Source organism: Vulgatibacter sp., assembly GCF_041687135.1.
Lineage (GTDB): Bacteria > Myxococcota > Myxococcia > Myxococcales > Vulgatibacteraceae > JAWLCN01.
Window position 1 is genome coordinate 629,524 of sequence record NZ_JAWLCN010000002.1, and the last position, 55,522, is coordinate 685,045.

A 55,522-nucleotide genomic window follows, 5' to 3' on the forward strand; every position below is an offset into this window, starting at 1 on the left:
CCTCGTCCACGACGAGGCCCGGCGCCGCTACGTCGCGCTCTGTGGTGCGGGCCTCACCGGCATGCATTGCGACGTGCACGGCTACGACCCGTCGAGTCACGGGTGGAGCTCCCTCCAGACCGCCGGCGAGGGACCTGCAGGGCGCAACGGCATGGCGTGGGTCCACGACCGTGAGAACGAGCGCGTGGTGCTCTTCGGCGGGGACAGGGGCGGCAGCGCCACCGGCTGCGATTGCGACGACGAGACCTGGGCCCTCGAGCTGGCGGAGGATCCGCCGCGCTGGGTTCGCCTCGAGACGCAGGTCGCGCCGCCGGGCAGGCGGAACGGCGCGTGGGCCCACGACGAGGCGGGGCAGCGCTTCTTCCTCTGGGGAGGCACCGCCGACGGCTCGGCGACCGTCCCGGGCCTCTGGGCCCTCGAGCTCACCAGGGGCGCGGAGCGGTGGCAGGAGGTGCACGTGCCGGACGGCCCTACGGTACGCACCTCCGGCGGCGGGCTCTACGACGGCGTCCGGCGGCGCATCCTCTTCGGCTTCGGCAACACGCGCGCGGGGCCCCTCGTCGATCTGCACGCCCTCGAGCTGGCGCCCTGACGTCAGGGGTCGATGGACTCGATCCGCGTGGACTCGATCCAGCCGGCGCGATCGCCGACGCGCACGTGGGCGTAGCCGCCGATGCGGCGATCGCTGCGGACCTTCAGCCCCTCGTCGGCGACGAGGAGCTCCGGCGCGTTGGGCTCCGGCGCATGGAGGACCGGCCCCGGCTCCACCACCACCGCCCAGCCGTCGTGGCGCACCTGCCAGGTGGCCCACGCGGCGGCGCCTGCCGCGAGGGTGGCGAGGAGGAGCACGCCGAGCGCCACGGTGGCGCCGATGCGGAGGGCAGCGGCGCTGGCGCCGCGGCGAACGACCCAGGCGACACAGGCGAGGCTCCAGCCCACGACCAGCAGGGCCGCGGCAGCGTCGGGGTCGACGCTGCTGCCGATGCGGACGAGGAGCGGCTCCGCCGGTGCCGGGGCCCCTTCGGCGCGCTGGCTGCGGATGAGCTGCAGGTTCTCCCGCGCCCCCTCGTCGCCGGGGCTCCGCCGCAGCGTGCGCTCGAACGCGAGGACAGCGCGGCCGTGATCACCTGCGCGGTAGAGGGCGTTGCCGAGGTTGAACCAGAGGTCGGCGCCGTCGGCCCCGGCCTCCAGCGCCGCCTCGTAGCGGGCGATGGCCCCGCCGTAATCGCCTGCCCGGTAGGCCTGGTTGCCCGCCTCCACCTGGCGGAGCGCCAGCTCGGCGTCGAGGCTCAAGGCGCCTCCTCGAGGCCTTCGAGGGCACGGGAAGCTGCCTCGCGGGTCGCCGCGATCGCGTCGGCACCCAGGGCCCCCGGCGCGTAGCGGCCCATCTCGCAGGTGGCGAGCGCCTCGGTGCAGGCCTCGATCGCATCCGCGGCGACGCCTGCTGCGGCGAGGGCGGCGCAGAGCTCCTCGCGGCGCAGGCCGTGGGCGGGGCGATCGATCCGCGCCGAGGCCCGCTCGTGGAGCAGGCGCTCGCAGGCTGCGAAGAAGGCGGGATCGCCGCGTTCCGCGAGGCCCGCGACCTCCGCGGGGAGACCTGCGGCGCTGCGGCCGCGCCTGCGGCGGCGCTGCGGTGCCGCCTGCCTGCGCCGCAGCCAGGGCGAGGCGGCGACGCCGGCGACCGCCAGCGCCGGGGCGAGCAGCGCCGCGAGGAACCACGGCCGCTCGTAGAGCGGCGTCTCCGCCGCGAGGACCACGCCGGTGGAGCGCAGCGGCTCGAGGCCCGCGTCGGCGCCCAGCTCCGCAGCAGGCGGGGCGGCGCCGGGCCCGGTGGCGACTGCGGCGCCCTGCCCCTGGAGCACGGTGATCGGGATCGCCGGGGTGCGCACCTGCTGGTAGGCGCCCTGCGCCGGATCGAAGGAGGCGAACTCGAGGGCGGGCACGGTGAAGCTGCCGGCGCGCTCCGGGACGAGCACGTATTCGAGGGTCTTGCTCCCGCCGTAGCGGCGCTGCTGCACCTGCACCTCCTCGGTGCGGCTCGGCTCGAAGAGCTTGAAGCCCTCGAGCTTCGGCAGCGTGGGCAGCTCGAGGTTCTGGAGGTTGCCGGTGCCGGTGGCGGTGATCCGCACCGTCACCGGGCTGCCGAGGGAGACCTCTGCCGGCGTCGCCTGCGCGGAGAGGGACCATTGCCCCACGTTGCCACGGCGGAAGGTGGCGGGAGCGCCGGCGGGGAGCGCCTTCACCTGCAGGGTGGCGCCCGGGGAGACGCGGTGCTGCTTCCTGCCGCCGCCGAAGATCGAGCGGCCGGAGACCACGTCGATCTCCACCGGATCGATCGAGATCTCGCCGGCGCGCAGGGGAAAGAGCGCCTTCCGCTGGATGAGATAGGCGCGGTAGGGCACGCCGTCGATCATCCGGGTGGTGGCGGAGATCTGGCGGGGCGTTTCGAGCTCCTCTGCCCAGAAGCCGTCGAGGCGCGGCATCTTCAGCCCCTCGACGTGGGAGACGTCGACCCGTGACATGAGCCACACCGAGAGCGTCACCTGCTCGCCGACCCAGACCTCCTCGCGATCGACGCTGGCGCGGAGGAAGAGATCGGTCTCGGAGGGCTGCGGGCCGCCGCCCAGCATCGAGCCGAAGGGGTCGTCGTCGAAGCCGGGCATCGGCGGAAAGCCCGGGGGCCTGCCGCCGCCGCGGGGCGGAGGCTGCGCGTGCGGCTGCCCGGTGGCGGGCCCCACCTCGACGGTGAGCTTACCTGTCTCGTAGCGCTTGCCGCCGATCTCCACCTTGCCCGGGAGGATCGGGAGCTTCCCCTCGCGGCGGGGCTGGAGCACGAGGGTCCAGGTTCGCACCTTGCGGAAGCTCGCTGCGCCGCCGCCGAAGGAGAAGGAGCTGTGGTCGGAGCGGCCCTGCCGGAGGACGTCGAAGTCGGGGGCCTCGGGGAGCTGCACCTCGCCGGTCTCGTCGCCCTGGTCGAAGGCGAGCGTCACCTGCAGGGTGAGGGTCTGATCGAGGGGCACGCGGTCGCGATCGACGGTGGCGTAGTACTCCACCGCCGCCGCGAGGGCCGGCGTCGCCCAGACGGAGATCAGGAGCGCCAGCAAGGCGTTCCGGATCACGCGGTCACCACTCCTTGTCGACATCTATCGTTCCCTTCTGCTGCGCCTTCTGCTGGTAGCGCCAGAGCTGGAAGTTCTGCTCGCCGTCGCGCAGCGAGTCGAGGAGGCGCACGGCGTCGCTCTTCTCCGCGGGCTCGTCGCCCTCGCCACCGGGGGCGTTGGCTTCGCCGGGCCCAGGGTTCTCGGGGGGGCCGGTGGGCTCGGTCTGCTGGCCGCCGCCGGGCTGCTGCTGCTCGGGCTTGCCGGGCTCGTCGCCGGGGGCCGGCTGCTCCTGCTCCTGCTCCTGCTCCTGCTCCTGCTCCCGTTCACCCTCGCCCTGCTGCTGCTGGCCTTCGGGCTCCTGCTCCTCGCCCTGCTCGCCTTCTTCGCCCTCGTTGCTCCCGTCGCCCTGCTCGTTCGGCTCGCCGTCCTCGCCCTGCTGCGCCTGCTCGCCCTCCCCGTCGTCACCGTCGGAGGGCTGCTCGTCCTGCTGCTGCTGCTCCTGCTGCTGCTCTTCCTGCTGCTTGCGCCGCAGCAGCCGCTCGAGGTTGCGCCGCGCGTCCTCCGCAGCCGGATCGATCTCCAGCGCCCGGCGGTAGCTCGCCATCGCCTCGTCGACCTTCTCCTGCTGCGCCAGCGCGTTGCCGATGTGGAAGTAGTCCGCTGCGGCGCCTGCCTCCTCCTGCCGGTGGGCGAGCGCCTGGGTCCACGCAGCCTGCGCCTCCGCATAACGGCCGAGGCGGTAGAGCGCGTTGCCGCGGTTGTGGTGGGTCTCGCTGCTCTCCGGCAGCGCTGCTGCAGCGGCCTCGTAGCGCGCGAGCGCCTCCTCGTAGTTCCCGGCGACGTATGCCTCGTTGCCCGCGGCGACGTCGGGCTGCGCCCTGTCGAAGAGCCCCGCCTGCGCCACGCCGGGGAGCGAGAGCAGGAGGACGAGAAGAAGCCCCCTCACCGCCGCCTCCTTCCCTCGGGAAGGAGGGCGCCGAGGACGAGCAGCGCGAAGCCGGGGAAGCCGAGCCAATGCCAGGCCTCCGCGTATTGCATGCCGATCCGGCTCTCGAACTCGCTCTTCTCCAGCTTCTCCAGCGCGGCGAAGACCTCCCCCATTCCGATGTCGCCACCACGGGCGGCGACGTAGCTGCCGCCGGTGGCTGCGGCGATCCGGCGGAGCTGCGCCTCCTCGAGGCGGGTCACCACCGGCTCGCCGCTGCGATCGCGCAGATAGCCCTCGACCCGCCCCTCGCCGTCGAGGATCGGCACCGGCGTGCCCTCCTTCGATCCGATCCCGAGGGCGAAGACCCGCACCCCCTCCTCCGCCAGCGTCTCCGCTGCGGCCTCCACGTCGCCTGCGTGATCCTCGCCGTCGGTGAGGAGCAGCACCGCCCGGGTCTTCGCGCCGCGGTCCGCTGCCCGGAGCATCTGCCCCGCCGTCTGGAGCGCCTCCGCCACCGCGGTGCCCTGCGCCGGCATCGCCTCGGGATCGATCGCCCGGAGGAAGAGCTTGGCAGCGCCGTAATCGCTGGTGAGCGGGCATTGCACGAAGGCCTGGCCCGCGAAGACGACGATGCCGACGCGGTCGCCGTGGAGCCTGTCGATGAGCTGCCCGAGCTCGAGCCGCGAGCGCTCCAGGCGCGACGGGAGCACGTCGCGGGCGAGCATCGACCGGGAGGCGTCGATGGCCACCACCAGATCGATGCCCTTGCGCTGCACCTCCCCCTCCTGCTCGCCGAGCTGCGGCTGGAGGAGCGCGAAGCCGAGGAGGAGCAGGCCGGCGACGCTGGCAGCGCCGCGGGCCAGCGGCCCCGAGAGCGACGCGCCGGGCGCCACCTTCTCCCGGAGCCGCTCGCTGGAGGCGAGGCGGACGAGGGTGCGGCGCCGCCGCACGAGGCCGAAGGCGAGCAGGCCCGCAGCGAGGAGCACGAGAACGAGCAGCGGCCAGCGATCGGGCCGCGCCAGCTGCGCCGGGATGCCGAGGATGTCGAAGGGCAGCGGGCTCATCAGGGGAAACGCCGGAAGCGGGAGGCTGCGAGCCCCACCTCGAAGAGACCGAGGAGGAAGGCGGGCAGCAGGAAGAGTTCGAAGACTTCGGTGACGTTGGAGAATTGCCGGGCCTCGACGATCCGGGTCTTCTCGAGGCGGGAGAGCACGTTCTGCAGGCCCGTCTCCAGCGAGGCGGTGTCGGTGGCCACGTGGAAGGAGCCGCCGGTGGTGCTGGCGATCTGCCGGAGCAGCGCGGGATTCACCGGGATCTCCACGTGCCGGTAGGCGGGCCTGCCGAAGAGATCGGTGCCCGCCGGGAAGGGCACGCGGCAATCCTCGCCGGGGCCGCACTCCCTGCCGACCATAATCGGGTGGACCTGCACGCCGAGCTCCCTCGCCATCTGCGCCGCCTCGCCGGGCGAGACGTTGCCGGCGTTGGAGTCGCCGTCGGTGATCAGGATCACCACCTTGCTCTTCGCGTCGCTGTCACGGAGCCGGTTGAGCGAGGTGGCGAGGGCGTTGCCGATGGCGGTGCCGTCGGCGATGGCGCCGGTCTTCACCTGCGCGAGGATGTCGCGCAAGACGCCGTGGTCCAGGGTGAGCGGGCATTGGGTATAGGCCTCGCCGGCGAAGACCACGAGGCCGAGCCTGTCGTTGGGCCGCTTGCCGATGAAGTCGTCGAGGACCGTGCGGGCTGCGTGGAGCCTGTCGTTCGGCCGGAAATCGACGGCGTTCATCGAGGTGGAGAGATCGAGCGCCACCACGATGTCGATGCCCTCGACCGAGAGATCGCGGCCGGCGGGCCCTGCCTCGACCGGGCCCGCCAGCGCCAGCGTGCAGGCAGCGATGGCGGCGCAGCGCAGGGCGGTGGGGATCCAGTGGAAGCGCGCGAGCCGCCCCCGCCCCACCTGCAGCAGCGCCGGCAGCGTGGGCAGGGTGAGGGCCGCGCGGCGGCGGCGCTCCCGCACCGCTGCTGCGATCACGAGGGGCACCGCGAGCAGGAGCAGGAGCGCCCAGGGGCGGGTGAGCTCGAGTCCGAGGAGCTCCATCAGGCGGCCTCCTCCACCTTCGGGCGCAGCGCCCCGGCGACGCCGCGGACGATCTCCCGGGCCTTCTCCAGATCGGCGCTTGCAGCAGCGGGCTCCGCCGGCGCTCTGGCGAAACGGTGGAGATCGCCGCGCTCGAGCCAGGCCCCGAGGCTCGCCAGGGAGAGTCCGGGCACCTCGCGGGCCACCAGGGCGTCCACCAGCTCGGCGGTGGTCATCTCGCGGGCGGAGAGGCTGGTGACCTCCTCGAGGAAGCCGCGCACGATGGTCGAGAGCCCGAAGTAGAAGGCCCTGCCGTCGCCGAGCGGTGTCGCCGCGAGGGCGTCGAGGGCTGCGAGGGCGCGCTCCTCGGGGCTGCCGACCGGTAGCGCTGCCACGGGGCGGGCTGCCCGCCAGCGGCGGAACCAGCGCACGGCGAAGAGGATCGCGACGAGGGCGAAGAGCACGCCGGCGGCGATCCCGAGGGGCAGCGCCGAGAAGAGGCGCAGCTCCTGCGGCGGGCGGATGTCGTCGAGCTCCTCGCCTTCGGCGCCGCCCTGCACCGTGAGCGGGATCCCGGGCACGACGAAGTGGGCGATGCCGTCGGGCCGGAGCACGGTGAAGCCGAGGTCGGGGAGCTGCGTGGGCCCGAGGGTGTCGAAGATCGCCAGCTCGATCCGCGCCGTGGTCACGGCGCTCGGGCCCTCCACCGTGCGGCGGAGATCGACGCCGCGCACCGCGAGCGTGCCCAGCTGCAGCCGCCGGGGCAGGTCGTAGCGCACCTCGGCGGCATCGGTGATCCGGACCTCGTAGACGAAGGGCTGGCCGAGCTGCACCGCCTCCGGCTCCACCCGGGCCACGTAGTGCTCGGGGGTGGCGACGGGAACGGCCTGCACCGGGGGCTCGTCGGGCGGCGGGGGCTGCGGCGCAGCGGCCTGCGCTGGGGCGCTGCCAGCGGGGCCGGCGCCGACGGAAGCCGGCGGCGCGAGCTGCGCGGTGCCGAGGAGGAAGCCCGCGAGGAGGAGCGCCTTCATCCCGCCCTCCGATGGGCCCGCGTGTGGAAGAAGGTGACGAGCGGCTTCACGTAGGGCTGCCCCGCCCGGATCTCGACGTGGTCGAGGTCGAGGCGCCGGAAGAGCCTGGTGCGGGCCACGCCCTGCCGCTCGAGAAGGGCGCGGTAGCGCCTGCGCAAGGCGGCGTCGCCGAGATCGACGGTGACCGCGCGGCCGGTCTCGGGATCCTCCACGAGCACGAGGCCCAGATCGGCGAGCTCCTGCTCGAAGGGATCGCCGATCACGATCGGGATCAGATCGTGGCGTCGCCCTGCCGCCCGCAGCGCCTGCTCGTGGATCGGCCCCGCCGGCACCAGGAAGTCGGAGAGGACGAAGCTCACCGTGCGGCGCCGGTTCACCCGCCCGAGGAAGGTGAGCGCGCCGGCGAGATCGGTGCCGCGGCCCTGGGGCCTCGCGGTGAGGATCTCGCTGATCAGGGCGAGGACGTGCTTGCGCCCCTTCTTCGGCGGCACGTAGCGCTCGACCCGATCGGTGAAGAGGATCGCGCCGACGCGATCGTTGTTGCTGATCGCCGAGAAGGCCAGCAGCGCCGCGACCTCCGCGGCGACCTCGCCCTTGGTCTTCTCCACCGTGCCGAAATCCTGCGATTTCGAGAGATCGACCAGCAGCATCACCGTGAGCTCCCGCTCCTCGGTGAAGACCTTGACGTAGGGCTCCTGCATCCGCGCCGAGACGTTCCAGTCGATGGTGCGGATCTCGTCGCCGGGCTGGTAGAGGCGGACCTCGGAGAAGGCCATGCCCCGGCCCTTGAAGACCGACGAGTACTCGCCGGCGAGGGTATCGTTCACCGCGCGCCGGGTGGTGATCTCGATCTTGCGGATGCGGGCGATCAGCTCCTTGGGAAACAACGCTCACCTCGCCGCGGGCTTCTTGCAGGGATGCTCGTCGCTGCTCAGAGCGCGTGAAGAAATCGGTCCGGCAGGCGCCGGCCCGATTCCTTCGCTCGCGCTTCGCGCGAGAAACTCTCTCTCTTGCGATCGCTCCGCCTTCGGCTTCGCTGGAGAGTTTGTTTCACAAACTCTCACGGTACCTCGACCCGGTCGAAGACCTTCTGCACGATCTTCTCCGCGGTGAGCTCCTCCGCCTCGGCCTCGTAGGTGAGGGTGACACGGTGCCGGAGCACGTCGAAGCCCACGGCCTTGACGTCGTCGGGCGTGACGTAGCCGCGGTGGCGCAGGAAGGCGTGGGCCTTCGCCGCCTTGAGCAGGTAGATGCTGGCGCGGGGGCTCGCGCCGTACTCGATGTAGTCGACCAGCTCGCGCAGGCCGGCGCGGTCGGGCTCGCGGGTGGCGAAGACCAGGTCGACCACGTAGTCCTTCACCTTCGGGTCGACGTAGATCGCGTCGACCACCGCCCGCGCCGCCTTGATCTGGTCGGGGTGGATCACCGTCTGCGCCGACGGAGCGCTGCCGGCGCCCATGCGGTCCATGATCTGCCGTTCCTCCTCGCGCGAGGGGTAGCCGACCTTCACCATCAGCATGAAGCGATCGACCTGCGCCTCGGGGAGCGGGTAGGTGCCCTCCTGCTCCACCGGGTTCTGGGTCGCCATCACGATGAAGGGATCGGGTAGCCGGAAGGTGGTGTCGCCGATGGTGACCTGCCGCTCCTGCATCGCCTCGAGGAGCGCGCTCTGCACCTTGGCGGGGGCGCGGTTCACCTCGTCGGCGAGGATCACGTGGGCGAAGATCGGCCCCTGCCGCACCGAGAAGGAGGCGGTCGCCTGGTTGTAGATCGTGGTGCCGACGAGGTCCGCCGGGAGGAGGTCCGGGGTGAACTGGATCCGGCGGAAGCTGGCGTCGATGGTGTCTGCCAGGGTCTTCACCGTGAGCGTCTTGGCGAGGCCGGGGACACCCTCGAGGAGCACGTGGCCGCCGGTGAGCAGGCCCATGAGCAGGCGCTCGAGCATGTAGCGCTGCCCGACGATCACCTTGCCCGTCTCGGCGAGGAGCTGATCGACGAAGGCACTCTCGCGCTGGACGAGCTCGTTGATGGCGCGGATGTCGGTCTCCACGTGCACGACTTCTCTCCCTGTAGGTCGCCGGGCGCCCGGCCCGGCACGGCATTCCAGCAAGCTGGCGGTCGGCCGCCAGGCGGGCGGCGGATCCTACCCCAACGGGCCGGTTCCAACCCGCTCCGCCGGGGGAAAATGCCCGGGAATGGCCGAAAAATGTCGCGGCATTGCGCCCCCCCTGTCCGGTGGCCAACGTCGACGCGAGGCCGGCACCCCGTGGGGGGACGACTCCGGTCAGGGAAGGAGGGCGCCGTGGCGAAGAAGGATGCCGAGCACAAGGGAACGATGACGATGCGGGAGGCGGGCCATCTCGGTGGCAAGGAGGTCCAGCGGCAGCGGGACCTGCGCGACCGCAAGGAGATCACCGACGATCCCTACAACAAGCCGGGTCCTGCCAAGGGGGAGGCCTACGGCATCGCCGCCGTGACCCAGGCCCTCGACGGCCTCCACTTCCCTGCCACCAGGGAGCAGGTGCTCGAGCGCGCCGGCAGCCAGACCATCCACTACCGCAAGGGCCAGATGGTGAACCTCCGGCAGATCATCGAGGACACCCCAGCCGACGAGTTCCCCTCGATGGCGCAGGTGGTCCAGGCGGTGAGCGAGGCCCTCAAGGAAGAGGGTCTCTCCGGCCAGCCCGGGCACGCTTGAGGGGGCGAAGTCTCTCCGGGGAGAGGCGCGGCACGCGGGCGACGAGGCTCCCTCCCCCCGGGCCGGCGGCGAGGTGCCAACACGGGCCTCGCCGCTCTTTTCGTCGGCGCGAGAGGAGGATCGGCATGTCTCCCTTTGGCTGGCTGGCCCAGCGACTGGCTTCCCCCGCTGCGCCGCGCTCCCTGCGCGAGTGGGCGGGTCTCGCGGGCGGCGTGGCGCTCGCGCCCTTCACCGGCGCCACCGCGTGGATGCGGCAGGCACGGACGTTCCATCCCGAAGGCGCGATCTTCCGCGCCGCCGTCAACCCGCTCGTCTCGCAGGGGCCCGACGGCGTCCTTGCCGCCCACCTCGCCGGTGAAGCGCTGGTGCGGCTCTCGAGCGCCGTGTGGCGGGGGGGCAGGGAGTGGATCGACATCCTCGGCTGCGCGGTGCGCTTCCGCTCCGAGCGGATCCCCTCGGTGATCCCGGCGGCGAACGATCAGGATCTGCTCTGCGCCACCATCCGGTCGCCTTGGACGATGCCCTTCGCGCCGGTGAGCACCCACTGGCACGACTTCCTGCGCAACGACTACTACGCCGTCTCGCCATTTTCCGTGGAGGGGCTGGGGCGGGTGAAGTTCCGGATCACCACCGCGCGTACCGCGCTGCCGGGACGCGATCGGAGCGAGCGGCTCCAGGTCGCGGTGGAGTCGGGCCTGGCCTCGCTGCGCCTCGAATTCCGCCCGGTGGGCGGGAGGGTGTGGAAGCCGCTCTGCGCGGTCCGCCTCCTCGAGCGGCTCGATCTCGATCAGGAGGCGCTGCGCTTCGATCCCTTCCGCGCCGGCCGCGGGATCCGCCCCGTGGGCTTCGTCCAATACCTGCGGCCTGCGAGCTACCGGGCGAGCCAGCGCCTCCGCCCCCGGAGCACCGCGGAGCAGACCGGCGGCGTGGTGCGCAAGCCGCGGTGGGCACCGATCCCGGTGCGCGACGCGCCGCGCGGCCATCCCCACCCCTGGGAGGCGACGCCGCCCCACCGCCACGGCCCCCCGGCAGCAGACTGGCCCGGGGGCTGAGGGTCAGTCGATGCGTTCGAGCGCGGCGGCGGCGCTGCTGCGGATCGCCGGCAGCGGATCGGCTGCTGCCCGCTCGAGGTGGCGCCGCGCTGCGGGATGTTGCCCCGTGGCCAGCAGGCGCAGGCCGAGCATGAGGTGGACCTCCCCTGCCCGCCTGGAGCCCGGGTGGTCGCGAAGGAAGCGCTCCATCGCCGGGGTCGCCGCACCGGGATCCCCTGCGTTGCCGAGGGCGACGATCCGCCAGTAGGCGGCGTCTTCGGCGAGGGGCGGCGCGGGCGCCAGGCTGTCGATGGCGCCGAAGGCGGCGGCGGCCCCGGCTGGATCGCCACCGCGGAGCAGCTCCCAGGCAGCGGCGAAGGCGCGTTCCGCGGCAGGCGGCTCGCTCGGCTCCGGCGTCGGCGCAGCGGCGGGTGCCGGCGCGGGCGCAGGCGCGGGCGCAGGCGCGGGCGCGGGCGCAGGATTCTCCACGACCGCCTGCACGCGAGCGGACCGATGTCGCCGGGGCCGCGGTTGCTGCGGAACGGGCGCAGGCTCCACCGGAGCCGCCGCCGCTACCCCCGCAGCCGGCGCCGCCACGGGTTCCACCACCTCGCGCCGCTCCCAGCGCTCGCCGGGCAGGAGCAGCACCGGGGCCCGCGCGCCGAAACGGACCTCCACCCTGCCGCTCCGGACCGTCACCAGCTGCAACCTCCCCTCCTCCGCCTCGACCCGGAAGGCGGTGCCGCGCACCTCGACCTCCGCATCCGCGGTGGAGACGACGAAGCGCTCCCCCTCCTGCAGGTGCTCCACCTCGAGATCGATCCGCCCCTCCGAGAGCTCCACCCACTCCGCCACGCCTTCACCCGGCACGCTCGGGTGCCGGGTGAAATGCTCGTAGCGCGTGCCGGCTGCAGCGACCACGGTGCCCCGCAGCTCCTGCTGCCCCTCCTGCGGCACCCGCAGCGCGAGCCCGGCGACGACGACGAGCAGCGCTGCTGCGGCAGCGGCGATGCCGGCGGTCCGCGCCGTCCACCGCCGCGGCTGCAGCGGCCGCGTCTGCATCGCGCCTGCGACGATCCGCTGCTCGAGGCGCCGCGCCGCCTCGGGCTCAGGCCCCGCGACCGGGAGCGCGCGGGCGAGGGAGCCGAGGGAGCGGAGCCGCTCCAGGGTCGCGGCGCAGGTGGCGCAGCGCTGCAGGTGGGCACCCAGCGCCGCGTCGGTCCCTTCGGAAGCAGCGCGGGAGAGGGTCTCGAACGAAGGACAGGAGGTCATGGCTTCTCTCCCTCGAGAAGGGGGAGCAGGCGCTTGCGCGCGTCGTGCAGGCGGCGCCAGAGGGTACCGGGGCGGATCTCGAGGACCCGGGCCGCCTCCACCCCGGGGACCTCCTCGATCTCGCAGAGCACGAAGGCCACCCGCAGGTCGTGCGGCAGCTCTTCGAGGGCCTCCGCCAGCCTGCCGAGGAGCTGGCGCTGGCAGACCTGCTCGTCCACCGGTCGCGACGGCGGCGCGGGAACGAGGCGCAGCAGCGAGAGCGCGCTCCGCTTGCGTTCCTCGCTGCGCCGGCTCTTGCGCGCCAGGTTGGCGGCGATGGCGAAGAGCCAGGCCCTGGCGCTCGCGTGGCCCCGGAAGCTGGCGGCCCGGGTCCACGCGGCGAGGAAGGTGTTCTGCACCAGGTCCTCGACGTCGGCGCCTGGGGCCAGCCGCTCGCAGAAGCCGTGGACCCTGCCGTGGTGGCGCTGGAAGAGGACCGAGAGCGCGCCGTGATCGCCGACGGCGCAGGCTGCGAGCAGCGCCTCGTCGGAGAGGACGGCGGTGCCGCCGCCGCTGCGCTGCAGGGGCAGGAGCTTGCTCACCGCTGCCTCCAGGAGAGGCCGAGGCCTGCCCGCACCCGGGCGCTCGCCGGCCCGGGGAGGGCGAAGGCCGGATCACCTGCAGCCCACGACGGCGTCCGCTCCGGCGCGGCGCCGAAGGGCGTCACCGAAGCGCCGACGAGGGCCTCGAGCGCGAAGGCGCCGCCGATCCCGATGCCGGCGAGGAGCGAGGCTTCCGCCCGCGCCGCAGCGGAGGTGACGTATGCCTCGTCGCGCACCACCCGCGTGCAGCTCTCGCAGCTCGAGCGGTTGGTGGAGTCGAGGCCGGCGCCCAGCGCCACACCGGGTGCGAGCAGCAGCCCGCCGAAGGCGAGGGGCAGGCGGATCCCGACGAGCAGCTCGGCGGAGTCGTGGCTCGCCGGCGCGAGGCCGCCTGCGCCCTCGGCATCCGCCGCCGCGTAGCGCGCGAGGGCCTCCGCAGAGAAGGGGCCGAGGCCGGTGGCGACGCGGGCGGCGATGCCGCGCTCCCAATTGCTGCCGCGGCCCAGCTCACCGACGACGGCGAGCGCCCAGGCGCGTCGATCCGCCGCCGGCGCTGCAGCGGGCCCGGCAACCGGCGTCGGCAGCACGAGCAGCGGGCGCGCGAGATCGGCGTGGAGCCAGCCGTCGATCAGCGCAGCGGCAAGCGCCGGATCGCTGGCGGTACGCTCCTGCAGGCGCCCCGCCTCGTCGGTGAAGGCGAGCGCGAACCGATCGCCCTCCCGGCGGAGCTCGACGCGAAGCGGAGGGCAGTCCGCGCTCCCCTCGCCGACCGGGACCCGCCGCTGGTCGAGGACCGGCAGGAGCGCATCCCGCGCGGCGCCGTCGCCGACCAGCTCGACGTGCTGCACGCAGGCGGGCAGCGCCGCTGCGGCGAGGAGGAGGAGGCTCACGGCGCCTCGCAGGACGGGAGCGGCGGCGGATCCACCGGGATGGCGGGTGTCGGCGCCGCGAGGCAGGCGCAGATCGCGTCGACGAGCTGGGCCTCGGCGTCGCAGCGTTCCTTGGGATCCATCGCCTCGCACGCAGCCTCGCAGCAGTCGTCGAGCAGCTCGCGGGCCTCGTCGCAGACGTCCCGGTCGCTCTGGAGGCAGCGCTCGTGGGCACGCCATTCGACCTGGCAGATCTCCCGACCGCAGCGCAGCGGGCAACGCTGCCGCGGCTCCTCGAGGCAGAGCTCGCGCTGCGCCTCGGCCCGGTCGCAGCGCGAGGAGCACGTGGCAGGATCGAGCGCCACCGCGCCGAGGGCGAGCGGCGCGGCGCCGTCGCAGATCGGAAGGAGCAGCGGGTTGCCGCGTGTGTCCGAGAGGACGCCGACCGTCCCCCCTGCTGCGTCGACGAACTCCAGCCGGAGCGGCGTGCCGGCCCCGACGCCGACGACGAAGGAGCCGTCCGCCTCCACCGGGGCGGCGCCGGCGAGCTCTCTGCCCCGCAGCGCCACCACCTGGTGGGGAAGCGCCGCCCCTTCCGCCGCTGCGAGGCGGCCCTCGATCAGCTGCAGCGGCTCCGCACCGGAACAGGCGGCGAGGAGCAGCGGGAGCGCGAGGTGATGGAGAGGCTGGCGCATGGAGTGGCTTTTCCCGGGGTGGGCGGCGCGATCTTCGCACCGCTCCGTCCCGCAAGGCCAGGCCGGCCTCAGCGCTCCCTGCCGTCGTCGGTCTCCCGGCCGTCGTCCGTGCCGCTGCCGTCGTCGGTCGCCCTGCCGTCGTCCGTGTCGCTGCCGCCGTCGCCGTCGCGATCCGGGCAAGGCTCCCCGGTGCGACCGTCGCCGTCGCGGTCGCCGTGGTGCACGCCGGCGCAGGCCTCCGCAGCCGCCTCGCGGAGCGGGTAGCAGGTGGCGAAGCACTGCGACGCCCGGGCAGCCCGCGCCGCGCAATAGGCGCCCGGATCGCGGCACGCCTCCGCGAGCACATCACCATCGGTGGGCGGCGGGGGCCTGGTGCCGTCACGGACCGGCTCCTCGTCCATGTCGTCCGGCGCGCAGGCGTTCCGCAGCCGCTCCCTGCACGTCCGGTAGGTGCTGGCCCCGACCTCGCAATCGGTCTCGGTGGCGAAGCAGGCCCGGGCGGTATCGACCGCGTCGTCGCACGCCGCCTGGCAGACGCGGACCGCACGCTGGCGCTCGTCGTCGCAGCCCTGCATGCAGGTGCGCAGCGCCGTCGCCTCGGTGCTGCAGGCGGTGCGACCGTCGGCGTCCTCCCGCGTCCGATCCGTGCCGTCCGTCGTGGACGTGGCAGCGGCGAGGCAGCGCCGCAGATCCCGGGCGAGGGGGGCGCAGGTGGTCTCCAGATCCGCCACGCAGGTCCGGGCTGCGCGCCGGGCCTGGTCGCAGGTGGGGGCACGCCTCGTGGCCTCGTCACCGTCCACCGGCGAATTGACCGCGCCGGTGTCGGTCGAACCTTCGCCGCCGCCACAACCGAGGACGGCCAACAGCGCCGCCGCGCTCCAAAGCATCCGCAGATTCATGGGTCGCTCTCCTTGCCGGGCAGCCGCTTCCGTGCCCCGCCGACGACAGGTGTTCCCGCAGCAGCCGAAACCTTCGCCGCCGGTTCGTTTTTCCGGTCCGCTGCCGATGTTCCACCGCCACGACGGTGCCGTCGAGCAAGATGGTTTTCGCGCCCCCACCCCGGACGCAGGTGATCGGGAAGGGCGCAGGAATACAGAAAAGCGGACGAGCGTCTCCCTGTGGAAGGGGAGCCCGCGCGAGCTGGTGCGAAATCCCGCCCGGCAGGCCCGTGCGGATTCCCGCACTCCCCGAGCGGCCGTCCGATGCCTAGGCTGATCACATGGAGGTGGTGACGGTGGACTTCCGGGAATTGCTCAGCCGCCATGCAGCAATCGCCATCGAGAAGCAGCTACGGCTCGTCCGATCCGTCGCCGGCAGCGCCTGGAGCTGGGACATCTCCCAGGCGAGCTTCCGCATCGGGGAGAAGGCCTGGGCCTTCCAGCTCCTCGGCGTGGAGCAGGAGGCCAACGCCCACTGGCGCTGGGCCTGGGCCGATGCGGAGCAGGGACTCTCCCCCCGGCTCCTCGGCGCCGCCCGTGCCCTCCAGGCCTTCGGCCAGCGCTACGAGATCCGCGAGCTGGTGGAGGAGGAGATCCCGGTGACGGAGGTGAGTGGCCAGGAGATCGCCGCCCTCGCCTGCGGCCTCCTGGACACCCAGGGCTGGTGGCGCGCGCCCTTCGGCGGCGGCGTCGCCTGGCTCCTCCTCACCGACCTCGGCCTCGCCCGCTCGGCGACGCCGCGCCCGGCCGAGATGGCGCGGGTGCTCACCCGCACCCTCGCGATCCTGCCGGTGGATCACGCCATCGCCCTCGACTCCTACGTGGTCCACCACGGCGGATCGGTGGAACGCGCCGGCGCCACCGCGACGGCCCGGATGCGCGAAGGCGGGCACATGGTGGCGCGCTTCGACGAGCGCCACCGGATCGAGCGCCTCGAAGCCCGGGTCGCCTGAGCGCCCTTGCAAAACGAGGTTCGCGCGCAGCGCGGATCTTGTCCGCATGGTCCCGCGCCAGCGGGGCCGCGCGGGCAAGACACCAACCTCAGCCGGTGGCCTTGAGGCCGATGGCCAGCGCCCCGATCGACAGGAGCAGCGCCGCGTCGGAGCCCGGCTCCCCTGCCCGCTTGCGCCGCAGCAGCTCCAGCTGCATCCAGGAGAGCGGCTCCACGAAGCGGCGGCGACGTACGAGCGAGCGGCGCAGCTCGGGCTTGTGCTCGAGGAGGCGCTGCCGTCCGGTGATCGCCCGCAGCCAACGGAGCGTGCGCCGCCGCTCCTCGCGGATCCGGGGCCAGACCGCCTCCCGGAGCTCGGGCGAGGCGAGGCGCGCGTAACGAGCGGCGACACGGAAATCGGTTCCGGCGAGGACCGCCTCGGCGTTGTCGAGGACCCGGCCGAAGAAGGGCCAGCCGCGGTACATCGCGCGCAGCTCGTCGAGGCCGCCGGCCTGCGCCGCAACCTGTTCGAGGGCGCTACCCACGCCATACCAGCCGGGGAGCGAGATCCGGTTCTGGTTCCAGGCGAAGACCCAGGGGATCGCCCGCAGCGTCTCCAGCCCCCCCGCCTTCCGCTTCGCAGGCCGCGAGCCGATGTTCAGCTCGCCGATCTCGCCGAGGGGCGAGGCGGCGAGGAAGAAGTCGAGGAAAGCCGGGGTCGACCAGACGAGGCCGCGGTATGCCTCCCGCGCGACCTGCGCCATCCCGTCGAAGGCGACGATCCAGCGGGCCTCTTCGTCGGGTCCCGGGCGGCGCTCCGCCCCGGCGGTGTGGAGGAGCGCACCGGCGAGGAGCGTCTCCACCATCCGCAGCGCCAGCACCGGCCTGGCGAAACGCTGGTCGAGCGCCTCGCCCTGCTCGGTCTGCTTGAACCAGCCGGCGACGCTGCCCGGCGGCTGCGCCACGATCGCCTCCCATGCCGGACCGCCGCCGCGGGCCACCGTCTGGCCCCTGCCGTGGAAGAGACGCAGGCGCACCCCCGCCCGCGCCGCGACCTGCGGCATCCGCTCCAGGGCCCGGCGCAGCGCAGCGTTGGCAGCGAGGAAGCCCACCTCCTTGGCGGAGTCGCTGTAGCCGACCATCACCTCCTGCACCCCGCGCCGTTCGACGTGCCGCCGGTAGACCTCGTCGGCGAAGAGCTCTTCGAGGATCGCCGGGCCGTCGTCCAGCGCCTGCTCGGTCTCGAAGAGCGGCACCACGTCGACGGTGGCGCAGCCGCGCTCGTCGTCCCAGAGCCCCGCCGATCGGGCGCAGGCGAGGGCGTCGCGGATGTCTCGGGCGGAGGCGGCCATGGAGAGGATCAAGGTGCGGCAGGCGAACTCGCCACCCTGCGCCTGCAGCGCCGCGAGGCGGTGGAGCACGTCGAGCAGGCGCCGCGCCCCGTCGCTCGGCGGCTCGCCCCGGGCGAGGAAGGCCACCGCGTCGCGGGCATCTTCCGCCGGCACGCGGACCTCCGACTCGGCGATGGCGAAGCCCATCGTGCGCACGGTGGCTTCGAGCTCGCGCACCGCCCGCACGGCGTGGGCGCCCGCCTTCGCCTCCTCGAGCGTCGACGCGACGAGGTCGAGATCGGCGACCAGCTCCGCGGAGCTCGCGTAGGCGCCCTCGGCGCGATCGCGGCGGGTGGCGACGATCCGCGCCTCCATCCAGGCGAGCTTCCGTCGCCAGGGCTCGCGCTGCGCGTGGGCGACCACCAGCGGCGAGAGCCCGGCGAAGCGCCGTGCGTCCTCCTCGATCGAGCGCAGCAAGCGCCCGGGCACGTCGAGGTGTCCGGCGGATTGGGAGAGCGAGCGCCGCAGCTCCCGCAGCTCCGATTCGAGCAGCGCGAAGCGCCGATCGCGGTGGGTGCGCAGCGTCTGCTCGAAGACCTCGGCGGTGACCCGCGGGTTGCCGTCCATGTCGCTGCCCACCCAGGAGTGGAGCAGCAGCGGCGCGGGGTGGAAGCCGAGCGGCTCGCCGTGGACGCGGGCGAAAGCCTCCTCGATTCGCGAGGCGAGCCGGGGCGGCAGCGTCCAGAAGACGTCCTCGAGGTACCAGAGCGTCGACTTCACCTCGTCCCCGACGGTGGGCCGCTGGTCGCGGACCTCGTCGGTGAGCCAGAGGTCGTGGACCTCGCCGCGGATCGCTTCGGTGCCGCGGGCGCGTTCCTCCTCCGAGAGGCGGCAGCTCGCCTGCTCCTCGAGGACCGAGGCAATCCGGTAGAGCTTGCGCAGCTCGCTGCGCCGCGTGGCCTGCGTCGGGTGGGCGGTGAAAACCAGGGTGAGCCGCAGCGCCTCGACGAGCCGCCGCGTCGAGGCGGCATCGAGCCCGCGCTCGCGCAGCGCAGCGAAGGTCTCCTCCAGCGAGGCACGGCGGGGGATCCCGCTGGAGGCGAGCCGAACCACGAGATCGCTGCGCTCGGCGACGTTGAGCAGCTGCAGGGAGAGGCCGAGAAGGCGCACCAGCTTCTCGAGTTCGCTCGTGGAGAGCCGGTGGATCGTCGCCCGCAGCGTCGCCTGCCTCGATCCGGCGGGAAGGCGCCCTGCAGCCAGGAGGTGCTGGAAGTGCTCGCGCAACGCCCCCTCGCCCCGCTCCGCGAGGATCTCGTCGAGAAGGCGCAGGAGGAGGCGCTCGTGCCTTGCGGCACGGGGCCTCGGGGTGGGGGCTTCCGGATCGAACCACGACTCCATGGGGAGAGAAGGTCGGGGCGCGGTGGCGCTCCCGCAATCGTCCGGAGCGACGGAACGTTCAGCAGGCGTCCGAAACGACGGCGCTCCCGTTGCGCTGCTCGGCATAGGCCCGGGCAGCGGGCACGGCGACGAGCGCGCCTTCCGGATAGCGGAGCGCGGTGAGCTTGCCGCCGAAGACACAACCGGTGTCGAGATTCACCGTCCCGGAGACCACCCGCGGCTCCTCCACCGGCGTGTGCCCGTAGACCACCAGCGCGTCGCCCCGGTAGGCGCTGGCCCAATCGCGCCGCTCCGGATAGCCCTGCGCATCGACCCTGCCGGTGGTCTCGCCGTAGAGCGCCGCCGCCTGCACCTTGGGCGAATCGCGTCCCTGCATCCGGGCAGGGAGGCCGCCGTGCGCCACCACCAGCCGGCCCTCGTCGAGCTGGAAGTGGTGCGGCAGCGTCGAGAGGAAGAAGACCAGGCGCTCGAGGAAGGCGGGCTCCACCGCCTCGAGCTGCTCCAGGGTCTGCTCCAGCCCGCCGCTCACCCGCACGTCCCTGCCGTGGAGCTTGCGCAGGAGCTTGGCCTCGTGGTTGCCGGTGACGGAGAGGGCCACGCCGTCCGCCACCGCGTCCATCGCCAGCTGGAGCACCTCGACGATCTTCGGTCCGCGGTCGACGAGATCGCCGACGAAGACGAGCTTGCGACCCTCGGGGTGGTGCAGGCGGAAGCGGCCCTCCTGCCTCTCCACCTGCCAACCGAGCTCGTGGAGGAGCGCCAGCAGCTCGTCGAAGCAGCCGTGCACGTCGCCGACGAGATCGAAGGGACCCTGCTCGCCCTTGCGGTTGCTGGGCAGCGGCACCCGCACGATCGAGGCGCCATCGACCCCCTCCGGCGAGCGGAGGTTGTGAACCTGGCGGAAGCCCTCGCGGCCGAGGTGCCGGGACTGGTGCAGATCGACCACGTGCTTCTCGATCACCTCGGCGCCCACGCGCCTGGGACGGGCCGCGTCGCGGGCGATGCAGATCTCGGCCGGCAGGTCGAAGACCACCGCCACCGCAGGCACGTGGGTCCGCCTGGCGAGGGCGAGGAGGGAACGGCGGGCGTCCGGCTGCACGTTGGTCGCGTCGACCACCGTCAATCGGCCCCGGCGCAGCCGCTTCTCGACGATGACGTGGAGGACGTCGAAGGCGTCCCGGGTGGCGCTCTGGTCCCCCTCGTCGTCCGCCACCAGCGCCCGGCACTCGTCGGAGGAGACCACCTCCGTCGGCGCGAAATGGCGCCGGGCAAAGGTGGACTTGCCCGAGGCGGCGGGGCCGACGAGGAGGACGAGGGCAAGCTCGGGAAGGGGCAGTCGCACCGGCGGAAGCTCTCCATGGAGGACGGGGTCTGGTATCCCAGCATGCCATACGCCTGCAGCGTCGGTTGCATTCCGGCTTTTCTGCGCCTGCCGGCCTGCCCCCTCGGCCGGCGTTCGTTGCGAACCGCCCGTCCGGTCTCCACCAGTGAAGTACGCGACGAGAGAGCGGAGGCCAGAGCATGCGAGCGTTGATCTACGAGCGGCCCTTCCACGTGACCGTGGGCAGGAAGCCCGATCCGAAAATCGAACATCCCAACGACATCATCCTCAAGGTGACGCGGACGGCGATCTGCGGCTCGGACCTGCACCTGCTCCACGGCGGCGTGCCCGACTGCAGGCCCGGCCACACCTTCGGCCACGAATTCGCCGGCGAAGTGATCGAGATGGGCCCCAGCGTGCGCAACCGCAGGCTCGGCGAGCGCGTGGTCCTTCCCTTCCCGATCGCCTGCGGCAGCTGCTACTTCTGCAGCAGGGGGCTCTCCGCCAACTGCGAGAACACCAACCCGAACAGCGACCTGGCCTGCGGCGTCTTCGGCTATTCGCACACCACCGGCGGCTACGACGGCGGGCAGGCGGAGTACGTCCGGGTTCCCTTCGGCGACGTGAATCCCTTCCCCATCCCCGACGACATGAGCGAGGAGGACGTGCTCTTCCTCAGCGACATCCTGCCCACGGGCTACCAGGCAGCCGAGATGGCGGAGATCTCGCCGGGCGACACCGTGGCGATCTTCGGCGCCGGCCCGGTGGGCCTCTTCGCCGCGAAGTCGGCGTGGCTGATGGGCGCAGGTCGCGTGATCGTCGTCGATCACGTCGACTACCGGCTCGACTTCGCCCGCCGCTACGCGAAGGTCGAGACGGTGAACTTCAAGGAGGTCGGCAACTACGACGTGGTCGGCTGGCTGCGCGATCAGACCGCGGGGCGCGGCCCGGACGCCTGCATCGACGCCGTCGGCATGGAGGCGGTGGGCGATCCCGTCCAGAAGTTCATCGGCCTCGGCCTCAAGCTGCAGGCGGGCAATCCGGTGGTGATCAACTGGTGCATCGACGCCGTCCGCAAGAACGGCAGGGTCTCGATCATCGGTGTCTACGGACCGCCCTTCAACCTCGTCTCGATCGGCACCGCCATGAACAAGGGCCTCACCCTGCGGATGAACCAGTGCAACGTGCATCGCTACCAGCAGCACCTGCTCGAGCACATCCGCTCCGGCAGGATCGACGCCAGGGGGATCATCACCCACCGCCTGCCGCTGGAGCAGGCGCCCTACGCCTACCAGATCTTCAGCGACAAGAAGGACGGCTGCATCAAATGCGTGCTGGTCCCCGGGATGGAGGCGAGCCCCACGGTCCATTGATTCTCGCGTTCTCGCGGCGCCTCGTGGGCCTCGCGAGGGGAAGGAGCGACGACATGAACGGCGAACATCCCGAGATCTTCGGCTGGGGGGCCGACGCCAGGCCCGAGCAGCGGCCGGGCATCCCGCGCGAGCTCGAGCCGGGGAAATTGCGCGGCGCCTGGTGGGACGAGCCCGAGCGGCAGCAGCTCCCCGCAGGGCTCGAGATCACCCTCGGCGAGCAATACGACAGGCTGCCCCCGGCCTTCGCCACCACCCAGCCGCCGAGCGGCGTGAGCGGGATGATGCGCAAGGCCGCCTACCGGATTCCGGAATACAAGGCGACCCACTGGATGATCCTCCTGCTCGCGGACCGGGTGAACGCGGTGGAGTGGAGCCTGGGCAATCGCGGCGAGACGCAGGGCGGCAAGAGCCTGCTCCTGCCGCTCGGCGCCGCAGCTGCGGGGCTCTTCCTCCTGCGCCGGCTGGGCCGCGACGACAAGCGGGTGCGGCGCGAGCGAAAGGAGCACGCGCGCCACCGCCGGGATCCGGGCACCGCCCGGGAGGCTTCGTGGGTTGCGCGGAGCCGGCAGCCTGCACACCGTTAGGCGAAGACGAGGTTCGGGCGTCGCTTACCGGCGGCGTCCGTTGGGCCGGGGTCGGGCTTACATCCCGCCCGGCCCTCTTTCGTTCCTGGCGCGCTCCGACATCGCGGCGCCGACTCGTCAGCCGGCGGGCTGCTCCGGCGCCTCCTCGGGGCAGGCGCCCAGCGGCAGCCGCACGGTGAAGGTCGATCCCCTGTCGACCTCGCTGCGCACCGAGATGCTGCCGCCGTGGGACTCGACGATCCGGCGGACGATGTAGAGCCCGAGCCCCACGCCCTTCTTCCGCCTGCTGGCGCGGGTGCGCTCGAAGGGCGTGAAGATCCGGTCCAGGTCCTCGGACGGGATCCCCATGCCCCGATCCTCCACCTCGAGCACCGCCTCGTCGCCTTCCCTGCGGAGGCGCACCTCGATCGGCGCGTCGGGGCCGTATTTGATCGCGTTGCCGAGGAGGTTGGTGAGCACCTGCTCGAGGCGGCTCCGGTCGAAACATCCCACCAGCCCCTCCTCGAGCCGGAGCTCGATCGGTGCCGACGCGCTCGCCGATTCGTAGGCATGGGCGTCGGCCACCTCCCGCACCAGCTCGGCGAGGTCGAAGGGCTCGACCCGGAGATCGAAGCGGCCGGCCTGCGCGCGGGTGGTATCGAGGAGGTCCGAGGTGAGCTGGATCAGGCGCTGCACGCCGCGCTCGGCGGCAGCGAGCCGCGGCGCGAGGTCGCGCAGCGGCGCCTCCGGATTCTTCTCGATCTGGCGCTCCGCGGCCCGGACCTGCAGACGCAAGGCGGCGAGGGGATTGCGGAGCTCGTGGCTCGCGATTGCCCAGGTCTCGTCGCGGGCGCGTATCGCCTCCTGCGCATCGGCATAGAGCTGCGCGTTCTCCACCGCGGTCGCGACGCGCAGGCCCAGTTCCTGCGCGAGGGCGAGATCACGCTCCTCGAACTGGCGGCCACTCTCGGTCGAGAGAAGCGAGAGGATGCCGACCGTCCTGCCGTGGGCCTGGAGCGGAACGGTGACGGAGGAGACGAGCCCTATCGCGCGGGCGAATTCGATCTCCTCCGGCGTGAAGCGGGAGGCCATGCCGTCGGGGAAGGCCTCGCGGACGAGGATCGACCTGCCCTCGCCGATGACCTGGCCGCGGACGCCGTCCGCGCAGCCGCGGGCGCGGACGAAGTCCTCGGCCAGGCGCTGCTTCTCCGGATCGTGGAGGAAGAGCGCCACCTCGTTCATCCTGCCCGTCGGCTCGATCCGGTCGACGACGCAGCCGTCGGCGAAGCGCGGCACCACGAGGGCCGCCAGCTGCCGCAGGCTCTCGTCGATGTCGAGGGAGGTGGCGAGGAGCCTGCCTGCCTCCGCGAGGAACGCCCGCTCGTCCTCGGCGCGCCTGCGCTCGGTGATGTCGATCATCGCGGCGATCGCCCCGACGATCTCGCCGTCCTCGCTCCGCAACGGCGAAGCCGAGTGGAGGATGGTGCGGCGCCTGCCGTCGAAGGCCACGATCTCGATGGTCTCGTCCCGGCTCTCCTCGCCCCGGGCCAGGGCGCGGCGGGCGCCCCACTCCGTCGGGCCCACCGGCCTCCCGCTCTCGGCCCACCAGGCGCGGTCGTCGAAGCTCCCGTCCTCGGGGCCGGTGCCCACCGGCGCGCCCTCGCCCCAGATCGCGCGGAAGGCGCGGTTCACCGCCTGGAGCCTGCCGAAGCGATCGAGCACGAGCAGGCCCACCGGGAGCAGATCGAGCATCACCGAGAGCCGCCTGCGCTCCGCGTCGAGGTTGCGCCCCTGCGCCTGCAAGGCTGCACGGAGCTGGTGCTGCACCACGCCGGCGGACGCGCGCTCCACCATCGCCCGGAGGAGCAGCTTGTCCTCGTCGGAGAACTCGTTCGCCGTGCAGGAGCTCATGTGGGCGACGCCGATCACCTGGCCCTGCTGCACCATCGGAACGCCGTAGAGCGTCCTTGCGCCGCGGGCCCGGAGCGCCTCGCTCCGGACCATCGGATCGTGGGCGGCGTCGCGGAGCTCGAGGGGCTGGGCGCTGGCAGCGACCGTGCCCGAGAAGCCCTCGCCCGGCTGGACGGCGAAGCTGCCCAGGTCCGTCTCGAGGCCCACCGTGGCGCGGACCCGCAACATGCCGTCGGGCTCCACCAGCAGCACCGCGACCGTGTCGATGGCGGGGTTCTCGCGGAGCAGCACCTCGATGAGCTGCTGGAGGTAGGTGTCCAGGTCGGGTGTCTCCAGCGCTGCGGCGGAGATGCGACCGAGCGCCACCAGGGTCCGGTGGCGGGTCTCGGTGTAGCGATCCACCGCGGTGGCGATGGCGGCGTCGAGCACCTCGTGGAGGAGGGGGATCGCGAAGCCGCTGCCTCCGTCGGAGGACCACCGGGCGAGCACCGCCTGGCGGAGGGTCCCGTACTCCTCGACCACCGTCGCGAGGTCGAAGCCGAGGTCGAGCCGCTGCAGGGCGTGGATGGCGGCGAAGGGATTCTCCCCCGCCAAGCGATCGGGATCGGCGAGGGCCGCCAGCTGGTCGAGGAGCTGGGGCAGATGGTCGCGGAGCGCGCTCGGCGAGAGATCCCGCCCATCGCCACGCTTGCGGACGGCAGCTTCCCAATCCTGGATGATGCCGTCGCGTTCCCGACGCAGGAAGGCGGCAAGTCGCCGTGCGAGGTCGGGTGGCATCGGCGCCGAGGCGATCGCCATAGCTGGGAATCTAGGCATGGGAGGGCATGGGATGGACCCGTTTCGCTACGAAAACCGCTGGGCGCTGGTGACGGGCGCCTCCTCCGGGATCGGTGCTGCCTTCGCCTGGGCGCTCGCCACCCGGGGGATGCACCTGCTCCTCGCCGCGCGGCGGGCGGAGCGGCTCGAGGCGCTCGCGGCGGAGCTCTCCGCGGCCCATGGGATCGAGGCGATCCCCCTCCCCTGTGATCTCGCCGAGCCGGCGGCCCCTCGCCTGCTCTGGGAGCGGGCGAGCGCCGGCAGGGAGATCCACCTGCTCGTCAACGACGCGGGCTTCGGCCTGCAGGGGCGCTTCGACGAGTCCCCCCTGGAACGCCAGCTGGAGATGGTGCGGGTCAACGACCTCGCCCTGACCGAGCTCTGCGGCAGGGCGCTGCCCCCGATGCGCGCGCGGGGGGCGGGCGGCGTGATCAACCTGGGCTCGGTGGTGGGCTTCCTGCCGGTGCCGGGCTTCGCGGTCTACGCTGCGAGCAAGGCCTACGTGCTCACCCTCTCCGAGGCACTCTGGGAGGAGAGCCGCCACGACGGCGTCCGGGTCCTCGCCCTGTGCCCGGGCGGCGTGGGCACCGAATTCCAGGCGGTGGCGGGCTCCGATCTGCCCGCCGGCGGCCTCGGCGTCCTCTCTCCCGATCAGGTGGCGGAGGCCGCCCTGCACGGCCTCGACCGCGGGGTGCCGGTGGTGGTGCCGGGCCTCGCCAACCGGGCGGCGGCAGCAGCGCCGCGCCTTCTGCCCCGCAGCTGGATCACCCGGACCTCCGGCTGGTTCCGGCGGCGGGTGAGCGGCGGCCACTGAGCCGCGGTCAGTGAGCGTGGGCGGGGCCGAAGGCAGACAGCGCCCACATCACGCCGATTCCCGCGAGGAGGGCGAGCGAGAGCGAGAGGCGCTGCGCCTTGTGGCGGTGGAGATCGGGGATGAGGTCCGCCACCGCGAGGTGGAGGAAGGTCCCCGCCGAGAAGGCGAGGGCCGCGGCGCCGAAGCGCTCGTGATCGAAGCGCTGGGAGAGGACGAAGTAGAGCGTGGCGCCGAGCGGGAGCATCAGGGTGAAGAGCCCGGTCAGGAGCAGGGCGCGCCGCGCGGCGTAGCGCTCGTGGAGCAGGATCGCCGCCAGCGAGAAGGACGAGGGCAGCTTGTGGAAGAGGATGGCGAGGAAGACGCTGGTTCCCACGCCGATCTCGATCGCCGTCCCCAGGGCGAAGCCGTCGGCGAGGGTGTGGAGGGACATCCCCACGAAGGCGGCGACGCCCACGGTGCCGTGGGGTGCGTGATCGTGGCCGTGGGCAGCGCCCTCCTCGTGGGCGTGGAGGCCGTGGACCTCGCAGCCCTGCGCCTCCTCCTCCTTGCACCAATGCACGAGCACGTAGCGCTCGAGCAGGAAGAGGAAGAGGAAGCCGCCCAGCGTCCAGGAGAGGGAGGGCAGCCCGCCTTCGTGCAGCGCCTCGGGCAGCATGTGGAAGAAGGCGGCGCCGAGCATCACGCCGGCGGAGAACGAGAGGAGCTGGTTGGTGCGGGAGCGGATCGCGGGGAAGACCACCGGGATCGCGGCGCCGACGAGCGACCCGCCGGTGATGCCGACCACGTAGAGCGAGAGGAGGATCGCCGGGGTCATCTGCGCTTTCCTGCCGTTGCGGCGGGCCTGGTGCGGGCGACGCGCTCGCGGAGGCCGAGCGCCTCGAGGCGCCGGGCCAGCGTGTTGCGGTGGATCCCGAGGTAGTCGGCTGCGGCCGAGACGGCGGTGGTGCGCTCCAGCGAGAGCCGCAGCAGCGCCCGCTCCATCTGCGCCAGCACCGTGTCGTAGAGCGCAGGGAGGCGCTGCTCGCCCAGGCGCTCGAGGAGGTCGGCGAGCTTCTCGTAGCAGAGCGCTTCGAGGGATTTCCGGGTGGCGCGCTGCGCCGGAGGAAGCGAGGCGGGCGCCGCCGCTGCGAGGAGGCGGGGATCGACCACGGCCACGTCGCCCCTGGCGAGCCGCGCCGCCGCCTCGCCCTCGGCGAGCCGCTCCACGTAGAGCCCCGCCCGGGCCAGCGCACGCGCAAGCTCGTCGTCCGCTCGATCTGCCCGCAGGAGCGCCCGCAAGAAAAGCCTCGCCGCACATCCCGCCCGCGCCGGTGCGGACGGGCGGCGCATCCTGCCCGCGAGCCCCCCTAGATGCAACTCCCTTGCATCTTCGTGGCCGCGGGGCTTGCGCGGCTGCCGAGCGAGCGGCTATTCGGGAATGCCCCCGGCAGCCGTGGCGTTCCCGCGCGGGCCGGAGGCCAGGTATCCATGCGTCCACGTACCGCCATCTTGGCCGGCCTCGCCGGCGCCCTCAGCCTCGCCTGCGTCTCGAAATCCGAGGCCCCCGCACGTGCCGAGGGGAAGCCGGAGGCCGAGCAGGCCACCGTGATCTTCACCGCCGACATCTGGGGCCAGCTCGAGCCGTGCGGCTGCTCCGCGGACATGCTCGGCGGCCTCGACCGCGCCGCCACCTGGGTGCGGCAGCAGCGAGCCGAGGGGCCGACGCTGCTCGTGGACGCAGGCGACGCCTTCTTCGACGCGACGGAATACGAGGAGCGGGACGAGCCGCAGGCGCGCCGCAGGGCCGAGGCGGTGGCGCAGGCCCTGGTGTCGATGGGCGTGGACGCCAAGGCGCGCTTCGAGCGCGACACCGTCTTTCCCGTCGAGGCGATGCCCGCGCAGAAGCTCCTCGGCGGCCCGCGGGTGCTCGAAGCAGGCGGCGTGCGCCTCGGCCTGGTGCCGGTGGACGCGCTCCACGGCGCAGGCGCGCCGGCGGCCCTCGCCGCAGGGGTGGCGCAGGCCCGCAAGCAGGGGGCCGAGGTGGTGGCTGCGCTGATCCACGCGCCGCGGCAGCAGGTGCTCGGCCTCTCCGGTGCAGCGAAGCAGGCGGGCGCCGACTTCGTCGTCGGCAGCCACATCGACCGGATCGCCGACGGCGAGGAGGCCCGCATGGTGCAGGCCGAGCTGCCGGTCTTCTTCACCATGGCCCGGGGCCAGAGCCTTCTCGCCATCGAGCTCCTGCTGCGGGGCGAAGGTCCGCTGCAGATCGCCGGCAACCCGGCGGAGCGGGAGAAGGAGATCGCCGGTTTCGGCGAGCGGATCCGCTCCTACGAGAGCCGCATCGCCGCGCTGCCGCCGGACGCGGACCGGGCGCCCTTCGAGATGAAGATCCGCGAGCTGCGCGAGCGGCGCCGCGCCCTCGCCGAGGAGAAGGTGCAGCCGCCAGCCACCGGCAGCTACCTCGCCTGGCAATTCGTCCCGGTGACCGAGGATCGCGCCGGTGATCACGCCGTGAAGGAGATCCTCGCCTCCTACGATCGCGACGTGGCTGCGGCGAACCTCGCGTACGCGCAGGCCCATCCCAGGGCCTGCCCGGAGCCGGCGCAGGGCGAGGCCGTCTACGTGGGGGGAGAGGCGTGCGTGGGCTGCCACGCGGCGGCGCAGGCCTTCTGGAAGGGGACCGGGCACGCCCACGCCTTCGAGACGTTGGAGACGATCGGAAAGCAATACGATCTCAACTGCATCTCCTGCCACGTCACCGGCTGGGAGAGGCCGGGCGGCGCCTGCGACGTGGCCCGGGTCGAGGGCCGCAAGGACGTCACCTGTGAGTCCTGCCATGGCCCCGGGTCGCTCCACGCAGCGGCGCCGACGCAGGTGAAGCTCCCGGCGCAGGTGGGCGAGCAGACCTGCAAGAGCTGCCACACCCCCGAGAACTCGACGGCGTTCGACTACGGAACCTACCTGCAGAAGATCGTCGGGCCGGGCCACGGCGAGAAGGCGAAGTGATGGACGGGACCTTCCTTCGGCGGGCCTGCGGGCACGGAGGCGCCGGCCTCGTCGCAGCCCTGATCGCCCTCGCCCCGCTGGGCGCCGGTGCCGAGCTGCCTGCGCCGGCAGTTGCAGCGGACGAAGCTGCGGCAGACGACCCGGTCGGCGACGACGCGCCGGCGGACGACGCCCTCGCTCCGGACGACGAGATGGAGGCGCTCCGCGCCGTCGAGGCAGCGGCCCTCTCCCGCAACAACCTCCTCGACCTCGACCGGGCGATGCGCCTCCTCGGCCCCGCCAATCCCTGGCGCAGCAGGATCCGCGGCTCCCTCGATCTCGACGCCAGCGAATGGCCCGCGGTGCTCGAGGCAGCGGACGCGGCGCCTGCCCGGGCGCTGGCCGGCGAGCTCCCCTTCCCCGTCGAATCGGTGGCGACCCGCTTCGACATCCCCGTCGAGTACAACGACGCGGTCGCCGAATACCTCGCCTTCTTCCAGGGCCCCGGGCGCGGCTGGTTCGGGCGCTGGATCGAGCGCTCGGGGCGCTACGTGCCGCTCTTCCGCGCCATCCTCCGGGAGCACGGCGTCCCCGAGGATCTCGTCTACCTCTCGATGATCGAGAGCGGCTTCTCGATGCAGGCGCGCTCCTGGGCAGCGGCGGTCGGCCCCTGGCAGTTCATCCCCGGCACCGGCGACATGTACGGGCTGCGCAACGACTTCTGGGTGGACGAGCGGCAGGATCCGGTGAAGTCGACCCGGGCCGCCGCCCGCTTCCTCAAGCGGCTCCACGAGGCGTGGGGCGATTGGTATCTCGCCTGGGCCGGCTACAACGCCGGGCCGGGCCGGGTGAAGAAGGCGGTCGAGCGCTTCGGCACGAAGGATTTCTGGGCGATCGCCGCGGCCGAAGGCGGCTGGCCCAAGGAGACGCGGCAATACGTCCCCAAGCTCATCGCCGCCGCGCTCATCGCCAAGCACCCCGAGCTCTTCGGCTTCGACGATCTCGCGCTCCAGGCGCCGCTCGCGTGGGAGACGGTGGAGCTTCCCGATGCCACCGACCTCGCCGTGATCGCGCGCTGCGCCGGCGTGACGGTGGAGCAGATCCGGGAGCTCAACCCCGAGCTGCGCAGGTGGGCCACCCCGCCCGTTTCCCCCGGCGGCAAGCCCTACGAGCTGCGCCTGCCGGTGGGCACCAGCGAGTCCTTCGCCACCCACTTCGCCGCGGTGAAGCCCACCGAGCGGCTCACCTTCCGCGGCTACAAGGTGCGGCCCGGCGACACGCTGGGCGCGATCGCCATCGCCTTCGACACCACGGTCGAGAACGTGATGCGCACCAACGGGATCAAGAATCCCCGGGCGCTGCGGATCGGCCAGGAGCTGATCATCCCCGTGCCGCCGAGCGCCACGCCGCGCAGCGCCGGGACGCGCCACGTGCGCGCCTCCTCCGCCGGCAAGCGGATCACCGGCGCCACGGGCGGCGGCAAGCACCACGTACTCCAGGCCGGCGAGACCCTCGGCCACGTGGCGCTCCGCTACGGCGTGAGCGTGGACCAGCTCAAGCGCCTCAACGGCATCCGCGACGTGCGCAAGGTGCGGGTGGGCCAGAAGCTCCGGGTGCGCTGACCCGGCAGGATCACAGCAGCCGGGTGTCCTCGTTGCGCTCGGCCACGTCCTTGCCGCGCGAGCCCTCGTTGCGCCCGTCCGCGTACTCGCCGGGGATCGTGCCGCGGAGCTCGAGGATCAGGTCCCCGTCCCGCACCGCGACGATGTCGTCCGACCGGGCGTAGATCTCGTCCGGCAGCAGCCAGCCCTGCTTGATCCGCACGTAGGCGCCCTCGACGGCGACCACGTGGCCGATCTTCTCGCCGTCCGGGTTCCGGACGCGCATGCCCTCGTGCACCAGGCTGGTGTCGACCTGCTCCATCGATCCTTCCTCCTCCGATCACGATCGATGCGCACCGGTGCCGCGAACGGCCTGCCCGCCGCCCTGCCCGGCAACCTGCGTCGCCTCGGCCCTGCGGGCGTCCCGCTCGAACCAGTTGTCGCGGTAGGCCCTGCCCCCGCGCAGCAGCTGCCAGAGAGAGGCCGCCGGGTAGGCGGCGATCACCAGCGGTCCGAGGAGGAGGCATTGGCGCACGTGGGCCCGCTCGTGGGCGAGGAGCGGTGGCTCGCCGAGGAGCGTCCGATCCCGGTAGACGATGGTCGCGCCCCACGTATAGGCGTTCACGCCGGCGGCGCGGAAGAAGAGGGCGAGGGGGCCGCTGCCTGGCGCCACCACGTCGATGGCGCCGTCGTGGATCCGCACCGGCCTGCCGCCGCCCAGGCCCGCCACCACCAGCCCCGCCACGGTGAGCGGCGCCGCCCAGAGATGCCCGATGGCCCGGAGCGCGAGGCTTCGCATCGCTGCAAGCTGGCCACCTGCGCCGGGTGCCGCCAGCCGGGTTCAGCCCTACGGCTCCTTGGGAGGCCCGTTGCTGCCGGCGGGGCGCTGCTGCTGCCCGCCGCGCTCCTGCCGCCTGCCGCCCCTGCGGCGGCGCCTGCGCCTGCGCTGCGTGGGGCGCTGGCCTGCTTCCTCGGGAGCCGGAGGCCGCGCCTCCCGCTGCGGCGGGGGCTGTGCCGAACCAGCGGCCTGTGCCTCCACCGGCTGGGGCTGCTGCTGCTGCTCGGGCCCCGGGCGCTGCGACTCGCCCTCGCGCCTGCGCCGTCTGCCCCCCCCCCTGCGCCGCTGCCCCTCGAGGTCGGCGGGACGCCCTGCCCCCTGCGCGCGCTGCTGCTGGGGCTGCGTCCGCTTCGCCGCGGGGAGGGGCCTGCCGGTGATGAAGGCGTGGCAGCGCTCGAGGAGCGCCCGGGCGTTGGCGTGACGGAGGAGCTTGCGCGCCTCCTCGTAGTTGGCCCAGCGGTAGTCCTTCGCCTCGACCTCGCGCAGCTTCACCGCCGGGTTCGCCACCCGCGCGATGAAGTAGACCACCTGCTTGGAGACGAGCCCCTCGGGGCGCCGGTAGATGTAGCGGATCGGCTCGCGGTAGCCGGGGAGCACGCGCACTTCCTTGACCCCGGTCTCCTCCCAGAGCTCGCGGAGCGCGGTCTCGATCTCGCGCTCCCCCTCCTCGACGCCGCCCTTCGGGAACTCCCAATGCTCCCGCTTGGTCACCGCCGAAGAGATCACGAGGTAGAGGATTTCGCCATCGACCTCACGAAACGGGACGATCCCGCAGGACTTCTCGCGCAGCACGGCAAACCGCCAGTCTTGGGGCCGGTCGCGGGGCGCCTGTACGGCGCCGGGCGTCCCTTGCGTGACGGGGACGGCGGCCCACTTGCCACCATCGTACCCTCGCGCGCGCTCCCGGTCAGCAAGCATGGCCATGGCTGCAGCGAACGGCGGTGCAGGACCCTTACGGGTCCTGCCTCCCTACCGCCTTCAGGCGCCGATCGCCCGGGCGGGATCGAGCCGCGCCGCCCCGCGGGCGGGCGGATAGGCCCCGAGGAGCGCCGCGACGATCCCGAGGGCCACCGCCCCGGCGAGGAGCCAGGGCGGGAAGAGGAAGAAGCTCTCCGGCTTGAAGGGGAACTCGGGCAGGAAGGAGCGCGCCGCGGCGTCCACCACCCGGCCCGCGGCCAGCGCCAGCGCCGCCCCGATCGTGCCGCCGAGGAGGCCCACCACCGCTGCCTCGCCCACCACCAGCAGCGCCACGTCGCGGGAGGTGGCGCCCACCGCGCGGAGGATGCCGATCTCGCGGGAGCGGTTGCGGATCGAGGCGCCCAGGGTGAGGGCGATGTTCACCGCGGCGAGGGCGCAGATGAGGAGCGAGAGGAGCGCCAGGGCGGCGGTGGTGATCGCCACCGCTGCGCCGACCCGCTCGGCGATGGCCCGCTCGCCGTCGTCGATCTCGAAGCCCATCTCCCGGACCGCCTGCGCCAGCGCCGGCACGGCGTCGGGGCTCTTCGCGGTGAGCACCACCGCGGAGTAGCGCTCGGCGTCCTCGCCGAAGTGCGCGTTGAGGCGGCGCGCCGCCTCGAGGGGCAGCGTGATCCCCTGGAGCATCGCCCGGTCGGAGACGCCCACCAGCATCGCGTCGCGGCGCACCACCTGGCTGCCCGCTGCAGCGGAGGCGGTGACGTAGGAGCGGCCGTAGGCGACGGGGAATTGGAAGCCGCCCAGCATCCCGGCCTGCAGCGCCGGGAGGCCGCGGTTCTTCGCGAAGCTCTTGTTGTAGATCTCGAGGAGCCGCGACGAGATCACCACCGGCACCGGCCCCTGCTCGCCAGGATCGACGAAGCGCTCGGGCTGATCGAGATCGGGGGCGACGAGGCCCGGATCGACGCCCTCGCCGAGGATCTCCAGCCCCATGCGCAGCCGCTGTCCGAAGAAGACGCCGTCGTAGCGGGAGACCGCGGGGATGCGGAGCTGCATCTTGCGGTGCACCGCCTCCACCCGCGGCAGGGCCCGGAGCCGCTCCACCGCCTCGTCGTCGAGGTGCACGCCGCCGAAGAGCCCCACCGAGACCTTCGGCGGGATCACCTCCACCAGGCGCGCGTCGGTGGGGAAGACGCGGGTGCGCACCACCTCGCCGACGCCGCTGCCCAGCGCCACGAAGAAGGCGAGCGCGCCGATCCCCGCCGCCACGCCGAGGGCAGAGAGGAACATGCCGCGCTTGTCCCGGCGGAGGTTGACGAGGACGAGCTGCGCGAGCCTGCCGAGCTTCATGCGTGCACCGTGAGCGAGGGGGCGGCTTTCGCCTCGGGGAGGAGTCTGCCGTCGCGGAGGCGGACGATCCGCCGCGCCGCGCGCGAGACCCTCTCCTCGTGGGTGACCACCACCAGGGTGAGGCCGTCCTTCTCGTTGAGCTCGCGCAGGAGCGCGATCACGCCTGCTGCCGTCTCGGGATCGAGCGAGCCGGTGGGCTCGTCGGCGAGGACCAGCTGCGGCTTGCGGAAGAGCGCGCGGGCCAGGGCCACCCGCTGCCGCTCGCCGCCGGAGAGCTGCGCCGGCAGCCGGTGGGCCTTTCCGCCGAGGCCCACGCGATCCAGCGCCGCGAGGGCCCGGGTGCGGGCTGCGTCCACGTCCTCCGCCGGGGCGAAGTAGCTGGGCAGGAGCACGTTCTGGAGCGCGGTGAGCGGCGGCACGAGGTTGAATGACTGGAAGACGAAGCCGACCCGCTCGTTGCGGTAGCGGGCGAGCTCCTTGTCGGAGAGCCGCCCCAGCTCGAGGCCGAAGACCTCCGCCCGCCCGCCGTGATCCCGATCGAGACCGCCGATCACGTTGAGCAGGGTGCTCTTGCCCGAGCCCGAGGCGCCGACGATGGCGAGGAAGTCGCCGTCCTCGACGGTGAGCGAGACGCCGCGCAACACCTCGAAGCGCGCAGCGCCGTCCGCGTAGGCCTTGGTGATCTGCTCGAGCCGGATCATTTGAGCCCGAGGTCCGCGTCGACGACGAGCCCCTCGTCGTCCACGGAGAAGGAGGCGGTGACGCCCTTCACCTCGTCGAGGAGGTTCACCCAGGTCTCGACCACGGCCTTGATCCGGAAGCCGCCGATGCCGTACGCCGACTCGGGGATCGCCCGCAGCGCCTTGGTGAGCCGTGGCATGTCGAGGTGTGCAGCGGAGGCGGAGGCCTGGAAGACCTGCTTCGCCGAGGGGTCGCGCACCTCGAAGATCGGCTGGTCCTTCGCGGCGAGGCGGGCGCGGGCCTTCTGCAGCACGCCCTTGCCGCCGGTGGCGATCAGGGTGTCACCCTGCAGCGTCCAGCTCATCCCCTCGCCTGCGGCGTAGGTGGCCCGGTAGACCTTCGCGCCGCCCTGCTCCTCGGTGGTGACCTTCATCCGGAAGTGCTCGGCGCCCGCGGCGAGCTTCTCCAGGACCTGCGCCGCGCGGGCCGGATCCTTCACCTTTGCGTAGATGGTGGTGTTCACGAACTCGAAGGGGTTGGTCGCCGAGATCGACGCCTCCACCGGCAGGCCGCCGGAGAGATCGATGTCGGGGTTGAGGCCGAGGCCCACCACGATGCCCGGCTGGAGCTGGGCGAGGATCTCGGTGGAGGGATCGATCCCCGCCCGGCGGAGCCGCACGAAGAGGCCGCGGGGGAGCATCCCCTCGATCACCGGCTGCAGCGCCTGCGGCTCGCCGCCGAGGCGGACGGCGAGGAAGTCGTCTGCGGGGAGGAGCTTCACCAGCTCGGCGCCGGCGCTCCTGCCTGCGGGCTCGAGCACCGCGAGCTCCAGGGCGCCGCGGGGCAGGAGCGCCCTGGCGTTGACGCCCTTCGCGCTGGCGGAGAAGCCGAGGGCGAGGCCGTTCTCGAATTGCCTGCCGCGGCGGCCGGCGACCTTCATGCCCTGCGGCATCCACACGGTGAGGTCGCGGGCGCCCAGCTTGCCCGCCATCTTCCGGTAGCCCGGGCTGTTGGCGAGGGACTTCTCCCAGGGGCGCGCGAGGGCGCGGCCCACCGCGTCGACGGCGCCCGCCTCCGAGCCCACCACCGCGTAGCCGTCGCGGAGCGCCCAGGCGACGCGGGCCGGGCCGCCTGCAGCGGCGGCGAAGGTATTCACCTGCACGGGCTTCGCTGCCGGCGCGCCCTCCGGCACGGGCGCCTGCCAGCTCGTCTCGCCTGCAGCGGTGGCGCCGAGCTTCTTCGCGAGGCCCGCCATGTACGCCGAGAATTTCGCCTCGTCGGCGACGCCGATGACGAGGAGCTGCGCGCCCGCCTCGTCCTGCGCCACGGCGAGGCCACGCTTGCCGTCGAGCCCCGCGGCGGCGAAGCCCTCGGGCTTGCGCGGATCGAAGCCGAGCTGCCGGACCAGCGGCCCGAGGATCTGCTCGGTGTTGCGCGCACCATAGGAGGCAGCAGCCAGCTCGGCGAGCTGGGTCTTCTCCAGCTGCGCCACCGTCTGGCCCACCTTCGCCAGGTCGGGGACGTGGACCACGCCCTGTGGCTCTTGCGGCAGGAAGGCGAGCGGGCTCGCCTCGCGGGCTGCTGGCGCCTCGTCCCTGCAGCCGCCGCAGCCGGCGAGGGCTGCCAGGAGGGCGACGACGAGGGCGAGGAGGGAGAGTCTGCGCGCGATCACGGGGGCTCCTTGCGGCGTTCGTCCGGTGGGACGGACGGGGGCGGCTTCTGCTTCAAGCCGCCTACCCGCCCCCCAACGCCCGGCAGCCGTGCTGCCTTCCGAAGGGGGAGCGGGCCCGCCATCCCAACAGAGCGGTACCTGCCGGGCAAGCAGCCTCTCGCTCGTCGCCTGCCTTGCGGTGGAGCGCGCGGCTGCGCTCAGGTCGTGAGCACGACCTTCGTCACCTCGGCGGGCGCGCCGAGGCGCATCGGCGGGCCCCAATAGCCGGTGCCGCAGCTCACGTAGATCTGGGTGTGGGGGCCGTGGCGGTGGAGGCCGCGCACGTAGGGCTGGGCCAGCTTCACCAGGTTGTCGAAGGGCCGGATCTGGCCGCCGTGGGTGTGGCCGGAGAGCTGCAGGCCGACCGCATGGCGGGCAGCCCGCTCGATCTCCGCGGGCTGGTGGGCGAGGAGGACGAGCTCCCGCTCGGGATCGCGGCCTGCGACCGCCGCGGCGAGGTCCGGCTCGTGGCCGAAGCGGCCCGCCTTGTAGTCGTCCACGCCGGCGAGGTCGAAGGAGGCGGCAGCGTCGCCCACCACCACCCGCTCGTTGCGCAGCACCCGGATCCCCAGCGAACGCAGGTGCTCGATCCAGGGCGCCGCCCCCGAGTAGTACTCGTGGTTGCCGAGGCAGAAGTAGACGCCGTGGCGGGCGCGCAGCCGGGCCAGCGGCTCCACGTGCCGCGCCAGCTCCGCCACGCTGCCGTCGACGAGGTCGCCGGTGATCACCACCGCGTCCGGACGCTGGGCGTTGGCCTTCTCGACGATCTGCTCGACGAAGCGCCTGCCGATGGTGGGGCCGACGTGCACGTCCGTGAGCTGCACCAGGCTGAAGCCAGAGAGGGCCCGCGGCAGGCGCTCGAGCCGGACGGGCACCTCCTTCACCTCCACCTCGCCGAGGCCGCCGCGGAGCGCCGCGCCGCCGAAGCCCACCGCAGCCACCGAGGCCACGCCGGCGGCGCCGCGGGAGAGGAGCTCGCGGCGCACCGGATCGGTGGCGCCCTCGCTCTGCCGCGAGGCCCACAGGGCCAGGGCGCCGCTGCCGATCCAGCTGGCGAGGTCGGCGAGGAAGGCGCTCACCACGAGGAGGAAGCCGAGGCCCATCCACGCGTAGGCGGCGCCGGCGATGGGACCTGCCCAATCCCGCGGCAGCGCCCGGGAGAGGGGCATCGCCACCGGCAGGAGGACGGCGAGGAAGACGAGGGCCCAGGTGCCGACCTTCGACCAGGGGGCGGGCCAGCCCGGCGCCCGGACGAGGCGCGACCAGAGGTACCAGTGGAGGCCGACCACGACGAGGGTGGCGACCCCGAAGAAGCCGAGGAAGGAGAGTGCGCGCTGCATGGGACGCCTTTGCTAACCGGGACGCGGGCGGAACGCCACCCCGGGCTTCCGGCACGTCGCGCGCAGGAACGCAAACGAGGGCGGAGGCTGCAAAAGCCCACGCCCTCGTTCGTCTCGATCATCCGCTAGGCCCGTCCGGACCCAGGGGCAATCTCGAAGCGATTAGTAGTCGCCGTAGCCACCACCGCCGCCGCCACGACCACCACGGCCGCCGCCACGGCCGCCACGGCCACCGCCGCCGGCGCCGCCACGGCCGCCACCGCCACCGCCGTAGCCGCCGCCGCCGAAGCCGCCGCCACCACCGCCGAAGCCGCCGCCGCCACCGCCGCCGTAGCCGCCACCGCCGAAGCCGCCGCCACGGCCACCGCCGCCGAAGCCACCGCTACGGGGGGGACGCTCCTGCGCCTCGTTGACGCGGAGGGGACGACCGTCGAGATCCTGCCCGTCCCACGCCGCGATGGCGGCCTGGGCGTCGGAATCCGAGGCCATGGTCACGAACGCGAAGCCGCGGGGCTGGCCGGTGACGCGATCGGTGATCACGGCGACGTCCTCCACCTGGCGACCGTCCGAGCCGAAGGCGGCGCGGAGGGTGTCCTCGGTGGTGTTGAAGCTGAGATTGCCAACGTAAAGCTTGGTACCCACTGAACTTGCCTTTCGAGAACGTCCCCATGGACGCTCTCTGCGCCCCGGCTGCTGCCGGCTGCGCATGAAGTTGGAACAACGGACGCGCTGGGAAAAATCGGCGCGAAGTCTGAAATCAGATCCGGCGGACGTTCGCCGCCTGGAGGCCCTTGGCGCCGTTCTGCACGTCGAACTCGACGCGCTCACCCTCGGCCAGCGACCGGAAACCCTCGGACACGATGGCGGTGTGATGAACGAAAACGTCGTCACCGCCATCCTGCGCGATGAAGCCGAAGCCCTTCGCGTCGTTGAACCACTTCACCGTACCCTGTGCCATTCTTTCTCTTCTATCTGCGGCGGCTGCCCGCCCGTCGAACGATGGCCAGCGCCGTGCCGGCCAACACAGGGTCATTCAAGTCACACTCGAACTTTGCCCCGCGCGCGCAAAGTGGACCGCTTTTCGCGCGTTGGCAAGCGGCACCGGTCGATTCGCCCCCCGGGACGGTCCACCGACCATTCACCAGGCGGCAATCGGGCCGATCCAGAGGCGCCTGCCCACGGGGGGATCCCGGGGGGTGGTGGCCACCTCGTACATCCCCCGGGAGGCCGGCACCAGCACCTCGAAGACGAGGGCTGCCGCAGCGAGCCCCCCGAGGGTCCAGCGCCCCAGGCGCCGCAGCCAGCGCACCGGCCCCGGCCCTGCCGGGAGGAAGTGGCCGAGCAGGAGCGCCAGCGCCAGGCAGGCAGCGAGGTAGACACAGGCGTCGATGGCCAGCGCCATCGGGTCGATGGCGAACGAGCGGGAGATCGCTCCGTTCCACCAGACCCAGGGGAGCGGGAAGCCGTAGAGCGGCGGCAGATCGCCCGCGCGCTCCCAGCGCAAGGTGAGGTAACGCAGGCCGAGGAAGGTGGCGGGAAGGGCCACCCCCAGGAGCAAGCGCCAATCGATCCGCCGCATTGCCGCCCTCCCCGCTCGTGGAGGAAACGATAGGCAGCGCGGCGGGGCCGGGCCCCCACCCGCTCGGACGCCCCGCGCGCTGGTGGACGTCCCGCGTCAGCTCGCCTCGCGCTGGCCGAGGGCGCGGAGCTCGAGGTCGAAGGCGAGGAGGCGATCCAGCTCGCGCACCGTGCTCTCCGCCTCCTCCACCTCGATCGCCAGCGCGTCGAGCTGGTGGGTGACGCCCGCGGGATCCCGCAGGGTGATCGACTGCTCGTGGAGGAGCCGGAGCAGGTCCTCGATCGAGGCGAGCTGGTGGGCGATCACCTCGCGGCTCTCCTGCGCCTTCTCGAAGCGCTCCAGCCGCTTGCCGAGGATGGCGACCCGGCGCTCCTTGATCTCGCGGACCGCTGGCGGCGCGGCGCCGCCGGCGAGATCGACCTGCAATTCGCGGAGCTCGCGCTCGAGCAGCTGGCGATCGGTCCCGCCCAGGTAGCGGCGGTGGTCGTTCAGGGTGAGCAGCAGCCGGAGGAAGGACTGCAGGAGCGCGTCGATTCGCAGCCGCGACTGGGCGGCGATCGCCTCGCCGCCAGCGTCCAGCCTGCCGAAATTCTCCTGGATCCTGGAGGCCAGCGCCTGCAGGCCGAGGAAATGCTCCCGCTGGTTGGGCGCGAGCTCCGCGAGGAGCTTTTCGTTCTGGCGGCTGCGCAGCTTCGCCTGCTTCTTCGCTTCGCGGGCGTCGACCGCCTGCTGGAAGCGGGCGTTGCCGGTGATGGCGCCGAGGAAGACCAGCTCCACCCCGCCGGCGAGGAGCAGGGGCACGTCGCTGCCGGTGGCCATGGCGGTGACCGCGCCGCCGCCGAGGATCCAGAAGCTGGTCCGGTGGCGTAGCGCCGCGCCGAGGTAGCTCATCTGCCTGCGCATCAACGGGCCTCCGCCGGCAGGGCCGCCGGCTCTTCGCCTCCGCCGACGTGGGACGCCGGGCGGATCACCTCGACCGCGGGCGGCGCGGGCGGGCCGCCCCAGATCCGCGCCGCGAGCGCGGGCGCCACCACCAGCTCGAGGGGCGGCAGCGCTGCCCTTCCCTGCCGTGCGGCGGCCCAGGCCATCACCAATTCCGCAGCTGCCGGCGGCGCATCCGAAGCCGGCAGCTCGCCGAAATGCTCGGCGAGGAGCGCGCGGAGCGCCGCCTCGTTCTCGTCCACCGGGCTGCACGCCGCACCGGCTGCGGTCACCAGCACCACCGGATCGATCGGCACCCGGGTCGCCACCGGCAGCGGGCTCCCCACCGGCCCCGCAGGACCGAGCTGCCAGCGCGGCAGCGCTGCAGCCGCTGCACGCCCGGCGCCGAGCTGCCCAAGGGCCTGGCGCGCTCCCTCGACCTCCTGCACCGCCGCGCCTGTCGCCGCCCTGGCGAGGAAGGCCTCCGCGCTCCCGGCGGGCGCTGCGACCGCGCGATCCCCCAGCGCCGCCGCCTCCATCTTCGTCGCTGCCACCACCACCAGATCCCTGCCGCCGCCGAGGACGCGATCGATGCGGGCGCCTTCGGCGAGGGGCCAGGCCCCGGCGATCTCCGCCACCGAGGCGACGGCGCCGTCCACCTCGCCGCGGGCGAGGAAGGCGAGCGCCGCTGCACCGTGGGGGACCGGCACCACCCGCACCCCGCCAGCGAGGCGCAGCGCCGCCGCCCGGGGCGGCACGGCGATCCGCGGCGGCGCCTCACACGGCGCCTCTGCCTGGTGCCAGAGGTGGACCGCGCGCGCCGGCGCCTGCACCTCGGGCTGGCGGAGCGTCCACGAGAGATCGCCCGGCAACCAGCCCGCCCGCGCGGCGCCTGCGACGAGGAGCGCGATCCCGCCGAGCACCAGCAGGCCCCTGCCCCCGGGCCCCAGCTTCACCGCCATGGCCTACCGCCTTCCTTCCCACGTGGGAGCCGACTTCAGCTCTTGCGCTCGAGGCTGCGGGCAGGAAGCGGGATCGCCTGCGCATCGACCGTGTCGATGACGCCCATCTCCTGCTTGAAGCGCTGCACCAGCTCCTGCGCGCGGATCTTCTGGGCCTCCTCCTCGATCTGCACGGTGGTGCCGTCCACCGCCTCGAGGGCCATCTGCATCCGCGCCTCGTTGAAGGCGGTGCGCTCCTCGATCTTGCGGATCATCTCGTCGTGGGTCTGGTCGATCCCCGCCACCTGGAAGGACTCGAGGGCATCGGCCACCTTCGACTGCCACTGCGCCCGGCGGTGATCGCGGATCGCCTGCATCGCCTCGCGGGTCTTCTTCTCCTTCTCCGCGAGGAAGACCTTCTTGAGCTGCACCGCCTTGTCGTAGGCCGCCCGGGCGCCCTCGAGCTGCGCCTCGTTGCGGGCGAGGTGGCCCTGCAGGCTCTGGAGCTGGATCGCGTAGCCGCCGGCGAGGTCGTCGCGGTTGGCGTTGATCGCCGCCTTGATCTTCGCGGTGAGGTCGACCAGCTCGCTCCGGAACTTGCCGTTCTCCTTCTCGAGGAGCGTCACGTTGGCCCGGACCATCGCGATGTTCTCGTTCATCCGCGGGACCTGGTCGTTCATGTCGCGGACGTTCTGCTGGAGGATCAGCTCGGGGTCCTCCACCGAGCTGACGAAGAAGCCGACGAAGGAACGGACGGCGCGCTTGAATCGGGTCCACATCGGGTGGGCTCTCCTGGGGGTTGCCGAAAGAGAACGACCGTAGGCCCCGGGCCGCCGGCCGGACAAGCAAGGGACCCTACGCACACCAGGCGGATCCGGTTCACAGGGTTGGGCAACTAGCAGAAGTGGCCCTGCAGGAACGACGACGCCGCCTTTTGCCTCGTCTCGAGGCGAAGGCGGCGTCGCGTCGGGCGGGCTGGTCCTACTCCGGCCGGTCGTCGTGCTCCACCGGATCCTCGTTGTCGATCGGCTTGCTGCCGGGGATCCCGATGTGGAAGGCCGCGTAGCCCGGCAGCATCACCGGCGCCAGCGAGAGGCCGATGATCCTGCCGCGGAAGGGTGAGATCACCACCGACTTCTCCTTGCGGATCGGGTCGGTGATCGAGCCGAGGATGTCGCCCTCGCGCACCGTGTCGCCGAGGCGCACGTCGCTGACGAGGATGCCGCCGCGCTCGGCGCGGACCCAGCGGGTCTCGTAGAAGATCCGCTGCTCGCCCAGGGAGACGCGGCCGCCCTTCTGCAGATCCATGTGGGCGAGCACGTTGCGGACGCCGATCACCCCGCGCTTGATCTCCTGGCGCTGGAAGCGCATCGGCTCGCCGGCCTCGTAGATGATCGTCGGGATCCCCGCTTCGGAGGCGGCGCGGCGCAGGGTGCCCTTGCCGCCGCGGTTGTGGACGATCACCGTGGCGCCGAAGGCCTTGGCGAGGGTGACGATCCGCTCGTCCTTCAGGTCGGCGCGGATCTGCGGCAGGTTCGAGCGGTGGAACGAGCCGGTGTGGAGGTCGATGAGCGCGTCGCACCGGCGGATCACGTTCTCGAAGAGCGCGTGGGCGATCCGCGAGGCGGAGGAGCCGCGGGGGTGGCCGGGGAAGGCCCGGTTGAGATCGCGGCGATCCGGCAGGTAGCGCGAGCTGGTCTGGAAGCCGTGGATGTTGACGATGGGGACGCCGACGACGGTCCCCGCCATGCCCCGGGCCCTGGTGGTGTCGAGGATCTCCCGGACGATCTCCACGCCGTTGAGCTCGTCGCCATGGACGCCGGCGGTGAGGCAGACGGTGGGTCCGGGCTTCTCGCCGCGGATCACCACCACCGGGATGTCGATGCCGGCGCCGGCGAAGGACTCGCTGCTGCGCAGGGCGAGCTCGCGGACCTCGCCCGGGGGCACGAGCTCGCCGAGGAGCTCCATCGGGCCCCACGGCGGCGGGCCCGCAGGCGGGATGGCGATCCCGTCCGGCAGCGCCGGGCCGGGGACCGGCGGCGTCTCCACCACTGGCAGGGTCTTGCCCGGCTCGAGGGCCTGCGGCGCAGGTGCCCCAGCCGGCGCCTCGGGCACCTTCGCCGGGGCTGCGGGCTGGGACGAAGCGCCCGGCGCGCCCGCCGTCTGGGCGACGGCGGTGAGCGGGAGGGCGAGGATCAGGGATGCGAGAAGAGTCCTGGTTCGCGACACGGCGGCACCATAACAGAGGCTCCGGCGAGAAGCTTCCAGGCACGCAGGCAGGGGCTCGAACATCGGAAGTCCGAGGAAACGCGAGGACTTCCAACGTTCGACGGCGGCAAGGCCTCGCTCCCTCCCCTGCGCCCGTGGTAGAGGCCGGGCCATGATGGAGACAAGTCGCGATCCCCGTGGGCCCCTCGACCTCGCCAGCCTCCTCGACTGGTCGAAGGTCTTCGGAAGGCCGGCGCCCCTCGAGGTGGAGATCGGCTCCGGCCAGGGCGGCTTCGCCCTCGGCCACAGCGCCGCCCACCCCGAGGTGAACCTCGTCGCCTTCGAGGTCCGCAGGAAATTCGCGCGCGAGACCGCAGAGAAGGGGGAGGCGCGGGGTCTGACCAACCTGCGCTGCTTCGCCGCCGACGCCAAGGTGGTGCTGCCCCGGATCTTCGCGCCCCGCTCCGTCGACGTCTTCCACATCCAGTTCCCCGACCCGTGGTGGAAGAAGAAGCACCACGGCAGGCGGCTGGTGGAGGACGAGTTCTCGATCCTCCTCTACAACCTGCTCCGGCTGGACGGGCTCCTCGAGGTCCGCACCGACGTGGAGGGCCGCGGCGTGGAGATGGCCGCTGCGCTCGAGGCGGTGGGCTTCGTCAACCGCTTCGGCGCCGGGCAGCTCGCCCCCTACGATCCGAGCGAGGTCCCCTCCACCCGCGAGCGCGGCTACCTCGCCCGCGGCGAGCCGATCTATCGCTACAAATTCGGCCGCACCGCAGCGCCGCCCCACCGGGCGCAGGCGCCGCTCCCCGAGACCACGGTGGGACCGGAGCAGCGCAGGCGGTAGAAACGACGAAGGCCGCCCCGCGAAGGCGGCCTTCGTCGTTTGGGGCGGCTCCCGCTTCAACCCCCGCGCAGCGTCGCCGCGATCTCCGCTGCGGCGGCGCGGGCCTTCTCCAGGGCGTCGGGCGGGAAGGAGATCGCCGCCACCACCGGGTGGCCGCCGCCGCCGAATTTCTCGGCGAGCCTGGCGAGGTCGTGGGTCCGCGGCACCTTCGCCCAGGGATTCGATCCGATCGAGACCTTGGCGCGCTTCTTCGACGCGGTGACGTTCACCCCGTACCGGCAGTCGGGATGCAGGTAGTAGGGGATGAATTTGTTCACGGTGTCGATGCCCTGGTCGGCGATGTCGTAGAAGACCACGCCGCCCTCGAGGCGGGAGCGCTCGCGGATCAGCTCGACGTTCGTCTGGTGCCTGGCGAGGAGCGGCTCGATCCGGCTGGCGTACTCGGGTGCACTCGCGAGCTGCTCGAGCGATTCGTGCTGCAGCCGCCCGATCAGCCCGTGGAGCACGCCCGCGTCCTTCTCCGCCTCGATCATCGTCATCAGGCGGAGCGCCGGCTCCTCGAGCTCCACCGCCATCTTCGCGTCGGGGAACTGGGCGCCGTCGATGAGCTCAGCCCAGTCGATGAGCTCGCGCATCGGGCCCGCATCCCAGCCGAAGCGCTCGGTGGCGATCTTCGCCAGGAACTTCGTGCAGCTCTTCGCCTGCGGGTCCCAGAACTTCCTCCCGGTGTGGTCCGCGCGGAAATGCGCCTCGTCGCCGGGCTCCTGGAAGGCGGAGATGTGGTGGTCGAAGAACCAGGTGAGGCCCGGGTTCTGCGTGTAGCGGAAGTCGACGATCGCGTTCACGTCGCCGTCGAAGAGGTTCGGCCCGAAGGCGTCGCCGGCGCGGTGGGCGAGTCCCTGGTAGGTGACCTCGGCCGATGCGTCGATGCGCTCCTTGTAGAAGCGGGTGAACGTCGCCGCCGAAGCGAGCCCGTCGAAGCAATTGTCGTGGTAGCAGACCTTGAGCCGCATGCCGCCTTCCAGTCGCACCGCGCCGCTCGATCGCGCGCGGGAAGGAAAGCGGCCGAAACTAATCGCCCGGCGCCGCGCATTCAAGCCTGCTCGCACGCGGCGCGCGTGATCAGTAGAGCGGCGCGAGGAGCGCCGCCGCCCGCTCGAGGAGCCAGCGGTCCTTCGGACCGAAGGCCGCGGGCCGATCGGAGTCGATGTCGATCTGGGCGAGGTAGCGGCCGCCGCGCTTCACCGGCACCACGATCTCGCTCCGGGTCTCCACCGAGCAGGCGATGTAGCGCTCGTCCGAGAGGACGTCGTCCACCACCAGCGTCCTGCCGCTGCGCGCCGAGGCGCCGCAGATCCCGGCGCCCACCGGGATGCTGGTGTGCTCGGTGGGCCTGCCCACGTATTCGCCGAGGACCAGGGCCTCCCCCCGCAGCACGTAGAGGTAGATGCCGGTGTAGAGGGGCCTCGCCCGCTGGAGTTGCCGCACGAAGGCGCGGCGCTTCTCCGGAGCGGAGCCGGGACCCGTCGTGATCCGGGCGAGTGCGTCGAGGATGGGCTGGGCGTCGAGCATGGAGGCGCACGATAGCCGGTGGGCGCGGCCGCATCCAGCGATGCGGGCAGGCAGGCGTGCCCCGTGCCGCCCGCTGCGGGCCCCGCGCCACGTGCAGAGCTTCTTCGAACAGCCGCTCGCTCTACGAGGGCGCGCGCGAAAGGAGCTCCTCATGCGGGACCATCGCAGGATCCTCGGCCTGCTCTACATCGCCTGGGCGGTGCTGCAGCTGGTCGGCGCCATCGGCATCGCGATCTACGGCAAGATCGAGCTGGCGGTGCCCTGGCTCTACTGGCTCTCGACCGTCGTCGTCTCGGTGGCCTATGCCTGGGTCGGCTGGCGGCTGCGCCTGCACGATCCCCGGGTCCGCGTCGCCGCGATCCTCCTCGGCGTGCTGGCGCTGCTCTCCTTCCCGGTGGGCACGGTGCTCGGCATCTACGCCCTCTGGTCGCTGCTGCGCCGCCCCCAGACCAGCGAGGCGGCGCAGTAGAGCGGGAATCTAGTGCACCGAGGGCGGCACGTCGCCTCGGTCGGCGGGGGTGGTGTAGATCCCCGGCCCCTCCGCCCGCGGCTGCTGCTGCTGCTGCTGCGCGGGCACCTCGACGCGGGCGGTGCGGGCCTCGCCGCGGCCACCGGCCCAGCGGCGTCCCCTGCGGAGCAGGGCGCCGGGCTGCGCACCGGCGCCGATCACGCCGCCGGCAGCGGCGCCGAAGAGCGCGCCGAACAGCGCGAGCATCGCGAAGCCGATCGCCAGCCGGATCGCGCCGGCGGTCGCTCCCGCCACCAGGGCGAGGTTGCCGCCGAGGATGGCGAAGAGCGTGGCGCTCGCGGTGCCGTAGAGCCCCCAGACCAGGAGCCCGTGGAGCAGGCCGCTGGTGCGGGAATCGGCGCCTGCGGTCCGCGCGGCGACGTAGCCACCGACCAGCGCCCCGACCACCACCATGCCCAGGGTGACGATCCCGCCGAGCCAGCCCCAGGCCGAGCTCTCCCCCGGCTCGATCAGGGCAATCAAGCTGCCGAGCAGCTCACCGGTCCACGCGGTCGCCACCGCGAGCACGGTGCCGGCGAAGATCGCGGCCCAGCGCAAGCCGGTGCGCCTCTCTCCCATCGATGCATTCATGTGCGGCCTCCTTTGGATCGGAAGGTGCGGAATGCCGCGCTGCGCCGACAAGCCACGGCCAGCCCGGCGCACGGCGCAGGAGCGAGCCCCCGCAGCCCGCAGGCCGACGGCGCCGTGTCCACTTTTTCCGGGTAGCGGAGGGCTTCATGTTCGAGCAGGTGACGGCAGCCATCGACGGATCGCCCGCCTCCTTCCGGGCGGCGGCGCTCGGCGCCGAGGTCGCAGCGGCTGAGGGCGGCTCCCTCGAGCTGGTGGCGGTGGCACCGCCCCGGACCGATCTGGCCACGCGCCTCGGAATCACCGGGGCGGAGCCGGAGACGGAGCACGAGCGGCGCCTGGCCGATCTGCGCTCCGCCGAGACGGTGATCAGCCGCAACGTGCCGCTGCGGCGGGCGGAGGTGGTCGACGGCCCGGTGGTCGAGTCGATCCTCGGGCGCTGCGAGCGGGGGCGGGAGGGCCGGCTGATCTGCGTGGGGAGCGGCAAACACCGGCTCAAGCTGGGCTCGGTCTCCGCAGCGGTCCTGCGGGAATCCGATTGCCCGGTGCTGGTGGTGCGCGAGGGCTCGAGCCGCGGGCCGCTGCTGCAGCGGCTGCTCGTGGGCTTCGACGGCACCCCCGGCTCGCTGCAGGCGGTGGATGCGGCGGCGGATCTCTCTGCCCACACCGGCGCCGAGGTCCACCTGGTCTGGGTGCTGCGTCCCTCCTTCCCGATGCCGCCGCAGGGGCTGCCGCTGAGCGGCGCCGAGGTGCAGCAGCTCGCCGGGGAGCCGGAGGTGCGCGAGATGCAGGAGGCGGCGCGCCGGATCACCGACGCCGGCGGCAAGGTGGCTCGCAAGACCTTCGAGCTCGGCAAGGCGGGCGATCGGATCCTCGCCCTCGGCGACGCGTGGGACGTCGACCTGATCGTGATCGGCGCCCGGGGCCGCACCCCGGCGCGGCGCCGGTTCATCGGCGGCGTCTCCGACCGGGTCGCCGCGCGGTCGATGCGGCCGGTCCTGGTGGTGAAGTAGCAGGCGAGGGCTCGTCCGCCCCATGCGGTCTCCCGCTTCACCCCCGGGGCAGATCCTTTCCCATCCGTTCCCCGCCGCTTCCCACCCGGCGCCGCTTCTGCCCAGCTGCGGCAGCCTTTTCCCGTCGGCGCAGCCTTTGCTCCTCGAGACCCGCAGCGAAGACCGCCTTGCTGGGTGGTCGGGAGGAGTGCGCGTGCCAGGCAGGAAGCTACAGGGAGCGTGGGCAATCGCATGCGCGGTGGCGCTGGCCGTCGCCTGCTCGCCGTCCGAGGGCGACGTGGTCGACCGGGATCCGGTGGGCGGCGGTGCAGGTGGCGACGGCGGCACCGGCGGGCTCGGCGGCAGCGGCGCCGTCGGCGGCATGGGCGGCAGCGGCGGCATGGGCGGCAGCGGCGGCAGCGGCGGGCTGGGCGGCATCGCTGCAGGTGGCAGCGGCGGCGCTGGCGGCGAGGGTGGAGCCGGCGGCAGCGGCGGCCCGCCGCCCGACATCAACACCGGCGAGAACCTCCGCTTCTGGCGGGCCGGCAACGGCGTGCCCGGTCCGGTGCGCTCGATCGCCGCGGACCGCGGCGGCAACGTCTGGGCGGCGAACGAGGCGGGCCTGCTCCTGCTGCGCGCAGGCAGCGAGACGTGGGAGAGCTTCGACGACGGCGACGGCGTCGCGCCCTACAAGACCATCGCCGTTGCAGGCGGCAGGGACGGGCAGGTCTGGGTCGGCTACGAGGGGCTCTTCCCCGACTCGAACTATTTCGACGATCCGCCCGAGATCGCCAAGAGCGGCGACGTGGATCTCTTCCAGCTCGACGGCGGCGGGCTCGAGCTGGTCCGCCACTACGACATCTCGACGCCCCCGGGCGTCGAGCCCGGCTACCCCGACGGACGCGACCTGCTCCGCACGTGCTACGAGATCGTGCCGGTGCTCGACGGGACCTGGGCCGGCGACGTCTGGTTCGGCTGCAACCACGGCGTGGCGATGTGGAGCAAGCGTTTCAACGAGATCCAGGAGCACCAGCACACGGCGATCTGGCGGGACGGCACCGACAGGACCGGCGACTTCCGTGGGCTGGCGCTGGCCCCGAACGGCAACATCTGGATGGCGGGCGCCCACAAGGGCGGCCTGCTCCGCTACGCCGACGAAGGCGGGCAATTCTGGGCGCGGTTCGAGCCGGAGGTCGACATCTGGCCGGAGGGCGTCGCCCTCGACGCGAAGGCCGACGATTGGACGATGGCGATCGTCGACGACGGCAACGGCGGGATCTGGGCCGGCAGTTTCGGCAACGGCCTCGCCCACATGGCGGCGGACGGCAGCTGGTCCTACCTGCAGACCGGGCAGGGGCTCCCCGACAACCGCGTCTACGACATCGCTCTCGACACCGACGGCAGCCTCTGGGTGGCGACCGACGCAGGCGTGGTGCGGCTGAAGAACGGGCGGTTCAGCAACACGCTCAACCCCGCCAGCGGGCTGCTCGGCACGCCGATGTCGGTGAGCATCGACCGGAGCACGAGCCCGCGGCGGGTGCTCATCGGCACCTCGGTGGGCGCTGCGATCTACGACGGCCCCTGACGCTGCTGCCGGTCGTGAAACGGAGAAGGCCCCGCGTTGTCGGCGGGGCCTTCTCGTTCTACCGGGCATTCTCGGCGAGCGCCTACTCCGCGGTCACCGTCAGGTCGAACGCGCCACCGGTGGTGCCGTCCTGGTTCGGCCAGGTGTCGACCACCACGAGATACTCGCCCGCAGCGACGTTGGTCAGCTCCACCCGCGAGAGGAAGTTGCCGGTGTTCACGTCGACGTCGTCGTTGCAGGCGAGGCCCGCGCCGTTGTCCTCACCGCAGCCCGCGTAGACGTAGAGCACGGTGTCGATCAGGGTGTTCTCGCTCTCGGTGCTGATCGTGAGCGAAGCCACGTCCGACTCGAGGACGATCTTGACCAGGCTCTCCGGGAGGAGGCCCGGGTAGCCCCACTGCTCGACGCCGCAGGAGGCGGGCGGCTCGTAGAGGCTGCGGGCGCCGCCGGTGACGTTGCCGGTGTGGAGGCCGCCGACGGTGGCGACCGCCGCGTCGCCGCAGGCGTTGACGCGCAGGGTCTGGAGGGTGACGCAGACCGGGGCGACGTCGACCGTCTCGCAGAGCTGGTCGTCGGCGCAGCGGTTGAGCAGGCCCTCGGGATCACAACCCTCGCCCTCGCCCACCAGCGGCGGCCGGATGAGCTCGGTCTGGATCGTGTCGCTCGTCATCTTGCCCGAGTCGACGAGGGTGATGTCGAGGCGCACCGCTGCAGCTGCAGCGGGGATCGCCTGGAAGAAGCCCTCGATGGTGCGGCCACCGGTGAAGGTCTTGCGGCCGGTCACCGCGGGATCGAAGGCGATGAAGACCTCCTCGACGGGCGTCGGCTGGATCCCCTCGAGCGGGATCACGTCGCCGGCCTGGTCGCGGAACTTCACGTTGACGCCGGTGGCGTCACCGTCCTCGTCGCCGCCGTCCACCGAGAAGATGAGGTCGTTGCCGACGCGGTTCGCGGTGGCGCCGGTGATCGTCGGCGCGTTGTTGGGCACGCAGACCCACTCGAAGTTCACGCTGGCGCAGCGCAGGCCCTCGTCGCAGGCGCCGTACTGCTCGGGCGGCAGGTTCGGCGAGGGGCAGGTCTCGCCCTCCTGGAAGACCGGCACCAGGATCGCGCCGAGCGCGTACTCGATCTCCTGCGCGGTCGCCTGCGAGTCGATCACGAAGTAGAGGACCTGGTCCTTCTCGACCCGGAGCTGGCCCGCGTTGATCTGGCCGGAGGCCACGTTGCAGGCGAGCTCGTTGGAGGTGTCGGCGCAGTCGCTGTGGAGCGAGACGACGATCTGGCCGGCAGGGGCGGCGCCCCAGATCAGGTTGCCGTTGTTGCCCGCGGTGTAGGAGTAGAAGACCTCGGCGCCGTCGCCGCCGCAGCTCGCCTCGAAGGTCGAGCTCGCGGCAGGGAGCTTGCCCTGGTGGACGCGGATGCGGTTCGCGTCGAGCTGCCCGACGGCGTTGAAGTTGAGGGGCGTGGCGCAGCTGTTCTGCTCGAAGGTGCACTCGGGGGAGCAGCCGTCGCCGGGCTGGGTGTCACCCTCGTCGCAATCCTCGCCATCGTCGACCACGCCGTCGCCGCAGACCCCGGTCTCGCCGCCACCGGCACCGCCGGAGCCGCCGGCGCCACCAGCGCCCCCGGTCGCCCCGGAGCCGCCGCTGCCACCCGTGCTGCCGCCACCACCACCACCGTCGCCGCCGCCACAGGCCACGAGGCCGGCGCTGGCGGCGAGAATCACTGCCGTAAGAAGCTTCCGCATACGTAACGCTCCTCGCGGACACACTCCCGGTGCGGGGTGCGCCCTCGTCTCTTCGCAAATCCAGCGAGCAGGCGCACGACTGTGTCGGGAAGCGACCGAGTGTGTCAAGGCGAGGGCGCGGTTGACGCGCTGCGATGCTGCGTTAAGTGGTGGGGGTGATGCGAACCTTCTCCATCGAAGAAGCGAATCGACTCGTCCCCTTCCTCCAGCACACCTTCGAGGAGGTCCGCGCGGCGATGGTGCTGGCGGCGCAGCTCACCGAGCAGCTGGCTGCCCGCGGCGACGCGTCGCCGCCAGGGGCCATCGTTCCCGAGGAGCTGCCAGCCGATCACCGGCAGATGCGGGAGGCCCGCGACGAGGCGGTCCAGCGCATCCGCGAAGGGATCGGCAGCGTGCTCGAACAGGGGATCGAGGTGAAGCGCCCGGATGGCCTGGTGGATTTTCCCACCCGCCGCAGCGGGCGTCCGGTCCACCTCTGCTGGCGCTTCGGCGAGACGAGCATCTCCCACTGGCACGAGCTGGCGGAAGGCTTCGGCGGCCGCCGGGCGATCGAGAACCCCGGCCGCTTCGAGCAGGCCTTCCTCAACTGATCGGTGCCGCCGCGCTGCAGCCCGTGCGTCTCGCGCGCCACGGCGATGCCCTCTTTCAGTCGATTTCGACGGCGGGGCGGAGGCCGTCGGCGAGTTCCGCGTGGCGGAGGAGGCGGGCCACGTCCTCGGCGGTGGCGTCCGGGCCGATGGCGTCGTAGGCCGCAGCGATCAGGTCGCCCAGCGTGGTCCGGATGCGCTTGCCGCTGCGGACGCTGGCGACGGGGGCGGGCTGGATGCGGGCTGCTGCGCTGGTGCCACGGCTCATGACGTCCTCCGGGGCGGCCGGTTGGTGAAGGGTTGTGGCCGCTTGGTTGCGTGGAGGCAAAGCAGCCGGCGTGCCAGCGCCCAACGACGCCGCAGCGCGGGTTTGGGCCCGCTCGCCTGCCTGGCGGCCTTACGTTTTTACAGGGTGCCGCTCCGAGGCCCCGGCATTCTTGCAACGGGCCCTGCGGCACCCTGTAAGCGCTACCGCCAGCGCCGCCGCGCGAAGATTGCGGCGAGGACGAGGCCCGCCGCCACCGAGCAGCCGGCGATGACCCACCAGATCGCCTCGACGCCGAGGCCGAGGGAGGTCGCGAGCAGGATGAGCGGCAGCCTCGCCCCGTGGGCGACGACGCCCACCCAGAGCGGCGGGAGCGTGTCGCCTGCCCCCTCGAAGGCGCCGGTGAGGACCTGCTCCACCGTCTGCGGCGCCAGCGAGAGCGCGACGATCGCGAGATAGGTCGCCCCAGCGGCGATGGAAGCGGGATCGGCTGTGAAGAAGCGGGCGAAGGTGGCGCCGCCGAGGGCCAGCACCACCGAGCAGGCCGCAGCCCACAGGCCGCCGTGCCACGCGGCGCGGACCGCCACCGCCCGGGCCCGCACCACATCGCCGGCGCCGAGCGCCTGCCCCACCAGCGCCTGCGCCGCCCCGGCGTAGCCCACCGAGGCCAGGTAGACCACCGACTCGCAGCGGTGGCCGATGGCCATGGCGGCGAGCTGCGCGGTGCCGAAGGCAGCCACCTGCGGCGTGATCCCCACGTAGATGCCGGCGAAGCCAGCGCCAAGGAGCGCCGAGGGGGTGCCGATCCGAAGGGTGGCGGCGATGCCGCCTGCGGTGGGACGCCCGCTGGCGAGCCCCTGCCTGCGCCGCACCACCGACCAGAGATAGAGGGCGGTGCCGGTCTGGGAGAGGCCGGTGGCGAACCCCACCCCGGCGACCCCGAAGCCCGGCAGCGGCCCCCATCCGAAGATGAGGAGCGGATCGATGAGGAAGTTGGCGAGCACCGCCACGAGGCCGGCGCGGGCAGGGGTTCTGGTGTCTCCGGTGGCGCGGAGAGCTGCGTCCGCCGCGTCGTGGGCGCACCAGGCCGGCGCGCCGATCACCAGGGCCCGGAGGTAGGCGAGGGCCTGTTCCCGTACGCCGGGGCTCCCGCCCTGGAAGTCCACGAGGGCCGGGGCAGCGAGCCAGAGGGCGAGGCCCGCAACCGCCGCCACCAGGAAGGCGGCGCCGAGGCCATCCCTGGCGGCGCGGCCCGCCGTCGCCGGGTCCCGGGCGCCGGTGGCGCGGGCTACCCGGGCGGCGAGGCCCACCGAGGCGGCGAGGCTCAAGGAGGTGAGGCCCCAGCCGAAGAAGGAGGCGGTGCCGAAGGCGGCGAGGCCGTCCGCGCCGAGCCTGCCGCACCACCAGGCGTCGGTGAGGACGAAGAGCCCCTTGAGCAGGGTCGTGCCGATCGCCGGGAGGGCGAGCCGGAGCAGCGCCCGGTCGAGGGAGGGAGGATGGGCTGCGACGGTGGGCGAGGGGAACGACACGGCCAGGCAGACCCCCGGAAAGCGGGCGCTTGTACCACGAACCGCCCCGAACTTTCGTTTGCGCCCCCGCTGGAAGGGTGGCAGATTCGGTTCCAACTCCCGGCTTCTCGGTTCTGAAGCCTGGGACGGGCCGCGGCCCTGGCCCCGAGGCCGGAGCGGCCTGCAAAGCTGGGGGACCCATGGGGATCCCCGCCGATCTGGATGGTTCGCCGCTGCCCTGCCTCCGTGTGGAGCAGGCCCGGCGGCAAAGGGATTTCTTCGAGCGCAGCTGGCCGGGCACCGAAAAGCCGCAGGCCCCGCTGCAGGGAAAAAGGGTTTCGTGGCGGGGACGGGGGCGTCTCCCGCCCGGTTTTCGCAGCCTCGAAAGGCTGCATCACCTCCGGACGCTGCCGGAGGCGCACGGGAGGAGAGGAAGCGCGGCCACCCCACCCCCGCAGGCAAAGGGGAAAGGGTCCCGCCCGGGCAGACATCGAGGGTCGATCAGCCCCACCCATCGAACCGTCGCCCCGCACCCGCGGTGTCCGTGCCGAACACGAGACGACTGCAGGGCGTTTCCTCTCGTGGAACCTTCGCCGGCGCCCAGGGCGCGGCCCTCAGAAGAGGTCCGCGCGAGGCTCCGCAATGTCTTCCATTCTGGTGATCAACGCCTCGGGCTCCGAGTCGCGGGTTGCCCTCATCGAAAACGGCCAGATCTCGGAGTTCTACCTCGAGCGGAACAAAGAGAAGGGGATCGTCGGCAACATCTACAAGGGCCGCGTGGTCCGGGTCCTCCCCGGCATGCAGGCCGCGTTCGTCGACATCGGCCTCGACAAGGCCGCCTTCCTCTACGTCTCCGACGTCTACTACGACCCCGACTTCTCCGATCAGCAGTTCGAGCTGACCGAAGGCGAGCACCCCGAGCACGAGGGTGTTCCCGACGAGTACGCCGCTGCGATGGCGCCCGCAGGCGAGGAGGAGGAGGAAGGGGCCGCTGCGCCCGCAGCCAACGGCGACGCCCGCAAGGCCGAGGCGAAGCCGAGCAAGGCCGAGCAGCAGCAGAAGGCCCGCGAGAAGAAGGAAGCCCAGAAGAAGGAGGTCAACATCCAGGACCTCCTCAAGGAGGGCCAGGAGGTCATCGTCCAGGTCGCCAAGGATCCCATCGGGACCAAGGGCGCCCGGATCACCTCCCACATCTCCATCCCGGGGCGGCACCTCGTCTTCATGCCCACCGTCGATCACGTGGGCATCTCGCGGCGCATCGAGAACGAGAAGGAGCGCCGCCGCCTCCGCGAGATCGTCGACGCGCTGCGCCCCCCCGGCACGGGCTTCATCGTCCGCACCGTGGCCGACGGCGTTCCCGCCGAGAAGCTGCAGGCCGACGCGCGCTTCCTCATCCACATCTGGAACGAAATCGGCCGCAAGAAGGACAAACTCGGCGCCCCCGCCCTGCTCCACCCCGATCTCGACATCGTGCTGCGCGCGACCCGGGACCTCTTCTCCGCCGACGTGGAGAAGCTGGTGATCGACGATCGTGCCGAGTACGAGCGGATCATGCGCTTCGTGCAGGCCACCGATCCGGCCCTCGCGTCGCACGTGGAGTACTACGACGGCGAGGATCCGATCTTCGACGCCTACGGCATCGAGCACGAGATCCAGCGGGCGCAGTCCCGCAAGGTGTGGCTGAAAAGCGGCGGCTACATCATCATCGATCAGGCCGAAGCGCTGGTGGCGATCGACGTCAACTCGGGGCGCTACGTCGGCAAGAAGTCGCTCGAGGAGACGATCACCAAGATCAACATCGAGGCCGCCAAGGAGATCGTCTACCAGCTCCGCCTGCGCAACATCGGCGGCATCATCATCATCGACTTCATCGACATGGACAAAGCCCAGAACCGGGACAAGGTCTTCAAGGCCTTGCAGGAGGCGCTGGGCCGCGACAAGGCGAAGACCAACGTCCTCAAGATCTCGGAGCTGGGCCTGGTCGAGATGACGCGCAAGCGCGTGCGCGAGTCGATCGGCAGGATGCTCAACGAGTCGTGCCCCTATTGCGAGGGCCGCGGCACGGTGAAGAGCAAAACGACGGTGGCCTACGAGATCTTCCGCGAGATCCGCCGCGAATCGTCGGCGTTCCGCGAGCAGCTCATCGTGGTCAACTGCCACCCCGAGGTGGCGCGGCTGCTCCAGGGCGAGGAGCGCGACGCCCTGCGCTTCCTGATGGACAAGCACAACAAGACCATCCAGGTGAAGCCGCAGCAGCACTACCACATCGAGCAATTCGACCTGTACGGCAAGCAGGAGAAGAAGGGCGAGCGCCAGCAGCAGCAGGGCGGGCAGCAGCGCCGGGACGGCAAGCGGGACGAGAAGCGGGAGGAGAAGCGCGGCGGCGGCCAGCAGCAGGCGCAGCAGCGGCAGGAGCGCGAGGGCCGGGGCGAGAAGCGCGAGGAGCGCGAAGGAAGGCAGGAACGCCGCGAGGAGCGGGAGCGCCGCGAGGATCGCGCCGCTGCGGCTCCGGCTGCACCGCCTTCCGAGGCACCGCAGGCTGCGGCGCCCTTCCCCACCGTGCCCGAGCACCGCAACGGCGCCAGCGCTGCCGAGGTC

53 protein-coding genes (2 of these 53 running past the window's edge) are annotated in these 55,522 nt (G+C 72.6%); 15 read left to right on the top strand and 38 right to left on the bottom strand.

Annotation, left to right across the window (positions count from 1 at the left end; translation table 11 throughout):
- Positions 1–592, top strand: the 3' end of a protein-coding gene (locus ACESMR_RS06540; protein WP_373046120.1) for a hypothetical protein. It extends 746 nt beyond the left edge of the window; the window shows 592 of its 1,338 coding nt (coding positions 747–1,338); its start codon lies beyond the left edge, outside the window; its stop codon occupies positions 590–592.
- Between the two features lie 2 nt (positions 593–594).
- Here the strand turns inward: ACESMR_RS06540 and ACESMR_RS06545 are convergent, their stop codons facing one another.
- From ACESMR_RS06545 to ACESMR_RS06580, 8 genes are all read right to left on the bottom strand, one after another.
- The gene (locus ACESMR_RS06545) at positions 595–1,293 is read right to left on the bottom strand and encodes a tetratricopeptide repeat protein (protein WP_373046122.1); all 699 of its coding nucleotides are present in this window, start codon (positions 1,291–1,293) and stop codon (positions 595–597) included.
- Complete coding sequence (locus tag ACESMR_RS06550; RefSeq protein WP_373046123.1) at positions 1,290–3,119, bottom strand: BatD family protein; 1,830 nt, start codon at positions 3,117–3,119, stop codon at positions 1,290–1,292. Before ACESMR_RS06550 ends, ACESMR_RS06545 begins: the two co-directional genes overlap by 4 nt.
- Positions 3,120–3,123: 4 nt before the next feature.
- Positions 3,124–4,047 (bottom strand): tetratricopeptide repeat protein, encoded by a 924-nt coding sequence (locus ACESMR_RS06555; protein WP_373046125.1) that lies wholly within the window; start codon positions 4,045–4,047, stop codon positions 3,124–3,126.
- A complete protein-coding gene (locus ACESMR_RS06560; protein ID WP_373046126.1) occupies positions 4,044–5,093 on the bottom strand; it encodes a VWA domain-containing protein in 1,050 nt (349 codons plus the stop codon). Before ACESMR_RS06560 ends, ACESMR_RS06555 begins: the two co-directional genes overlap by 4 nt.
- Positions 5,093–6,124 (bottom strand): VWA domain-containing protein, encoded by a 1,032-nt coding sequence (locus ACESMR_RS06565; protein ID WP_373046128.1) that lies wholly within the window; start codon positions 6,122–6,124, stop codon positions 5,093–5,095. The genes ACESMR_RS06560 and ACESMR_RS06565 overlap by 1 nt, the downstream gene beginning before the upstream one ends.
- A complete protein-coding gene (locus ACESMR_RS06570) occupies positions 6,124–7,134 on the bottom strand; it encodes a hypothetical protein (RefSeq protein ID WP_373046129.1) in 1,011 nt (336 codons plus the stop codon). The genes ACESMR_RS06565 and ACESMR_RS06570 overlap by 1 nt, the downstream gene beginning before the upstream one ends.
- Positions 7,131–8,021 (bottom strand): DUF58 domain-containing protein, encoded by an 891-nt coding sequence (locus ACESMR_RS06575; RefSeq protein WP_373046131.1) that lies wholly within the window; start codon positions 8,019–8,021, stop codon positions 7,131–7,133. Before ACESMR_RS06575 ends, ACESMR_RS06570 begins: the two co-directional genes overlap by 4 nt.
- Before the next feature lie 173 nt (positions 8,022–8,194).
- The gene (locus tag ACESMR_RS06580) at positions 8,195–9,184 is read right to left on the bottom strand and encodes an AAA family ATPase (protein WP_373046418.1); all 990 of its coding nucleotides are present in this window, start codon (positions 9,182–9,184) and stop codon (positions 8,195–8,197) included.
- A gap of 252 nt (positions 9,185–9,436) precedes the next feature.
- On the opposite strand from ACESMR_RS06580, the gene ACESMR_RS06585 reads away from it, so the two are divergent.
- Positions 9,437–9,832, top strand: coding sequence for a hypothetical protein (locus tag ACESMR_RS06585; protein WP_373046132.1), 396 nt, complete (start codon positions 9,437–9,439; stop codon positions 9,830–9,832).
- 125 nt (positions 9,833–9,957) lie between these two features.
- Complete coding sequence (locus tag ACESMR_RS06590; protein WP_373046134.1) at positions 9,958–10,884, top strand: hypothetical protein; 927 nt, start codon at positions 9,958–9,960, stop codon at positions 10,882–10,884.
- Positions 10,885–10,887: 3 nt separating this feature from the next.
- On the opposite strand, the gene ACESMR_RS06595 is transcribed toward ACESMR_RS06590, so the two are convergent.
- The 5 genes from ACESMR_RS06595 to ACESMR_RS06615 form a co-directional block, all read right to left on the bottom strand.
- Positions 10,888–12,135, bottom strand: a complete 1,248-nt coding sequence (locus tag ACESMR_RS06595; RefSeq protein WP_373046136.1) for a FecR domain-containing protein — start codon at positions 12,133–12,135, stop codon at positions 10,888–10,890.
- Positions 12,132–12,716 carry an RNA polymerase sigma factor gene (locus ACESMR_RS06600; RefSeq protein ID WP_373046137.1) on the bottom strand — a complete coding sequence of 195 codons (585 nt, stop codon included), beginning with the start codon at positions 12,714–12,716 and terminating at the stop codon, positions 12,132–12,134. The genes ACESMR_RS06595 and ACESMR_RS06600 overlap by 4 nt, the downstream gene beginning before the upstream one ends.
- Positions 12,713–13,606: a hypothetical protein gene (locus ACESMR_RS06605; protein ID WP_373046139.1), complete on the bottom strand. Its 894-nt coding sequence runs from the start codon at positions 13,604–13,606 to the stop codon at positions 12,713–12,715. The genes ACESMR_RS06600 and ACESMR_RS06605 overlap by 4 nt, the downstream gene beginning before the upstream one ends.
- Complete coding sequence (locus ACESMR_RS06610) at positions 13,603–14,280, bottom strand: hypothetical protein (RefSeq protein WP_373046140.1); 678 nt, start codon at positions 14,278–14,280, stop codon at positions 13,603–13,605. The genes ACESMR_RS06605 and ACESMR_RS06610 overlap by 4 nt, the downstream gene beginning before the upstream one ends.
- Positions 14,281–14,348: 68 nt before the next feature.
- Positions 14,349–15,179 carry a hypothetical protein gene (locus tag ACESMR_RS06615; protein ID WP_373046142.1) on the bottom strand — a complete coding sequence of 277 codons (831 nt, stop codon included), beginning with the start codon at positions 15,177–15,179 and terminating at the stop codon, positions 14,349–14,351.
- Between the two features lie 320 nt (positions 15,180–15,499).
- Between ACESMR_RS06615 and ACESMR_RS06620 the strand changes: the two genes are divergently transcribed.
- On the top strand, positions 15,500–16,171 hold the full coding sequence (locus ACESMR_RS06620) for a DUF6882 domain-containing protein (RefSeq protein ID WP_373046143.1): 672 nt from the start codon (positions 15,500–15,502) through the stop codon (positions 16,169–16,171).
- A gap of 88 nt (positions 16,172–16,259) precedes the next feature.
- On the opposite strand, the gene ACESMR_RS06625 is transcribed toward ACESMR_RS06620, so the two are convergent.
- Positions 16,260–18,878: a phosphoenolpyruvate carboxylase gene (locus ACESMR_RS06625; protein ID WP_373046144.1), complete on the bottom strand. Its 2,619-nt coding sequence runs from the start codon at positions 18,876–18,878 to the stop codon at positions 16,260–16,262.
- Positions 18,879–18,936: 58 nt separating this feature from the next.
- Positions 18,937–20,220: an AAA family ATPase gene (locus tag ACESMR_RS06630; protein WP_373046146.1), complete on the bottom strand. Its 1,284-nt coding sequence runs from the start codon at positions 20,218–20,220 to the stop codon at positions 18,937–18,939.
- A gap of 179 nt (positions 20,221–20,399) precedes the next feature.
- On the opposite strand from ACESMR_RS06630, the gene ACESMR_RS06635 reads away from it, so the two are divergent.
- Together ACESMR_RS06635 and ACESMR_RS06640 are read left to right on the top strand one after the other, a co-directional pair.
- Entirely contained in the window at positions 20,400–21,572 is a 1,173-nt protein-coding gene (locus tag ACESMR_RS06635; RefSeq protein WP_373046147.1) for a zinc-dependent alcohol dehydrogenase, read from the top strand.
- 53 nt (positions 21,573–21,625) lie between these two features.
- A complete protein-coding gene (locus ACESMR_RS06640; protein WP_373046149.1) occupies positions 21,626–22,156 on the top strand; it encodes a hypothetical protein in 531 nt (176 codons plus the stop codon).
- 117 nt (positions 22,157–22,273) lie between these two features.
- Here the strand turns inward: ACESMR_RS06640 and ACESMR_RS06645 are convergent, their stop codons facing one another.
- The gene (locus tag ACESMR_RS06645) at positions 22,274–24,844 is read right to left on the bottom strand and encodes an ATP-binding protein (protein ID WP_373046151.1); all 2,571 of its coding nucleotides are present in this window, start codon (positions 24,842–24,844) and stop codon (positions 22,274–22,276) included.
- 31 nt (positions 24,845–24,875) lie between these two features.
- Between ACESMR_RS06645 and ACESMR_RS06650 the strand changes: the two genes are divergently transcribed.
- Complete coding sequence (locus tag ACESMR_RS06650; RefSeq protein WP_373046152.1) at positions 24,876–25,676, top strand: SDR family NAD(P)-dependent oxidoreductase; 801 nt, start codon at positions 24,876–24,878, stop codon at positions 25,674–25,676.
- A 7-nt stretch (positions 25,677–25,683) separates the two neighbouring features.
- On the opposite strand, the gene ACESMR_RS06655 is transcribed toward ACESMR_RS06650, so the two are convergent.
- Together ACESMR_RS06655 and ACESMR_RS06660 are read right to left on the bottom strand one after the other, a co-directional pair.
- Complete coding sequence (locus ACESMR_RS06655) at positions 25,684–26,490, bottom strand: ZIP family metal transporter (protein ID WP_373046154.1); 807 nt, start codon at positions 26,488–26,490, stop codon at positions 25,684–25,686.
- Positions 26,487–26,954 (bottom strand): helix-turn-helix domain-containing protein, encoded by a 468-nt coding sequence (locus ACESMR_RS06660; protein ID WP_373046155.1) that lies wholly within the window; start codon positions 26,952–26,954, stop codon positions 26,487–26,489. Before ACESMR_RS06660 ends, ACESMR_RS06655 begins: the two co-directional genes overlap by 4 nt.
- A gap of 189 nt (positions 26,955–27,143) precedes the next feature.
- Between ACESMR_RS06660 and ACESMR_RS06665 the strand changes: the two genes are divergently transcribed.
- Both ACESMR_RS06665 and ACESMR_RS06670 read left to right on the top strand, forming a co-directional pair.
- Positions 27,144–28,661: a multiheme c-type cytochrome gene (locus ACESMR_RS06665; protein WP_373046157.1), complete on the top strand. Its 1,518-nt coding sequence runs from the start codon at positions 27,144–27,146 to the stop codon at positions 28,659–28,661.
- Complete coding sequence (locus tag ACESMR_RS06670) at positions 28,661–30,262, top strand: lytic transglycosylase domain-containing protein (protein WP_373046158.1); 1,602 nt, start codon at positions 28,661–28,663, stop codon at positions 30,260–30,262. The genes ACESMR_RS06665 and ACESMR_RS06670 overlap by 1 nt, the downstream gene beginning before the upstream one ends.
- Positions 30,263–30,272: 10 nt before the next feature.
- Here the strand turns inward: ACESMR_RS06670 and ACESMR_RS06675 are convergent, their stop codons facing one another.
- From ACESMR_RS06675 to ACESMR_RS06740, 14 genes are all read right to left on the bottom strand, one after another.
- Entirely contained in the window at positions 30,273–30,563 is a 291-nt protein-coding gene (locus tag ACESMR_RS06675) for a hypothetical protein (protein ID WP_373046160.1), read from the bottom strand.
- 18 nt (positions 30,564–30,581) lie between these two features.
- Complete coding sequence (locus tag ACESMR_RS06680) at positions 30,582–31,040, bottom strand: hypothetical protein (protein ID WP_373046161.1); 459 nt, start codon at positions 31,038–31,040, stop codon at positions 30,582–30,584.
- Between the two features lie 48 nt (positions 31,041–31,088).
- Positions 31,089–31,871 (bottom strand): bis(5'-nucleosyl)-tetraphosphatase, encoded by a 783-nt coding sequence (locus ACESMR_RS06685; protein ID WP_373046162.1) that lies wholly within the window; start codon positions 31,869–31,871, stop codon positions 31,089–31,091.
- Positions 31,872–32,057: 186 nt separating this feature from the next.
- Positions 32,058–33,344, bottom strand: a complete 1,287-nt coding sequence (locus ACESMR_RS06690) for an ABC transporter permease (protein WP_373046163.1) — start codon at positions 33,342–33,344, stop codon at positions 32,058–32,060.
- The gene (locus tag ACESMR_RS06695) at positions 33,341–34,045 is read right to left on the bottom strand and encodes an ABC transporter ATP-binding protein (protein ID WP_373046164.1); all 705 of its coding nucleotides are present in this window, start codon (positions 34,043–34,045) and stop codon (positions 33,341–33,343) included. Before ACESMR_RS06695 ends, ACESMR_RS06690 begins: the two co-directional genes overlap by 4 nt.
- Positions 34,042–35,697 (bottom strand): hypothetical protein, encoded by a 1,656-nt coding sequence (locus ACESMR_RS06700; protein ID WP_373046166.1) that lies wholly within the window; start codon positions 35,695–35,697, stop codon positions 34,042–34,044. Before ACESMR_RS06700 ends, ACESMR_RS06695 begins: the two co-directional genes overlap by 4 nt.
- A gap of 197 nt (positions 35,698–35,894) precedes the next feature.
- A complete protein-coding gene (locus tag ACESMR_RS06705) occupies positions 35,895–37,076 on the bottom strand; it encodes a metallophosphoesterase (RefSeq protein WP_373046167.1) in 1,182 nt (393 codons plus the stop codon).
- A 162-nt stretch (positions 37,077–37,238) separates the two neighbouring features.
- The gene (locus ACESMR_RS06710; protein ID WP_373046168.1) at positions 37,239–37,718 is read right to left on the bottom strand and encodes an RNA recognition motif domain-containing protein; all 480 of its coding nucleotides are present in this window, start codon (positions 37,716–37,718) and stop codon (positions 37,239–37,241) included.
- 115 nt (positions 37,719–37,833) lie between these two features.
- A complete protein-coding gene (locus tag ACESMR_RS06715; RefSeq protein WP_373046170.1) occupies positions 37,834–38,034 on the bottom strand; it encodes a cold-shock protein in 201 nt (66 codons plus the stop codon).
- 180 nt (positions 38,035–38,214) lie between these two features.
- Positions 38,215–38,655, bottom strand: coding sequence for a hypothetical protein (locus tag ACESMR_RS06720; protein WP_373046171.1), 441 nt, complete (start codon positions 38,653–38,655; stop codon positions 38,215–38,217).
- A 96-nt stretch (positions 38,656–38,751) separates the two neighbouring features.
- Positions 38,752–39,558, bottom strand: a complete 807-nt coding sequence (locus tag ACESMR_RS06725) for a hypothetical protein (RefSeq protein WP_373046173.1) — start codon at positions 39,556–39,558, stop codon at positions 38,752–38,754.
- A complete protein-coding gene (locus ACESMR_RS06730; RefSeq protein ID WP_373046174.1) occupies positions 39,558–40,538 on the bottom strand; it encodes a hypothetical protein in 981 nt (326 codons plus the stop codon). Before ACESMR_RS06730 ends, ACESMR_RS06725 begins: the two co-directional genes overlap by 1 nt.
- A 35-nt stretch (positions 40,539–40,573) precedes the next feature.
- Positions 40,574–41,296 carry a PspA/IM30 family protein gene (locus tag ACESMR_RS06735; RefSeq protein ID WP_373046175.1) on the bottom strand — a complete coding sequence of 241 codons (723 nt, stop codon included), beginning with the start codon at positions 41,294–41,296 and terminating at the stop codon, positions 40,574–40,576.
- 202 nt (positions 41,297–41,498) lie between these two features.
- A complete protein-coding gene (locus ACESMR_RS06740; RefSeq protein WP_373046177.1) occupies positions 41,499–42,746 on the bottom strand; it encodes a succinylglutamate desuccinylase/aspartoacylase family protein in 1,248 nt (415 codons plus the stop codon).
- A gap of 151 nt (positions 42,747–42,897) precedes the next feature.
- On the opposite strand from ACESMR_RS06740, the gene trmB reads away from it, so the two are divergent.
- On the top strand, positions 42,898–43,572 hold the full coding sequence (gene trmB, locus ACESMR_RS06745; protein ID WP_373046178.1) for a tRNA (guanine(46)-N(7))-methyltransferase TrmB: 675 nt from the start codon (positions 42,898–42,900) through the stop codon (positions 43,570–43,572).
- A 56-nt stretch (positions 43,573–43,628) separates the two neighbouring features.
- Here the strand turns inward: trmB and ACESMR_RS06750 are convergent, their stop codons facing one another.
- Both ACESMR_RS06750 and ACESMR_RS06755 read right to left on the bottom strand, forming a co-directional pair.
- Entirely contained in the window at positions 43,629–44,585 is a 957-nt protein-coding gene (locus tag ACESMR_RS06750; RefSeq protein WP_373046180.1) for a hypothetical protein, read from the bottom strand.
- Positions 44,586–44,694: 109 nt separating this feature from the next.
- Positions 44,695–45,144: a GAF domain-containing protein gene (locus tag ACESMR_RS06755; protein WP_373046181.1), complete on the bottom strand. Its 450-nt coding sequence runs from the start codon at positions 45,142–45,144 to the stop codon at positions 44,695–44,697.
- Positions 45,145–45,295: 151 nt separating this feature from the next.
- On the opposite strand from ACESMR_RS06755, the gene ACESMR_RS06760 reads away from it, so the two are divergent.
- Positions 45,296–45,613 (top strand): hypothetical protein, encoded by a 318-nt coding sequence (locus tag ACESMR_RS06760; protein WP_373046183.1) that lies wholly within the window; start codon positions 45,296–45,298, stop codon positions 45,611–45,613.
- Positions 45,614–45,622: 9 nt separating this feature from the next.
- Here the strand turns inward: ACESMR_RS06760 and ACESMR_RS06765 are convergent, their stop codons facing one another.
- Positions 45,623–46,243 (bottom strand): hypothetical protein, encoded by a 621-nt coding sequence (locus tag ACESMR_RS06765; RefSeq protein WP_373046185.1) that lies wholly within the window; start codon positions 46,241–46,243, stop codon positions 45,623–45,625.
- Between the two features lie 146 nt (positions 46,244–46,389).
- Between ACESMR_RS06765 and ACESMR_RS06770 the strand changes: the two genes are divergently transcribed.
- On the top strand, positions 46,390–47,253 hold the full coding sequence (locus tag ACESMR_RS06770) for a universal stress protein (RefSeq protein ID WP_373046186.1): 864 nt from the start codon (positions 46,390–46,392) through the stop codon (positions 47,251–47,253).
- A gap of 238 nt (positions 47,254–47,491) precedes the next feature.
- Positions 47,492–48,817 carry a two-component regulator propeller domain-containing protein gene (locus tag ACESMR_RS06775; RefSeq protein ID WP_373046187.1) on the top strand — a complete coding sequence of 442 codons (1,326 nt, stop codon included), beginning with the start codon at positions 47,492–47,494 and terminating at the stop codon, positions 48,815–48,817.
- Positions 48,818–48,899: 82 nt separating this feature from the next.
- Here the strand turns inward: ACESMR_RS06775 and ACESMR_RS06780 are convergent, their stop codons facing one another.
- Positions 48,900–50,564 (bottom strand): hypothetical protein, encoded by a 1,665-nt coding sequence (locus tag ACESMR_RS06780; protein WP_373046188.1) that lies wholly within the window; start codon positions 50,562–50,564, stop codon positions 48,900–48,902.
- Between the two features lie 158 nt (positions 50,565–50,722).
- Here ACESMR_RS06780 and ACESMR_RS06785 point away from each other — a divergent pair, with 158 nt between their 5' ends.
- Positions 50,723–51,154 (top strand): DUF2203 domain-containing protein, encoded by a 432-nt coding sequence (locus ACESMR_RS06785; RefSeq protein WP_373046190.1) that lies wholly within the window; start codon positions 50,723–50,725, stop codon positions 51,152–51,154.
- Positions 51,155–51,209: 55 nt separating this feature from the next.
- Here the strand turns inward: ACESMR_RS06785 and ACESMR_RS06790 are convergent, their stop codons facing one another.
- On the bottom strand, positions 51,210–51,419 hold the full coding sequence (locus tag ACESMR_RS06790; RefSeq protein ID WP_373046191.1) for a hypothetical protein: 210 nt from the start codon (positions 51,417–51,419) through the stop codon (positions 51,210–51,212).
- 200 nt (positions 51,420–51,619) lie between these two features.
- The gene (locus tag ACESMR_RS06795) at positions 51,620–52,945 is read right to left on the bottom strand and encodes an MATE family efflux transporter (RefSeq protein WP_373046193.1); all 1,326 of its coding nucleotides are present in this window, start codon (positions 52,943–52,945) and stop codon (positions 51,620–51,622) included.
- A gap of 621 nt (positions 52,946–53,566) precedes the next feature.
- Between ACESMR_RS06795 and ACESMR_RS06800 the strand changes: the two genes are divergently transcribed.
- Positions 53,567–55,522: the 5' portion of a ribonuclease E/G gene (locus ACESMR_RS06800; protein WP_373046194.1), read on the top strand. Its footprint extends 81 nt past the window's final position; only the first 1,956 of its 2,037 coding nucleotides appear in the window; its start codon is at positions 53,567–53,569; the stop codon falls past the right edge of the window.

Coding starts and splice junctions, on each gene's coding strand:
- ACESMR_RS06765 (WP_373046185.1), bottom strand. CDS start 46,243: ATGAATGCATCGATGGGAGAGAGGCGCACCGGCTTGCGCTGGGCCGCG.
- ACESMR_RS06645 (WP_373046151.1), bottom strand. CDS start 24,844: ATGGCGATCGCCTCGGCGCCGATGCCACCCGACCTCGCACGGCGACTT.
- ACESMR_RS06755 (WP_373046181.1), bottom strand. CDS start 45,144: ATGCTCGACGCCCAGCCCATCCTCGACGCACTCGCCCGGATCACGACG.
- ACESMR_RS06560 (WP_373046126.1), bottom strand. CDS start 5,093: ATGAGCCCGCTGCCCTTCGACATCCTCGGCATCCCGGCGCAGCTGGCG.
- ACESMR_RS06760 (WP_373046183.1), top strand. CDS start 45,296: ATGCGGGACCATCGCAGGATCCTCGGCCTGCTCTACATCGCCTGGGCG.
- ACESMR_RS06750 (WP_373046180.1), bottom strand. CDS start 44,585: ATGCGGCTCAAGGTCTGCTACCACGACAATTGCTTCGACGGGCTCGCT.
- ACESMR_RS06595 (WP_373046136.1), bottom strand. CDS start 12,135: ATGACCTCCTGTCCTTCGTTCGAGACCCTCTCCCGCGCTGCTTCCGAA.
- ACESMR_RS06620 (WP_373046143.1), top strand. CDS start 15,500: ATGGAGGTGGTGACGGTGGACTTCCGGGAATTGCTCAGCCGCCATGCA.
- ACESMR_RS06590 (WP_373046134.1), top strand. CDS start 9,958: ATGTCTCCCTTTGGCTGGCTGGCCCAGCGACTGGCTTCCCCCGCTGCG.
- ACESMR_RS06615 (WP_373046142.1), bottom strand. CDS start 15,179: ATGAATCTGCGGATGCTTTGGAGCGCGGCGGCGCTGTTGGCCGTCCTC.
- ACESMR_RS06720 (WP_373046171.1), bottom strand. CDS start 38,655: ATGCGGCGGATCGATTGGCGCTTGCTCCTGGGGGTGGCCCTTCCCGCC.
- ACESMR_RS06610 (WP_373046140.1), bottom strand. CDS start 14,280: ATGCGCCAGCCTCTCCATCACCTCGCGCTCCCGCTGCTCCTCGCCGCC.
- ACESMR_RS06565 (WP_373046128.1), bottom strand. CDS start 6,124: ATGGAGCTCCTCGGACTCGAGCTCACCCGCCCCTGGGCGCTCCTGCTC.
- ACESMR_RS06780 (WP_373046188.1), bottom strand. CDS start 50,564: ATGCGGAAGCTTCTTACGGCAGTGATTCTCGCCGCCAGCGCCGGCCTC.
- ACESMR_RS06680 (WP_373046161.1), bottom strand. CDS start 31,040: ATGCGAAGCCTCGCGCTCCGGGCCATCGGGCATCTCTGGGCGGCGCCG.
- ACESMR_RS06570 (WP_373046129.1), bottom strand. CDS start 7,134: ATGAAGGCGCTCCTCCTCGCGGGCTTCCTCCTCGGCACCGCGCAGCTC.
- ACESMR_RS06735 (WP_373046175.1), bottom strand. CDS start 41,296: ATGTGGACCCGATTCAAGCGCGCCGTCCGTTCCTTCGTCGGCTTCTTC.
- ACESMR_RS06635 (WP_373046147.1), top strand. CDS start 20,400: ATGCGAGCGTTGATCTACGAGCGGCCCTTCCACGTGACCGTGGGCAGG.
- ACESMR_RS06640 (WP_373046149.1), top strand. CDS start 21,626: ATGAACGGCGAACATCCCGAGATCTTCGGCTGGGGGGCCGACGCCAGG.
- ACESMR_RS06650 (WP_373046152.1), top strand. CDS start 24,876: ATGGACCCGTTTCGCTACGAAAACCGCTGGGCGCTGGTGACGGGCGCC.
- ACESMR_RS06715 (WP_373046170.1), bottom strand. CDS start 38,034: ATGGCACAGGGTACGGTGAAGTGGTTCAACGACGCGAAGGGCTTCGGC.
- ACESMR_RS06690 (WP_373046163.1), bottom strand. CDS start 33,344: ATGAAGCTCGGCAGGCTCGCGCAGCTCGTCCTCGTCAACCTCCGCCGG.
- ACESMR_RS06670 (WP_373046158.1), top strand. CDS start 28,661: ATGGACGGGACCTTCCTTCGGCGGGCCTGCGGGCACGGAGGCGCCGGC.
- trmB (WP_373046178.1), top strand. CDS start 42,898: ATGATGGAGACAAGTCGCGATCCCCGTGGGCCCCTCGACCTCGCCAGC.
- ACESMR_RS06790 (WP_373046191.1), bottom strand. CDS start 51,419: ATGAGCCGTGGCACCAGCGCAGCAGCCCGCATCCAGCCCGCCCCCGTC.
- ACESMR_RS06665 (WP_373046157.1), top strand. CDS start 27,144: ATGCGTCCACGTACCGCCATCTTGGCCGGCCTCGCCGGCGCCCTCAGC.
- ACESMR_RS06695 (WP_373046164.1), bottom strand. CDS start 34,045: ATGATCCGGCTCGAGCAGATCACCAAGGCCTACGCGGACGGCGCTGCG.
- ACESMR_RS06785 (WP_373046190.1), top strand. CDS start 50,723: ATGCGAACCTTCTCCATCGAAGAAGCGAATCGACTCGTCCCCTTCCTC.
- ACESMR_RS06625 (WP_373046144.1), bottom strand. CDS start 18,878: ATGGAGTCGTGGTTCGATCCGGAAGCCCCCACCCCGAGGCCCCGTGCC.
- ACESMR_RS06675 (WP_373046160.1), bottom strand. CDS start 30,563: ATGGAGCAGGTCGACACCAGCCTGGTGCACGAGGGCATGCGCGTCCGG.
- ACESMR_RS06705 (WP_373046167.1), bottom strand. CDS start 37,076: ATGCAGCGCGCACTCTCCTTCCTCGGCTTCTTCGGGGTCGCCACCCTC.
- ACESMR_RS06725 (WP_373046173.1), bottom strand. CDS start 39,558: ATGCGCAGGCAGATGAGCTACCTCGGCGCGGCGCTACGCCACCGGACC.
- ACESMR_RS06655 (WP_373046154.1), bottom strand. CDS start 26,490: ATGACCCCGGCGATCCTCCTCTCGCTCTACGTGGTCGGCATCACCGGC.
- ACESMR_RS06770 (WP_373046186.1), top strand. CDS start 46,390: ATGTTCGAGCAGGTGACGGCAGCCATCGACGGATCGCCCGCCTCCTTC.
- ACESMR_RS06730 (WP_373046174.1), bottom strand. CDS start 40,538: ATGGCGGTGAAGCTGGGGCCCGGGGGCAGGGGCCTGCTGGTGCTCGGC.